A 57,671-nucleotide genomic window follows, 5' to 3' on the forward strand; every position below is an offset into this window, starting at 1 on the left:
ACAATTTTTACTTCAGAATATTGTCTAACTTTTTGGGGTCACTTCATTTTGCATTTTATGGGGATTTCTTATTTTATGCCTTGCTCTTGTTCTTTTCCACGCACAGCCCCCACACCACGGTGATGAACATGGTGATGAGCATATCCGGCAGGGTATTGCCCAGCACAAAGTCAATGTTCATCAAGATGCGGTAGATCACAAAGCCCACCAGCCAGATGATCATGCGGGAAGCGGAAAGCTCCTTGGCGGAAGCATCCGAATGCAGGATAAAAGCATCGGCAATCTGCACGGCAATCATCGGGGCAAACACAGAGCCGATGAGGTACAGGAAATCGGTGATATCATCCATGGGGAAAACAATCGCGCCCACGGTGCCAATGACGGTCACGATCAAAGCGACCTGCTTGCCCTTGAACTTGGGGGCGATGGTCTCGGCAGAGATACCGGCGCTCCAAGCATCCAGGAAGGTGGTGGTGACGGTAGAGAACACCACGATCAGCAGGCCGACCACTCCAAGGCCAGCCTGCAGCAGGATCTGGGCGATATCGCTCTGGCCGGTATAGATGGCAGCACCCATGCCAATGAGGTACATCCAGCAGGAAACAACGCCGTAAGTAACAGTGCTGGCCAGGGTAGCGGCAAAGGGCTTTTCGGCTTCGCGGGTGTAATCGCTGATGAGCGGCAGCCAGGACAGCGGCATGGCAACGGCCAGCTCCACGGCAGCGCCAAAGCTGAGGGAATCATCCTGCGCGGTCATGATACCGTTGCCGCCAAAGAAGATGACCTTGCACATAACAAGGGTCAGCACGAACAGCAGCACCATAACCACCTGGTTGATGCGGCCCAAGTCGGTCAGGCCGATCAGAATCCAGACCAGGATCAATGCGCCGATAACAAGGCACCACAGCCAGGCACCCACACCGGCAATGCCGTTTGCCGCCAGCGCGCCGTCATAAATCATGATGGCTGTCCAGCCGACCAGCTGCAGCACGTTGAGGGCGGCAAACCACAGGCTGCCCTTTTTGCCAAAGCTGAGCTTGGAGGTTTCCATGGCGGAAAGCCCGGTGCGCCCGCCGATGAGACCGGCAAAGAACATCATGGTGCAGCCGATCAGATGGCCCAGCAGGATTGCGGCAAAGCCCTTGGCCATGCCGAGGGGGGCAAAGTAAGTGCCGGTCAGGATCTCAGCAATGGAAACACCAGCGCCGAACCAGATCAGGCTGTTTTGGAATACAGAAGTCTTTTTCATGCTTCGGCCTCCTTGCTCCACTCGTTATCCAATGCAAAGGCGTGGTTCATGGGGCCGGAGCCATGGCCCAGGTCCAGCATGGCGGCCAATGCGCCGGAAATATACGCCTTGGCGCGGCGCACAGCGGTTTCCAGATCATAGCCCTTTGCCAGGTTGGAGGCAATGGCGCTGGACAGGGTGCAGCCGGTGCCGTGGGTGTTAGGGTTATCAATGCGCTGGCCGTTGAACCAGGCGGCGCTGCCATCGGTCAGCACCAGCAGGTCGTTGGCATCGTTCAGGTTATGCCCGCCCTTGCACAGCACATTGCAGCCAAATTTCTGGCTGATCTCTTTCGCGGCGTTTTCCATATCGGCGGCCGTCTTAATGCTGTGGCCGCACAGGATCTCCGCTTCGGGGATGTTGGGGGTAATGACTTCCGCCAGGGGCAAAAGCTCAGTTTCCAGCGCGGTAACTGCGTCCGGTTCCAGCAGGGCTGCGCCGGAGGTTGCCACCATCACGGGGTCCACCACGATATGCTTTGCGCCGTACTGCCGCAGCTTTTGGGCGATCACGCGGATCAGCTCCTGAGAGCTGACCATACCGATCTTGACAGCATCCGGGTAGATATCCGTAAACACGGCATCCAGCTGCTGCGCTAAAAATTCCGGCGTTGAATTCAGGATGCCGGTCACCCCAGTGGTGTTCTGGGCGGTCAGGGCGGTGATGGCGCTCATGGCAAACACGCCGTTCATCGTCATGGTTTTGATGTCGGCCTGAATTCCGGCGCCGCCGCTGGAGTCACTGCCAGCGATTGTCAATGCTGTTCTCATGTTTTTCCTCCTGTTGCCCGTATCGGGCGTGGTTCAGCATCAGGTAAAAATATCCGCCGTGCAAGGTGGTGCCCCCAATGCACAGCGCACCAACAGCGATAGGATGTATCGAACACCCCAAAGCTGCAAGGTCATATTATAACTGCCCGGCCAGGCGGTACAGTTCCCGGCTGGCAGCGCAGGGGTCGGCCTGGGCAAAAATGGCGCTGACAACGGCCACACCGGCCAGCCCCCTGCCCTGCAGCTGCAGCAGGTTGGCGGCGTCAATGCCGCCGATGGCTACAACGGGGATGTTGACCGCCGCCGTTACCGCGCGCATGGTTTCAGCAGTAACAGGGTGGGCGTCCAGCTTGGTGCCGGTCACAAAGGCCGCGCCGCAGCCAAGGTAGTCCGCGCCGTCGGCCTGGGCGGCCAGCGCTTCGGCAGCGTTATGGGCCGATACGCCCAAAATCTTATCCGGCCCCAGCAGGGCGCGGGCGCGCTTAGCGGCCATATCGCTCTGGCCCACATGCACGCCGTCCGCCCCGGCTGCCAAAGCAATCTCGACATTATCATCAATCACAAACGGCACATGACGGAAGTGGCACAGGGCGGACAGTTCCTCGGCTTCGGCCAGCAGGTCGTGTTCGTCCAGGCATTTTTCCCGCAGCTGCACAAAGGTTGCCCCGCCGTCAATGGCCTGGGCCACTACATCGGCAAGGCGGCGGCCGTTCAGCCAGGTGCGGTCGGTCACAGCGTACAGGCGCAGCTGCTGCGGCAGAACTTTCATAAACAAAACCTCCAAAAAAGGCAAAACAAAAAACGGGCGCGCCGGAAAAAGGCGCACCCGCTTTGTACACGAATGTTGCATTCTCCCTACGTTGGCATTACCCACATCAGGTTCATCGGGTCGGAACCGATTGTTCCCTCTCAGCCATAGTGGCTCCCCATAACAGGTACTATCATACCCCTTTTTGCGGATAAAAACAAGACCTTGACAAAATTCCCGTAAGTGTTTATGATGGGTAACGAAATCAGGGGAGCCTTTTTGGCTGAGAGGAAGCGCTGCTTCGACCCTTAATACCTGATGTGGACCATGCCACCGTAGGAAGACTTTCAACTGTTTTGTTCTGTCTTTTTTGCAGGGGCTCCGCGTTGGGCCCCTGCTTTTTGTATCATATCAGGGCCGGCCCGTTGGGCCGCCTTAGGGGAAAGGAAGGAAAACAGGCATTGTGCCCGAAGCTGCGGGGGAGCGCCCGGAGCTTTGTGATTCAGCGATGGGAAGCCGTGTTCCGGCGTGAGAGGAAGCCAGCAAGCTTCGACCGAACAGCGGGGAGAAGTGTTTGCCCGCTGCGCCCGTACAAGGCGGCTGACGGCAGATGCCTGCGGCAGCCTTCCGCTTTTTTGTTATATTGAAAAAGGAGTACTCGATATGAAAAAGTCCAATACCAAAAAGCTGGCTCTGGCCGGTGTTCTGTGTGCCGTTGCTGTTGTTGGCAGCATGTTTTCTTTCCCTGTTTTTGGCAGCAAGTGCGCGCCGGTGCAGCACATGGTCAATGTACTGTGCGCCGTTCTGCTGGGGCCCTGGTACGGCGTTGGTGCCGCATTTGTGGCCAGCCTGCTGCGCAACCTGCTGGGCCTTGGCAGCCTGATGGCGTTCCCCGGCAGCATGTGCGGCGCTTTGCTGTGCGGCATTGTCTACCACAAAACCCACAAGCTGCTGCCCACTTTGATCGGTGAGGTGTTCGGCACCGGCATCATCGGCGGTTTGCTGGCATGGCCGGTCGCTATCCTGTTTATGGGCAAGGCCGCCGGCGATATTGCGTTCTATGCCTACATTGTGCCGTTCCTGGTTTCCACCGTGGGTGGTTCCATCATTGCCGGCATCATCCTGTTTGCGCTGGAAAAGAACGGCACCCTGAAATCCATGCAGAACGCCCTGAACAAGTAACACGAGGTTTGTATTTATGTCCGTATCCGCACCGCTGGCCGCCATCCGGGCGCAGCACCCGCTTCTGCACTGCATTTCCAACATTGTTTCTGCCAACGACTGCGCCAACCTGGCGCTGGCCATCGGGGCAAGCCCCATCATGGCCCAGGCCCCGCAGGAAATGGCCGACATTGCCGCTTTGGCCGGCGCCGTTGTGCTGAACACCGGCACCCCGGACGAAGCCAAGTTCGCCGCTGCCCGCACCGCCGGTGCCACGGCAAACCGCCGCAGCATCCCTGTTGTGCTGGACCCAGTGGGTGTGGGCGCAAGCCCCTGGCGGCTGGCAAACATCCAGAGCCTTTTGCAGCAGGTGCAGCCCGCCATTGTGCGGGTGAACGCCGGGGAGGCCGCCGCCCTGCTGGGCCTTGGCGGCAGCGAGCACGGGGTGGACAGTCTGACCGCCCCAAAAGCGCCCGCCGGGCTGGCCGCAGCGTTGGCGCAAAAGCTGAGGTGTGTGGTGCTGCTTTCCGGCACCGAGGACCTGATTGCCGATGGGCAGCAGCTCTGCACCGTGCGCGGCGGCAGCGACCGGATGCGCACCGTGACGGGGGCCGGGTGTATGCTTTCCGTTTTGTGTGGGGCGTTTGCCGCCGTACAGCCGGGGGATGCCTTTACCGCTGCCGTGCAGGCCGCACGGTTCTGGAAAGCCTGCGCCGAGCAGGCTGAGGACCATGCCGCCGGGGCGGGCAGCTTCCGCGTGGCGCTGTTTGACACGGCGGGCAGCATGACGGATGAAGTATTTGCCGGGGAATAATTTTTATGGTGGCAACTTAGGGCAATACCGCATAATTCTAAGTGCCGATACGGCGAGCGAGGTGCGGCAGATGCCAAGCCAAAAGCGCAGATAATACTGGATGCTGCAAAGGTGAGCGCCGCCAGTGGCGGAAACAGCGAACCGAAGCAGGGGCAGCGGTCGCAGAGTGCGAGGGGCTTTTGCCCCCGAAGCACGATGCGGGTACCGCAACCCGACATTATCGAGCATTTTGGCAACGCAGATGCCGTGCCGCAGCTGCCGGAGCGGTGCTTAAGCCGCAAGGCGGGAATTGTGCGGTGTTGCCTTAGTTGTACAAGTGCGTTTTCCACCCCCCGTACCCTGCTAGTGACTGATAAAACCATTGCCTTCTTTGTAGGGCGGGGTCACTGACCCCGCTGCTCCCCTGCCCTAACACAAACAAAAATCAGCAAGGCCCGATACCGGGGTGAATCTCACCGCACGGTATCGGGCCTTGCTCTATATTGCTCTATATTTTATGTATTGCTTCCCCGTTTGCCTGCTTTACCCAATCAGGCCGCTGTTCTTGACAGCCTGGACGGCTTCGGTGATTTTTTCCACCGGCAGGGTCAGGGCAAAACGGACGTAGCCTTCACCGGACGGGCCAAAGCTGGAGCCGGGGGTGCAGATCACGCCGGCTTTTTCAATCATTTCCATGCAGAACTCCATGCTGGTGCCGTGCCCCTGCGGGACCGGTGCCCAGACGAACATGGAGCCGTGGCTGTCCGGCACATCCCAGCCGATGGAGCGGAAGCCCCCGCACAGGGCGTCGCGGCGGCGCTGGTATTCGGCACACTGGGCCTTGATGGGCTCCAGCGGGCCTGTCATAGCGGCAATGGCGGCTTTCTGCTCCGGGATGAACTTGCCGAAATCGATCTGGGTGCGCAGCTTCTTGCATGCGGCAATCACATCGCGGCGGCCCACCAAAAAGCTGATGCGCGCGCCGGTCACGTTGAAGCTCTTGCTCAGGGAGAAGAACTCGACTGCGCAGGTCTCGGCGCCGGGAATGTTGAAGATGCTGTGGCCCACGGCACCATCAAAGATGATATCGCTGTAGGCGTTATCATGGATGAGCAGAATCTTATGTGCATTGCAGAAATCCACGATCTCCTGGTACAGCTCCGGGCTGCCCACGCTGCCCACCGGGTTGGCCGGCAGGGATACGATCATCATCTTGGCCTTATCAGCCACATCGTCGGGGATCTCCTTCACATTGGGCAGGAAGTTATGCTCTTTGGTCAGGTGGTAGTAGTACGGCACGCCGCCGCCCAGCTTGACACCGGTAATGAACACCGGGTAGCAGGGGTCCGGCAGCAGCACCACATCGCCGTCGTTCAGCAGGGCAAGGCCCATGTGGCCCATGCCGTCCTGGCTGCCGTTAAAGCTCATGATCTGGTCCGGGGTTATGCCGTCCACATCAAAGCGGCGCTTGTAATAAGCGCACACGGTATTCAGCAGTTCCGGCAGGTCCCGCAGGGAATACTTCCAGTTTTCGCTCACCATGGCGGCATCGCACAATGCCTGCTTGATGTGCGGCATCGGCTCAAAGTCCGGGGTACCGACCGAAAGATTGTACAGCTTTTTGCCCTGTGCTTCCAGGGCCACCTTTTTATCATTCAGGGCGGCAAAAATTTCCGCGCCGAACAGGTCCAGCCGTTTTGAAAATTCCACTTCAAATGCCATGATTTTCTATCTCCTCTCCCAAGCCTGAGGTTATCCTCTATCCGGCAATACCAAATCATTCTAAGGCAATACCGCATAATTCTAAGTGCCGATACGGCGAGCGAGGTGCGGCAGATGCCAAGTCAAAAGCGCAGATAATACTGGATGTCTTATCGAGCATTTTGGCAACGCAGATGCCGTGCCGCAGCTGCCGGAGCGGTGCTTAAGCCGCAAGGCGGGAATTGTGCGGTGTTGCCATAAGCGCCGATACAGCGGGAATCATCTGGTATTGCTCTATCTCACTTTGCACGCTGAGCGCACAAATAGGCATCAATATCAAAGTCCAACAGCTGCGTATCCTTTTTTAAGTACAGCGGGTGGTGCGGCTGGCCGGATTTTAACAGCGGGCCTGCCGTGTACCACTTTGCGCCTGCCGCTTTGCCGTCGGCGGCAAAATCCCGCATACAGTCCATCAGGTAATCCCGTTTCAGGATGATGTTCCCCCACGCCGCCCACACGGCAGGCTGGTCCGATAAAGACAGCAGATACCGGAACGCCTTGCGGTTTTCCGCGTGCAGGGCGGGGTTCAGCGCATGCTCCATATCATCGGGGCGGGTGGCGCGCTGGGCGTACACGTTGAACATCAAAAAACTGTCATACCCGTTAGCCAGGGCAATGCGCTGGGCGCTCTGCAAGGTGGGGTCCAGGGCATCCGGGGCCGCGGTGGATGGGTTGATACCTACGCAGATCAGCGGCTTTTTACCGCGGGTGCCCAAAATGTAACGGTACTCGGAGTAGGTATTGGGCACATACAGCCAGCGGGCCGCATCATAATCCGGGGAAGGCTGCAGCGCCGCCTGCAAAGCGGGTTCAAACAGCGCCAGTTCCAGCCCGGCGGTGGGACCTTTTGGGATATGCATACAAGAAACCTCCTGAGGTACAGTTAAAAAGCTGCGTTTTGGACCGCATCGTAATTACTATACCACCGCCGCACACCTTGCGCAAGAGGGAACCGCGTGATATAATACCCTTTAACCTTTCAAGATTTTATGCAACAGACTTTTTCAAAAAGGACGTGTTAAGATGGAAAAGCGCCACAATTATGCGGCTGCCGGATTCCTGCTGCTGGGGATCGGCGCAGCGGGGCGGGCGTTCCTGGGTGTGCCGGAAGGCGTTACCATGGCGGAACTGAGCCTGACCGTGCTGCTGGTGATCGGCGCCCTGCTGCTGACACGGCAGGGGCTGGCTGCGCTTGTGTGCGGGTTGGCGGCCACGGCACTGGAGCTTGTTTTGTGCGGTTCCTGGGTGCAGACCGGCGGGGCTTTGGCCGCTGCTGCGCCGTTTTTGCGGCTGGCTGACCTGTGGCTGCTGCTGGGCCTTGTGTGGGGCAGCCTGCCTGCGGCCCGCCGCGCTGTGGACGACCTGAAATACACCCGCTCCACCCGCATGATGCTGGTTGCCTGCGGGGTGCTGCTGGCTGCCCACACGGTGTTGCGCATTGCCAGCCTTGCTGCGCCTGCCAGCGTGCCGCTGGGCAAGGCTTCTTCCGGCAGCTTTGTGGTATTTTCGGTACTGCTGCTGTGGTACACTGTGCTGATGGTCAAAGCCTACAACGTTCAGCGCACCAAACATTGAGCATACGGCCGTTCTGCGCCCTTTGGGGCGCGGGATGGCCGTATTTTTATTCTATTATTTTGCGCGGAATCTCTTTACATCTTTAATGCATAAAAGTATAATAAATTCATCTATTCCCGCGTAAGTTGGTGGGTTGTGGATGAAGAGGAATGGAAGAGGTTCGGAAGAGATTAGAAGAGGAGTGTATATTCATGCAACTTGATCTTTCCCGGTTTTCACCGGCTGAGCGCAGCACTTTGCAGCTGCGTGTATTATACGAGGGTGCAGGCTACCGCAAATTTCGCTGCTCCCATTTTGAGGAATATTCGCTTTATCAGCAAAACGAGCGCTTTCTTTCGGATTCCCAGGTCATTACCTTTACCGACTTGGACGGCAAGCTGCGCGCCATCAAGCCGGACGTAACGCTTTCGATCGCCAAGAACGCCCAGCCCACCGCCGGGGAATGCAAAAAGTATTATTATACAGAGCAGATCTGCCGCCCCAGCCGCGAAAGCCACACCTTCTCGGAGATCAGCCAGATGGGCCTGGAGTGCATCGGTGCGGTTGGCGCTGCCGAACAGGCCGAGGTTGTGCGCCTTGCGCTGGAAAGCCTGGCCAGCCTGGAAGTTCCCACCGTGCTGGAAGTCAGCCATATGGGCTTTGTGACCGCCCTGCTGGACACCCTGCATGTGGATGCCGCCGCCCGCCCGCGCCTGTTGGAGCTGCTGCGCGACAAAAACGCCCACGAACTGCATGCCGCCGCGCTGCAAAGCGGGCTGGATGAAGCCGCCGCCAACGCGCTGACCGCTATTTTAAGCCTGCACGGCCCCTTTGGCACCACGCTGGCCGCCGCTCGCAGCCAGTGCCAGTGTGAAGCCCAGCAGGACGCCCTGCTGGAACTGCAGAGCCTGCAGAATGAACTGGGCGATGCCGGACGCGGCATGCAGCTGGATCTGAGCCTTGCCGGTGATATGGAATATTACAACGGCCTGGTGTTCAGCGGCTATGTGGCCGGGGTGCCTCGTGCCGTACTGAAAGGCGGCCGGTATGACCTGCTGGCTCAGCGCTTTACCCCCGGTGCCTGCGCCCTGGGCTTTGCCCTTTACCTGGACGAGCTGGAGCGCCTGAGCGCTCCCCTGCCGCCGGTGCAGCAGCAGGGCACCGAGCGCCAGTGGCTGAACATCGCCCTGCCCAAAGGCCGCCTGGGCGATAAAGCCTATGGCCTGCTGGCCGCTGCCGGGTATGAAGCCAACGAAAACTACAACGAGACCCGCAAGCTGGTGGTGGAGAACCCCGAAGCCGGGGTGCGGTACTTCCTGGTCAAGCCCAGCGACGTTGCCATTTATGTGGAGCACGGCGCTGCCGACATTGGCATTGTGGGCAAGGATATCCTGACCGAATCCGGTGCCGATGTGTACGAGCTGCTGGATACCGGCATGGGCAAGTGCCGCATGTGCGTGGCCGGCCCCAGGAACTTTGTGGACGATGAAAGCCGCGCCCTGCGCGTTGCCACCAAGTTTGTGAACATTGCCCGCGCCCATTACGAGAGCATTGGCCGCGATATTGACATCATCAAGCTGAACGGCTCCATTGAGCTGGCTCCCATCCTGGGGCTTTCGGATGTGATCGTGGATATTGTGGAGACCGGCACCACCCTGAAAGAAAACAATCTGACCGTACTGGAAGAGTTCATGCCCATTTCGGCACGGTTCATTGCCAACAAAGCCAGCTACAAATTCAAGTACGCGCAGCTGACCGAACTGCTGAACAAGATGAAGGAGGCGCTTGCCAAATGATCCGCATTTTTGAGTTTGACGCTTTGAAGCCTGAAGAAATCCTGAACCGTGATATCCGTGCGGAAGCCAGCGTAGAAGCAACCGTGGATGCCATTATCGCCGATGTGCGCGCCCGCGGTGATGCCGCCCTGAAAGATTACGCTCTGAAATTTGACCACGCCCAGCTGGACGAGCTGCGGGTGAGCCAGGCGGAAATTGACGAAGCCTTTGAAGCCGCCGGTGAGGATTTTGTGACTACCCTGAAGATGGCTGCCGCCAACATCCGCGCCTTCCATGAACACCAGGTCCACAAGAACTTTGTGATGAACGATACCCCCGGCATTGTGCTGGGCCAGAAATATACCCCGATTGAAAAAGCCGGTGTGTATGTGCCGGGCGGTACCGCCGCTTACCCCAGCACCGTACTGATGGATGTGATCCCCGCCAAGGTGGCCGGTGTGAAGGAGATCGTGATGACCACCCCCGCCGGGCCGGATGGCAAGGTGAATCCCTCCATCCTGGCTGCTGCGGTGATTGCCGGTATTGACAAGATCTTCAAGACCGGCGGCGCCCAGGCCGTGGCCGCGCTGGCTTACGGCACCGAGAGCATTCCCGCGGTGGATAAGATCGTCGGCCCCGGCAATATTTACGTTGCCACCGCCAAGCGCAAAGTGTTCGGCAAGGTTGGCATTGATATGATCGCCGGGCCTTCGGAGATTCTGGTGCTGGCGGATGGCAGCTGCAACCCCGCCTGGGTGGCAGCCGACCTGCTGAGCCAGGCCGAGCATGACAAGCTGGCCAGCCCCGTGCTGGTAACGGACAGCGCCGAGCTGGCCAAGGCCGTACAAGCCGAGCTGGAAGTGCAGATCCCACAGCTGCCCCGCGCCGCCATTGCCCGCGCCAGCGTGGACACCAACGGCAAGATCATTGTGACGGACGATATGAACAAGGCCATTGACGCCGTGAACATCATTGCCCCGGAGCATTTGGAAATTTGTGTGGACGACCCGTTCGCCGTTTTGAACAGCGTAAAGAACGCGGGCAGCATTTTCCTGGGCAAGAATGTGCCGGAAGCACTGGGCGATTATTTTGCCGGCCCCAACCACACCCTGCCCACCAGCGGCACGGCACGTTTTTCCAGCCCGCTGGGCGTGGACGATTTTGTGAAAAAGTCCAGTTTCATTTATTACACCCGCGATGCCCTGGGCAAAGTTCAATCCCGCATTGCCGATTTTGCCGAGCATGAGGGCCTGCACGCCCACGCCAAGAGCGTTACCATCCGTTTTGAAGACCAGTGAAGGATGGGGTACCGGAGCGGAAGGCCAACCGTTTAGCAACATATAATTACAGCCAATCCGGTGTGTATTTCATTACGATTTGTTCCAAAAACAAGCGTTGCACCTTTGGAACGATTGTAGGGGGCGGCGTCCCCGACGCCCCGCGAACCCGATTGTCACCAACCGGTAAAATTGTTGCACGGCAGTTGGGGAATATGATTGCATTTTATTCCCATGTGCGGATTGAAAAATATGTTGTAATGCCCAATCACATCCATTTATTGATTGCCATTCAGCAAGGCCCATCCGGGGCGTCGAGGACGCCGCCCCCTACATCCGCCCGCGCAAGCCAGGTCATCCCGATGTTTATCTCCACTTTGAAACGGCTGACCAACAAAACTGCCGGGCATGCACTCTGGCAGCGCGGATATTACGACCACATCATCCGCTCCCCGGACGATTACAACACCATCTGGCACTACATCGACACCAACCCCGCCAAATGGGCGCAGGATACACGTTATGTCACGGACTTTCCTGATCCGGTGCGGCAGCCCGGCTGCTGCACCAACAAAGAGGTGACCCAAATGAGCCGTTATTTTACCAAAACGCTGGCTGCACTGGAGCCTTATACCCCCGGCGAGCAGCTGAAACTGCCTGACCTTGTCAAGCTGAACGCCAACGAAAACCCCTACCCGCCTGCCCCCGGCGTGGCGGCGGCGGTGGCCGGAGCAGTGCCAGGGCTGCGGCTGTATTCCGATTTGACCGAAGCCGCGCTCTGCGCCGCCATTGCCCGCCACTGCGGCGTGCAGCCGGAAAATATTTTGTGTGGCAACGGCAGCGATGAAAACCTGCTGCTGGCGTTGCGCGCTTTCTGCGATGAAACCCACCCGCTGGCATTTGCCGATATCACCTACAGCTTTTACCCGGTTTTGTGCGATTTGTTGCACATTCCGCAGCATGTGATCCTGGTGGAGGAAGATTTCTCGCTGGATTTGAGCAAGTACCACGGCCTGAATGAGACCATCGTGATTGCCAACCCCAACGCCCCCACCACCCTGCTGCAGCCGGTGGCCGCCATTGAGGAAGTGGTGCGCACCAACCCCGACAGCATTGTGATTGTGGACGAGGCGTACATTGATTTTGCCGGGCCAAACGCCAGCTGCGTTCCGCTGACCAAGAAATATGACAATGTGATTGTGGTGCAGACCTTCTCCAAATCCCACAATCTGGCCGGTGCCCGCGTGGGCTTCTGCGTGGCAAACCCGGAGTTGATTGCCGATATGAACCGCATCAAGTTCAGCTATAGCCCATACAACGTCAATTCCCTCTCCCAGGCTGCCGCCGTGGCCGCCATGGAGGATGAGAATTACTTCCGTGATACGGTGGGCAAGATCTGCGCCACCCGCGCCGACACAATGGCCAAGCTGCGGGAGCGCGGTTTTACCGGGCCGGATTCCGCCACCAACTTTTTGTTCGTTACCACCAGCCGCATGCCCTGCAAACAGATTTTTGAGCGCCTGCGGCAAAAAGGCGTGCTGATCCGCTATTTCAGCGCCCCGCGCCTTTCCGATTATCTGCGCATCACCATCGGTACCCCGGAACAGATGCAGCGATTCTTTGAGGAGCTGGATTTGATTTTGGGGTAAAGTGGCATGGGGACGGAATTACCAGACCGCAAAGGGAACCGGTTAAAGGGGTATGATTACAGTGCCCGCGGCGTGTATTTTGTTACCATATGCACCCAAAACCGTGTATGTAACCTTGATTCCGTTGTAGGGGCCGATGCTCGCATCGGCCCGCATGACGGGCTCAACCCTGATGTGCATATTGAATTATCACCGCTGGGCCGCATTGCTGAACAGGCATTATTGCAAATGGATGGTTTGCTGCATTATGTAATTATGCCAAACCATATTCATTTTTTGGTGGGCATCCAACCCAAAGCGGACGGGAGGATGCAGGCATCGTCCCCTACAAATATTTCCCAGGTTGTCCGCATTTTCAAAGGGCGCGTTGCTCACAGGGCCGGGCATTCCGTATTCCAACGCTCTTTCTACGACCACATCATCCGCACTGAAAACGATTACTGGGCCATTGTGCAATAAAACCCACTCAAATGGGTTTTGGACCCACTGTATCAGGAGGGAACACCATGAACCTGTATGACAGAATTAAACCCGGCAAACGGCGGCGTGGCTGGGGCGGGGCGGTGTTCCTGGCGGCGGCCTGTGTGGTTCTGGTAATCTGCATTGGCACCATTGGCTGGGCGGCGCGTTACCACCAGCGCTACCGCAGGTTTTCCACCGATTTTGCCGCCAGTGTGGAAAACGCGGGCAAGATCGGCGCTGCGCTGACCCGCAACGGCGAAACCTCCTCCCTGGACCCGGATGCCAGCAGCCGGTTATGCCGGTTGATCTGCGCCGCCGGGGCGGGCAAAGTGCAGCCAAGCTGCCCGCAGGGGGAGCCGCTCACCGTCCGCTACCACAGCGGCGCGGTGCTGGACTTGTGGGAAGTGGAAATACCCGAAGAGACCGCCAAAAACCCCACCGGCGTTTTTGTGCGTTATACCTTTGCCGATGGAACGGTTTACCAATATGACACAGACCAGATCCAAATGAACGAGGTCCGGCTGGCCCTGGGGCTACATTAACCCCAGGTATTAAGAGGGGCGCTGCAACAGCAGCATACAAAAAGGGGGAACGTATATGATCGCAATTATTGATTACGGCGTGGGCAACTTGTTCAGTCTGGCTTCCAGCCTGGAAAGCCTGGGGCTGGAAACCAAAGTGACCCGCGACGCTGCCGCCATCCGCGCGGCGGACCACATCATTCTGCCCGGTGTGGGCGCGTTTGCCGATGCCATAGCCAAGCTGGAAGCCACCGGCCTGGTGCCCGTTATCAAGCAGGAAGTGGAGCACAAACCGCTTTTGGGCATCTGCCTGGGCATGCAGCTGCTGTTTGAAAAAAGCTATGAGTACGGCGAACACACCGGCCTTGGCCTGATTCCCGGCGAAGTGTGCCCGCTGGCAGACGATTTGAAAGACCCCAGCCTGAAAGTGCCGCACATCGGCTGGAACCGGCTGGACATTGTGCCGGGGCGGGAAAATGACCCGCTGTTCAAGTACACCAAGCCCGGTGAGTATGTGTATTATGTGCACAGCTTTTACGCCAAAAACTGTGCCGCCAACACGCTGGCTGCCAGTGAGTACAGCATCCCGGTAACGGGCGCTGTGAAAAACGGCCTGGTATACGGCACGCAGTTCCACCCCGAAAAATCCGGCGATACCGGCCTGTGCATGCTGCGGGCCTTTGCAGAATTGTGAGGTGCAGCCATGAAGTTATATCCTGCCATTGATCTGCGCGGCGGGCAGGCCGTGCGCCTGTACCAGGGCGATTACGACCAGATGACCGTTTACAATGCAGACCCCGCCGCCCAGGCACGGGAGTTTATTGCCGCCGGGGCCAAGTACCTGCATGTGGTGGACTTGGACGGCGCCAAGGATGACACCACCGCCAACATGACCACCATTGCCGCCATTGCTAAGCAGGGCGGGCTGTTTATCGAGGTCGGCGGCGGCATCCGTGACGAAGCCCGCATTGAACAGTATCTTTCCCTCGGCGTGGGGCGCTGCATCCTGGGCACCATTGCCGTAAAGGATTTTGATTTTACCGCCCGCATGGCGCAGAAATACGGCCCCAAAATTGCCGTTGGCGTGGACATGCGCGATGGCCTTGTGGCTGTGAACGGCTGGAAAGAAGTCACCCCCGAACCGGGCGTTGCTTTCTGCCGCCGCTGTGCCGAAGCTGGCGTGCAGGCGATCATCGCCACCGATATTTCCCGCGACGGCACAATGCAGGGCACCAACATGGACCTGTACCGTGAGCTGTTGCAGATTTCCGGCCTGGAGATCACGGCATCCGGCGGCATTGCCCGCATGGAAGAGCTGGCGGAGCTGCAGGCCATGGGCTGCCACGCCGCAATTTTGGGCAAATCCATCTACACCGGCGCCATCGACCTCAAACAGGCTGTGGCACTGTATCAGGAATAAGGGGGCTGGGCGCATGATTACCAAACGCATTATCCCGTGCTTGGATGTAAAAGACGGCCGTGTGGTCAAGGGTGTCAACTTTGCCGGATTACAGGATATGGCCGACCCGGTCGAGATGGCCCGCTATTACAACGCGGCCGGGGCTGATGAGCTGGTGTTTTATGATATCACCGCCAGCGTGGAGGGCCGCACGATTTTTACCGATATTCTGCGCCGCGTTGCCAGCGAAATTTTTATCCCGCTGACGGTCGGCGGCGGCATCGGCAGCCTGGAAGATTTTGACCGGGTGCTGAAATGCGGTGCCGACAAAGTAAGTGTCAACTCCGGTGCCATCAAGAACCCGGCCATTATTTCCGCCGCTGCCCAGCGTTACGGCAATCAGTGCGTGGTGCTTTCGGCGGACATCAAGCGGGTGGATGGCAAGTTCAAGCTGTTCACCAAAGGCGGGCGCGAAAACACCGGCATTGACGCGCTGGACTGGCTGGAGCATGGCGTGAAAAACGGCGCGGGCGAGCTGGTTGTCAACTCGATTGACACGGACGGCGTAAAGAACGGCTTTGACCTGGAGCTGCTGGACGCCGTGGCCCAGCGCTGTGCTGTGCCCATCATCGCTTCCGGCGGTGCTGGCAAGATGGATGACTTCAAGGAGCTGTTCTTGAACCACCCCCGCGTGGACGCCGGGCTGGCAGCCTCCATCTTCCACACGAAGCAGGTGGACATCCGCGATTTGAAGCTTTACCTGCGTGAAAACGGCGTGGAGATGCGGGTATAACAGGCAAAAGCAGCCCATATAATTGGGGCTTGCCAAACAACGCAAAACACGCTAAACTATACTTATAATTTTTTACTGAGAATGGGGAAGCTTTTGGGAATCCGGCTGTGCGGTTCGCATGAATCTGCGGCCCGGCAGAGTGTACCCAGCCTTTCGCCGTTTTAGATAAGGAGTTCGCCATGGAAATCACCGAAAATTCCAAAACTCTGAAATTTGATGCCAACGGCCTGATTCCGGCCATTGTGCAGGATCACTACACCAAAGAGGTTCTGACCCTGGCTTATATGAACGCCGAAACCTTGGCTTTGACGATTGCCGAGGGCCGCACGGTGTTCTGGTCCCGCAGCCGCCAGGAGATCTGGCGCAAGGGCGAAACCAGCGGCAATGTGCAGCGCGTGGTTTCCATCACCGCAGACTGCGATAAGGACGCTTTGGTCGTGGATGTCATCAAGAGCGGCCCCGCCTGCCACACCGGCGCGGAAAGCTGCTTCTTTAACCCGGTCTATGTTTCCGATGAGCTGAAGCAGTTCACCTGGCAGGGGCTGTATGAGCTGATCGAAGGCCGCAAGACCAACCCCAAAGAGGGCAGTTACACCACCTACCTGTTTGACAAGGGTCTGGAAAAGATTCTGAAAAAGGTCGGCGAGGAATCCACCGAAGTGATCATTGCAGGCAGCAAGCGCGACAAAGAGGAAACCGTTTACGAGATCAGCGACCTTGCCTACCATGTGATGGTTTTGATGATTGAACTTGGCATTTCCGTAGAAGACATCACCAAAGAGCTGGAAAAGCGCCATGTTATTGACCATAAAGTGAAACAGGAGAGGATGCAGTAATGGCTAAGGAATATCTGCTCAGTTCGGTCCATGTTCACACCAAGCTGTGTGACGGCAAAAACACCCCGGAGGAGCTTGCCCTGAGCGCCTGGAAAGCCGGGCTGAAAACGCTGGGCTTCTCTGGCCACAGCCACACCCCGCACGACATTGAGTATTGCATGACCAATGCACGCACCCAGCTGTACCGCGCCCAGGTAGCCAAGCTGAAAGAGCGCTATGCCGGCAAGCTGGACATTTTGTGCGGCCTGGAATGGGATCTGTACAGCGATGACGACCCGGCTGCCTATGATTACTGGATCGGCAGCACCCATTATGTCAAGGGCCCCAAGACCGGCAAATATTACGAGATTGACTGGCGCGAAGCGGACCTGGCTGCCTGCATCCAGGACGACTTTGACGGCGACGGCCTTGCTGTGGTGGAAACGTATTTTGCCAACGTAGCTGCAGTTGCCGCCAAAAAGCCCACCATCCTGGGTCATTTTGACCTGATCAAAAAGGTGAACGGCAGCGGCAAGTTTTTTGATGAATCCGACCCGCGCTACACCGCCGCTGCCCACAAGGCACTGGAAGCTGCTGCACAGGCTGGCTGCGTGCTGGAAGTGAATACCAGCTCTGTTTATCGCGGCTTCCGCGAGGATTACTTTCCCTCCCCGGCCATCCTGAAAGAATGGCTGACCATGGGCGGCAATGTGACCATTACCGCCGATGCCCACGAAGCCAAGGCCCTGACCTTTGGCTTTGAGGAAGCCGCCGCACAGCTGAAGGAACTGGGCTATACCCGTGTTCTGGTGCTGGGCAAGGACGGTTTTGCCCCCTGTGAGCTGTAAAACGCAAAACACACCGCATTTTGCCGGGTGCGCACTTGCCGCACCCGGCTTTTGCTGTTATAATGGGAAAAAGCGTTTTTTCGGGAAAGTCGGAAAGCCATATAAGACGTTAGATCCATTGAAATGTGCGGTATAATTATTGCCCATCCGGGGCGTCGGGGACGCCGCCCCTACAAGTAATTTGTGGATTAGTCACATATTTTCAATGTTCAATCCGACCTAAGTTCCGGCGGGGTCAGTGACCCCGCCCTACATATAAATTTATCATTCATTCCAATTTCTAATTTCTCATTCCTAATTCCTAATTAACTCCTCCCTCCTAACCCCTAACCAACACGAAAGGTGTACACTAATTTATGAACTTCACTGAACTTTCTTCCTCCGTGCGGCCGGAGATCATCCGGGCAACACAGGCAATGGGATATACCGAGATGACCGAAATCCAGCAGAAGGCCATTCCCCTGATGCTGGCCGGGCATGATATGATTGCCAAGGCCCCCACCGGCACCGGCAAAACCGTTGCGTTCGGCATTCCCATTCTGCAAAAGGCCGCTGGTTTCCCGGCAGGTGCGCCCAAGGCCGTTGTGCTCAGCCCCACGCGTGAGCTGGCACAGCAGATTGCACAGGATCTGACTAACCTGGCGCAGTTCCTGCCGGAGATCCGCGTGGTGTGCGTGTACGGCGGTGCCGGGCTGGAAAAGCAGCAGAAACAGCTGAAAGCCGGCTGCCAGATCGTGGTTGCCACCCCCGGCCGCCTGATGGACCACTACCGCCACCATGCGCTGGATCTTTCGCAGGTGACGACCATTGTGCTGGACGAAGCCGACGAAATGCTGAACATGGGCTTTTACAAGGATGTGCGCGGCATCATTGACCTGCTGAAAAGCAGAGAGTCCCTATCCATGTTCAGCGCCACCATCAGCCGCGAGGTACTGGATATCGGCTGGCTGTACCAGCACAACGCCGCCGAAGTAGACGTTCAGCCGGTGCAGGAATCCAGCCCCAAAATTGCCCAGTACAAGCTGCTGACCACCGGCCGCGACAAGCTGGCTGACCTGGCCCAGATCATCATCAGCAAGGATTACAAGCGCGTAATGGTGTTTTGCAACACCAAGTACAACACCGGCATGCTGGCAAACCAGCTGGCCCGGCTGCATTTTAATGTAGACTGCCTGCATGGCGATTTGAGCCAGGCGGAACGCAACCGCATCATGCAGCGCTTTAAGGCCGGCGAGATCAATGTGCTGGTTGCCACCGATGTGGCCGCCCGCGGCATCGATGTTTCGGATGTGGACGCCGTCATCAACTATGATGTGCCCGAAGAGAACGAGCATTACACCCACCGCATCGGCCGCACCGGCCGCGCCAAGCGCGAAGGCGCCAGCTACCTGTTCTATACCAAGGACGAGCAGAAGCGCGTGGACACCCTGCTGCGCCTGACCCGCAATACGGATGACTGCCGCAGCGTGCATTTTGACTTCAACCATGAAAAACTGGTGGTGGAAGAAAAGCAGAACGTGGATAAGTTCAACATCAAGTGCTATTTCTGATCTTATTTCTGCCAATATAAATAACGTGGGGCGGTGCTTGTGCATCGTCCCACGTTTTGTACCTTTTTGTCGGCCAGCCCCGTGCGCGCTTTCTATCCGGCGCTGGGGCAGCCCCAAACTAAAGGCAACACCGCACAATTCCCGCCTTGCGGCTTAAGCACCGCCCCGGCAGCCGCTGCAAAGGCGAAGCACACCGAAACACACCACGCTCTTTGCACAAGATAGGCCATAAACAAAGGACCAAAGCCGCACGCTTTTCAGCGAATGGCTTTGGTCCTTTTCAATTCTATTGTCGCCGGGTATCCGATTCCGGGGTTGGGGCTGTTACTCGGTTTTGCCTGCAGGCAGGGTAAAGGTGAAGCGGCACCATTTGCCCATCTCGCTTTCGGCCTTGATCTGGCCGCCGGACAGGGTGATCAGCACCTTGCAGATATGCAACCCCAGGCCGCTGCCGCGGGTGTTCAGGCCGCGGGAGCGGTCCTCCTTATAAAAGCGCTCAAACACAAAGGGCAGGGCATCCGGCGCAATACCGTCGCCGGTGTTCTCGATGGTCACCCGCACCATGTCGTTTTCCTGCTGGATATCAAACTTGATGACGCCATCCGGCGGGGTAAACTTGATGGCGTTATCCACAATGTTGTAGACCACTTGATGGATAAAGTCCGGGTCGGCATACACCATGGTGCCCGTGGGGCCAAGGCCCTGGATATCGATCTTGCCATCCTCAATGCGGCGCTCATCCGAAAGCACCACGTCCGTAACGGTGGACCAGATATCGTAATTTTTGGGAGTACCTTTCACCTCGCCGGATTCCAGTTTGGTGATATCCAGCATGTTCTGCACCAGCCGGGCCAAGCGGCCGGTTTCCTGCGATACCACGCCAAGATAATGCTTGTACTCGCTTTCCGGGATGGTGCCGTCCAGCATGCCGTCAATAAAGCCCTTGATGCTGGTCATGGGGGTGCGCAGTTCATGGGCAATGTTGCCCATAAACTGCCCGCGGGAGTTATCAATGTTTTGCAGGCGGCCCGCCATGTTGTTAAAGGTCGTGGCAAAATCCGCCAGCTCCTGACAGCCAGTTACGGGGGCGCGTGCGGTGAAATCGCCGCCGCCCAGCCGTTTGGCGGCCTGGCTGATCTGTTCGATCGGCCAGGTAATGCGCCGCGCCAGCACCATGCACAAAATGCCGCAGACAATCAGGATGACCGCCGAGGACAGCAAGAACATCGTCAGGATGGAGCGGATATAGACCGCCAGCGCATGTACCGGTGTTGCAGCAAACAAATAACCCTCGCTGCCGCCCAGATTCACGCGGCGGCCCGCAATATAATACTTATCGTGCAGGGTATCGTCCATGGTACCCATAAGAAAGATATCCTTGCCGCTGTCCATCTCTTCCTGCAAGTTCTGCGGGATCTTTGCACTTTCGGCTACATCTTTGCCGGTGTGCATCAGGATGTTGCCATCCCGGTCTGCCACAAACACAAGTGCGTCCGATGATGTATTGAACAGTTCAAAGCCGGTCTTGGCTCGCTCCACCAACTCATTGTCCCCGCCGGGCAGGGTCACAATGTTTCCTTCCGAAGCATAGGTCTCCGCCATGGCAGTAGCACCGTCCAGCACGGCAGTCAGGGCACTTTTGCGCTCCTGGGCAAAGTACGCGCAGGAGAGCCCCGTTTGCAGCATGCACATCAACACCAGCGCCACCAGCAGCAGCGAGGCAAAGGTTGCAAACACTTCCCCGCTTACGCTGCGCAGCGGGGCTGCCCCGTTATTCTCTTCTTTTTTGGCGCGGCACATTATTCTTTAACCTCAAACTTGTAACCAACGCCCCACACGGTTTTCAGGTTCCACTGTTCCGAGGCTCCCTCCAGCTTTTCGCGCAGGCGCTTAACATGGACGTCGATGGTGCGGGAGTCGCCATAATATTCAAAGCCCCACACTTCGTCCAGCAGCTGGTCACGCGTATAGACCCGGTTGGGGTGCCCAGCCAGGCAGGCCAGCAGTTCCAACTCTTTGGGCGGCGCATCCACCACTTTACCCTTCACTTTCAGCTCATAGCGGTTCATATCCAGGTGCAGGTTGTCAAAGTCATAAACGCCTTTGTTTTCTTCGTCCTTGCTGCCGCAGCGGCGCAGAACAGCCTTGATACGGGCCGTCACTTCCTTGGTTTCAAAAGGCTTTACGATGTAATCATCCGCACCCAGTTCCAGGCCCAGAACCTTATCATAGGTTTCGCCCTTTGCCGTCAGCATAATGATGGGGGTCTGGTTGTTCTGGCGGATCTTGCGGCAGACTTCCCACCCATCAATGCCGGGCATCATCACATCCAACAACACAAGGTCCGGGTGCAGCTTATCAAATTCCTGCAGTGCAGCAGTGCCATCATTGGCAATGGTCACACCGTATCCCTCTTTGACCAGGTACAGGCGCAGCAGTTCACAGATGTTTTTATCATCATCCACAACCAGAATTTTCTCGTTTGACATGGGTTTTATGCCCTCCTACTCTATGGCAACACCGCACAATTCCCGCCTGACGGCTTAAGCACCGCTCCGGCGGCTGCGGCACGGCATCTGCGTTGCCAAAATGCTCGATAATGTCGGGTTGCGGTACCCGCATCGTGCTTCGGGGGCAAAAGCCCCTCGCACTCTGCGACCGCTGCCCCTGCTTCGGTTCGCTGTTTCCGCCACTGGCGGCGCTCACCTTTGCAGCATCCAGTATTATCTGCGCTTTTGGCTTAGCATCTGCCGCACCTCGCTCGCCGTATCGGCACTTAGAATTATGCGGTATTGCCCTATGTTTTCCCGCGCCGGACAGGGCCGGTACGGGGGTATTTTGATTTGACCTTTTAACATTATAAGGCATAAATGTGGAAAAATAAAGAACAACCGGTGGTCAAAACAGGTAAAATGTGTAGAATTGCGCAAAATTATGAGCATGGCCGCGCCCTGCCCTTGCACGCAGTGCGCTGGTTGGGTATAATGATAGACAGTCAAAATATTCCGTTAAGGAGAATGAGTACAAATGAAATTAGGTATTGGTGGATAATCGGCCTTTTTATATCTCAATATTCCTTCACAAAGCTCAATATTTCCCATATTTACGAACTTTTCCGTCACATAACCCCATGCATCTACATATACTTTCATGACAAATTGGTGCGGAATTGGTGCGGAGTGTGGGAATCAACATTCGGGAAGCGGGTTCATCACGACAGATTATTCGTTAAAAATGAAAGCTGTAAGGAGATTAACGCTGTGAACCATTTACTGTCCTGTGAATTCAATATCGACACCGCTTGTGTCGAGTTAAAATATGCCAATGGCAGCATGATTTCCATTGATACCATCGCCGTGGAGAATGAAGTGGCCGACAATATGTATGAACGCTCTGAGCTGGACTGGCTGATTTATAATGCTCCGGCTGAGTATGCAGATTTGGTGCTGAACGGCGATCCCGTGAAGTATCTTAAAACCGTGACTGTATACAAGCCATTCGAAAATTAACAGATGAAACAAGGCGGGTAAGCACACAAAAATGCTTACCCGCCATTTTTATTGTCTCTGTACAAGATAATTACAGGTTTTTATTTGCTGTTTACACAGAAACAATATCAGCTCTTCTCATTATTCATATCCATTGTACTGTATTTCTTCTCTTGACACGAGAAGAGGCCACCTTTAGGTGACCTCTTCCGAGAGCCCTTTAGAAGGAAAACACTTCTGCGGCTTCTGTTTAAAAAAGTTTTTTCTGAATGGCCTCGGTAATAGTCTGCTCCTCCAGACTCCTGCGGGTCAGAAGTCCAGAAATCCAGCATACCCCCATTACTAAAACAACTGCCAGGACAATGCTGCCCACTGGCAGACAGAAGGGAAGTTGGAATGCTCGTCGGATAGCATAGTATTCCAGGGACAACACGCCCACTCCAAAAGGTAAACTCCAGCACAGCGCTTTGATTCCGTAGAAAAGACTTTCCAGCCAAATCATCTTACGGAAATCCACGGGTGTGATTCCTACGCTACGGAGAATTCCATATTCCCGGGCACGCAGTTCCATTCCCGTAGAGAGGCTATTGTGAATATTGGCCATACATACCAGACATAGCAGCAGAACAAACCCGGTACATAAGATTTGTAGAAGCATTCCAAACCGCTGAAGGCCACCCATGGCCAGGGAATTGTAGTTTGCACTGATCACCCCTTGGGGCAGGCCATAGCTGTTGTTTAGGGACCATTCCTCCAATCCGCTGGTTAGGGCGGAAATACTTTCAGGGTGAATGTACTGCACCTGCCAGTAGTATGCACCGCTTCTGCCCAGGTCTGCCTGCCGATTCAGGAATGCTTGGAATACACTGCGACTGGTCACCAACTGTAAAGTAAGGCTTTCCACGGTGTTGGAGGTGACCGTGTTTCCGGAATAAGGGAAATCCTCCGCCAGTGCTGCTACGTGCCAAGTGTCTGCAAACCCGTTCTCTTGTGCAAACTCCATAGAAAATCCAGGTTGTAGATTCAGAGCATTTTTCAGCTGAGTGTAGCTGCCTGCATTATACAGATAGGTGCTGGTGATCATAACACAATCCAGATAATCCGAATTCAAGGAAACTTCCTTGCCTGCCCAGTCGGAAAACTCCGGGTCATCCATGACCAGCAAGGTGGGATAGACGGTGACATTTTGGCCGTCCTCAAAAGTATAATCCTGTTCATCTAAGAGACCGCTCTGGTTTTGAAACCATTTTATTGCGTCTTGACTCATATCCGCCCAATTCAAAGTGAAGCTGCCCATCTCTCCAGCCTGCAAACCTCCGACCAACCGTACTTCCCCTGTTCCAGCCAGAGCTTTCAGATCATCCGTATAGGTAGCGGTATCCAAGGAAGGATCGTTGAAGGTGATGGTCGCCGTTGCTAAGGGACTGTCTGTCCCGTAACGCACTCCCATGGCACGGTCCACATAATAAGAAAGTCCGGTGCCAGCCAGCAGCATAATTACGCTGAGCGCCAGGGAAAATACAATTGCTCGATACCGTCCCCGGTTTCGCTTACAATTTTTGAGGGCCAAAATTCCTGGAAAGCCGAAAATCTTTCCAGTCAGTTTTCCTGTTTTTACATCATTGGAATGAAATTGAACCTGACCTTCTCCTTGGATGGCATCCATGGGCGTGATCCTGCTGGCTTTCAAGGCCGGTTGCAGTGCACTGAATGCCAGAGTCAAGGCTGCCAGCAGGGCTGCAGCGGCCAGGGGAAGAGGCCGTACCGAAAGATAAAGAGGCTGAGAAAATTGAAACAGTTCCTGTACCTGACTATTCAGGAAAACCAGTGTAATCGCCATTCCTCCACAGCCTGCAATCAGGCCCAAAGGGATGCCAATCAATCCCAGAATAAAGGCTTCATACAAGACGGACTGCCGCTTCTGCGCCCGGGTAGCCCCCACACTGGCCAACATTCCCAGCATTTGTGTGCGCTCCGTCATACTGATGGCAAAGGCGTTTCGAGCCAGAGACACAGCACCCACCACAATAATGAGAAGTGTTACCGCCATCAAACCGTAAAAGGCAGGCAATAGAAGGCTGCCCGGATAATCTATGCCATAATAAAGCAAGAGCTGCCGGTTTAGATCGATGGTCCCCACGCCTCCAGCATCGACAGGCAAGTCTGCCTGCCATTCCTGGATACTTTCCAGCAGGTCATACAGTTCTCGCCCCAGCGAACTGACAGTATAATAAGCGCACCACAATCCATCCGGGGGGATCTGATCCTCCAGAACTGTAAAACATGGTTCCCAGGCGAACACATTTTGATCATCAAAACCGCCTGGGTCCACAATAGCTGTAATCGTGAACTGTTTTTCCCCCACAGAACGGAGCATATAGCTGTCCGATAATCCCATGATTCCCGGGCCGCTGGTTTGCCGATAGATCATTTTCCCTGCGGAATCCACCCCTTGTGGGGTCCATACTCGTAACAAATCCAAAGAGACTTGGTCTCCAATCTTCCAGCCGGTCTTTTTGGCGAGAGTCTGAGAAATGGCCAGTTCGTTCTCTGTGGAAGGAAAATTTCCTTCCAGACACTCTACCCTCAAAAGCTGGTAAAATGACTGGTTTACTCCATAGATAGCGGCCCCCCACCTATTGCTGTCGCCCAGGGGAGACACTCCCCAACTGGCTGCCAGGCCCAGTTGGTCAATCCTGTCATCCTGGGACAGATTTTCTACCACCTGTTCTCCAGTCTCAAAGGCTCTGCCATGCCAGGTGCCGTTGTCCTGTGCTGCCTGTCGGTACAGAAGATTCAAAAAGGAATCAGCCCCTGCAAAAACTGCCGTGAGCATGGTCACCGATAAAACCACACCCACCAGAGTCACAAGAGTACGACGGGGATTAGCCCGCATCTGAGCGAGAGTCAAAGTGTGCACAATATTTTTCATGGCCGCACCGCCTCGTCCCGAGCAATATGCCCATCCTCCACAGTAATGAGTCGGTCTGCCTGACAGGCAATCCGTTCATCGTGGGTAATGACCAATAATGTCTGACCTTTTTTCTCATGAAAATAACGCAGCAAAGCCATCACTTCAGCACTGTTTTTGCTGTCCAGGTTGCCGGTAGGCTCATCTGCCAACAGAAGGGCAGGGCTGGTAATCAGGGCCCGGCCAATGCTGACCCTCTGCTGCTGACCGCCGGAAAGCTGATGGGGCAGATGGTTCATCCGATCCTGGATGCCCAGAATTTGGGCCAGCTGTTCCAACTGGTTTTTGTTGACATTGCGTCCATCCAACAGCAAAGGTAAGGTCAGGTTTTCCCGTACATTGAGCACAGGAAGTAGATTGTAAAACTGATACACCAGACCTATCTGGCGCCGTCGAAAAATGGCCAGTGCGTTCTCGTCCAATTTGTAAAGATCGGTGCCCTGTAACCATACATGTCCGGCTGTGGGCTTGTCCACCCCTCCAAGCAGGTGCATGAGGGTGCTTTTTCCACTGCCAGACGGGCCCATAATGGCGACAAACTCCCCTTTTTCTACGGAGAATGACACATCATCCAGTGCCTTTACTTGGGCAGGACCTTCCCCATAATAACGGCTAAGGTGTTCCACACGCAGTAATTCCATATTTCCCTCCTGGTATCAAGACTGGGCAACGCCTTTGTTGCCCCCACATCTTGAGTATACTGGCTGTTTCTTTCCTCTTGATGACTGTCTGGGTGACAGTTTTGTCACAAACTACCGGGATGTATGGGCAATTTGAGGATAAAACGAGCACCAGGGCCTGGGGTCTGATTTTCTGCCACCACACTGCCGCCTTGAGCTCGAACTAATTCTGCCGCCAAAGCCAAGCCGATACCAGCGCTGCCCGGAGCGGCATTACTGCCACGATAAAATCTCCGAAACAAATAGGGCATATCCAATTCCGGGATACCGGGGCCATTATCTTCCACTGTGATCCAAAGATTCAGTACATCCTTGCTCACGGAAATTTTTACCAAGCCTCCTTCCGGGGAATGCTCAGAAGCGTTTTTCACCAGGTTGGTTACAGCCTCTGCGGTCCATTTTTCATCCCCTTCCCACAGGAGGTCTTGAGGGCACTCCACTTTTAAAGTCTGGCCACGCAGTTCCAGGGCCACCCTTACCGGAGCAGTAGCTCTATCCAGCAAAGATGGCAGTGAAACGGTTTTTCGTTCCAGTTCCAGGCACCCGGCATCCAACCGGGACAAGGTCAAAAGTCTCTCCAGTAACCATTGCATTCGTTCCAGCTGTGCAGTAAGCTGCCCGGTAAATTCCTGGCGCTTTTCCAGCGGTAGGTCTGGTCGTGCCAGCAAGTCCGCCATAACCAGCATTCCGGTAAGAGGGGTGCGCAGTTGATGAGAAATGTTGCCCAGAAGCTGCTGCAAAAATTCCTTGTCATGAGCCAGCTGGGCACTTTGCTGACGCAGGGTAACGGTAATCTTGTGCAGATCGTTCTTCAGAAGGCTCAGTTCTCCTTCCCGATTGTCACGAATATCCAGAAGTTCCCCGCCTGCATATACCGAAGCCAGGTATTCTCCTAATTCCTGCAGCTTTTTATACCGGCTCCATGTTGTGCTCATCCAGAGCAGTGTGGTGAGAAGAACGGACCCGCTCCCTGTCAGTGCTGCCCAGGGGCCACCCAAAAAGCCACAGAGCAGCCCTGAAACCAAAGTCAGAGCCATGCTGAGGGCGATAGGCAGATATAATTCCTTATTTCTTGTCATGGCCATCTACCTCCAGCCGATAGCCCATTCCACGCACAGTGGAAATGAGAGGGTGTCCTGGCATTTCCAGCTTGTCACGCAGTCGCTTGATATACACAGACAAGGTATTGTCATTGACAAAATTTCCTGCCACATCCCAGATGCCTTCCAACAGTTGCCCCCGGGTGAGAGTCTGTCCAGGATGAGACAGAAAAGTAAGCAGTAATCGGTATTCCAGAGCGGTAAGCAAGATGGGAGTTCCGTTACGGGTCACTTGGCCTTTCTGTGTATCTACCGCCAGTTCCCCCAACCGAACCAACTGCTCCCGCTCTCCGGCCGCTCTGCGTAGTACGGCCCGGATGCGGCTGGCCACTTCCCGCAACCGAAAGGGTTTAACGATATAATCGTCAGCCCCCATATCCAGGCCCAGTACTACGCTTCCCTCATCCCCTCTTGCAGTGGCAAAAATCACCGGAATATTCCTGCTTTTAGCAGCAGCACACAGATCGTAGCCGCTACCATCAGGCAAACCGACATCCACCAATAGCAGCTGGTATTCTCCAGTCTCTAAGGCGTTTCTCCCTTGCGCCAGAGTGCCCTTGCAAGTGACACTCCACCCCTCCTGTTCCAGAGAATACGCCAGCCCGGCTGTAATAGTGGAGTCATCTTCAATCAACAATATCCGAACCATTGGGATGATTTCCTCACTTTAAATGTTTAATGTGCCATATTATTTTATCACGGAATATTACTCTGTGCGTGACTGATCTGTCATCTGATATGTAATCTTCCTGGTAAATACATTGTTTCTGACAACTTTGTCACCTTCCAAGTCATCGAATAGAAAGAAATGCCTCCTATCTTATATGTCAAGAGAGTTTAGGAGGCTGGCCATGAAAGAGTTCAAACATCTTCCCGGTCTGGATTTGATTCGGGTATTCGGAATCTTGGTGGTAGTATTCTATCATTATCAGGTAGAAACCGCTGTTCGAGGACTATGTCCAGCAGATTTTCTTCCCGCTATGGAGCCGCTGGTCCAAGTGGCGGTATACACCATGACTCTCCTTTCTGGATCTTGCTTGTGCTGGCAGGAAAAAAGCCGCAGCTGGTCCATGAAGCGCTATCTTTGGGGACGTTTTCTGGCCATTTACCCTCTTTTCTGGCTTTGCTTTTTTCCCATTTTTATTTACAGCGATATTATATGTGGCAACAATGAAGGCGTAGCTCCGTGGAAACTGCTTCTCTCTATAGTGGGAGTAGATGGATATTTTCAGTCTTTCACGCCTACGTTTTACAAAATTGGAGAGTGGTATTTGGGTTGTATTCTGTTCCTTTACGCTGTTTTTCCTGTACTTTGGCGCATGATTCGACGCCGGGGAGTTGTTTTCGCCGCCGTAGGAGCTCTCTTTGCCTGGTTGGCTTGTTGTTTTGTGGAAAATCCGGGGCAGCTTTATCCCACATTGATTGGCCAGCTGCCGTTGTTTTTCATGGGTATCTTTTTGGGCGGGTGTCTCCCATCCCTTTGGATTCCAGGAATTTTAGCAGGAATGACCACTTTGGTACTGTATGGCCTTGGGTGTCCTGAATATTGGATTGTAACCGCAGCCAGTGTTGGAGTGTTTGTAATGGTGTTTTATTTAGGGCAGTTACTCCTGTTTTGTGGTCCGTTTCTTCAAAAGGCTTTGCATTGGTTATCCCGTCGCTGTTTTGGAGTCTTCCTTGTACATCACTTGGCTATTACCTTGGTGATAGTCCCCGTTCTTGTCAATCACCGTGTAACGCCTCTCTACTGGGTTAGCGGGCTGTTACTTTTAACAGTAGGCAGCTTCGTGATTTCCTTTTTGTTGGATGGATTAAGCAGAAGCATCATAAAGTTCCTCGCCGAAAGGGTTGTCACATAATTTACGCATAAATCTTTGTGCCAATGTGACTTTCCGGTGTCATGAATAATATAAAATCCCGCAGAATTCATCCTTATACCGGGTTGAAATCTGCTGGATTTTTTGTGTTTTCTGAAGTCGTAAAATATACAATACGGGGACGGTTCGTATATACACCAAAAAACAAAAACAAGGGTATCAAAAGTGTCCCCATTAGATCCGGGTTCCGGTGGGGCAAGAAGTATCCTGATTAGTCCTTTTCCCCCTTGGATTTCTCACGGCTCTTGTAGACATTATACTGATTCTTGCACCGGGCGCTGCAAAATGCGGCATTGGACCGGCTGCCCAAAAACACCTTATGGCAATGCTTGCACAGGCGCAAGGGCTGGTCATCGTCCACCAGCATAAAGCTGAACATCATCTGGATGCCCAGTAGCAGGGAATGGAAATCCCAATAGATGGTGGGCTTATCCAGCAGCTCAATGTGATAGCTGGGTGCGATCCCCCCAAATGCGGCCATAGCCTTGCGGTGTAGCCCACGTTCGTCCTCGCCCATGAAGTCATAGTCATTGTAGTAGAAAAAGGCGGTGGTAAGCGTAAAGGCCCAGTCCTTGAACTGCTGGGCTACCCAGTCGTAGGGTTCCGCATACTCCCGCTGGAAGCTCATGTTCTTGGCCATCGGCTCATCCATGAAGGTCATAGTCAAAGCGATCATGGCCCGGTCTCCGGACACATTCCATGTGGATTCAATGCCCTTCTTCACCACGTCCAGCTGGTCAAAGGGGTAAAACAGGGACAGATATTGGTCCGTCGCCATGGATTCTTCCCTGATAAAGTGGTTTTTCGGCAGGTAAACCGCCTCGTAGTCCATAAAGGTCGGTGTGGTGGGCAGGGCGGTCATCAACCCCAGCAGGCCGTACCGGGTGACAAACTCCATCACTGCTTTTTCCACCTCGGCCTCCGGTTTGCGCCCCATCATCAGCATCCCCACATTCAGCGCATCCAGTACAATGTTGGGAACCTCTTTCAGCGGATTGTAGACATCCGGCTTTGCGCTTTTGCCGGGGGTGATGTACCGCTTGCCATCTTCGGCAGTTTTCAGTTCATAATGATCGTAGCGCACCCAATGAGAACGGGATTGTTCAAATAGATTCTTCATTATACGTGCCCTTTCTGTTTCATCGCCTCTGCCATCAGGGGCGTTTTTTCTTTTTTCGGCGCTTGGTCTTGTTTTCCCGCCGGATCACGGCGTCCTTGCCCTGTTTCTTTGCGATTTTCGAGTATTCCTCCAAAAAACGGCGTTCCCGCAAGGTCAGGCTATTTTCCGGTTTGCAGCACAGATGGTCATACATTTGGCGCTGCAATTTTTTATGGATGGTTTTCCGCAGCTTGCGGATATTCCGGTCAGACTGCCCACGCATGGCAGCAAGCCGGGTGGTGCTGTACAACCGCAATGAGAGAAAATACAGGACTTCTTTATGTTCATCACTGAGATTTTTGATCATGCCGGAGATAAATGGGTCGGCGCTCAACTGGTGCATCTCATAAGGGCAGTCAAACAGGATGTCCAGAAAATTTCCCGCCATCAGCTGCCGGTATGCAGGGTTGTTCATCCATCGAGGGATGAGCTTTGGTTCCGACACCGCCTGGTATTCCAGAGGCACATCTCCACGGAGGTTTTCGTGATCCCGTTCCCGGCGCTCCCGGTTCCGGTCCAGCTTGTTCCATTCGTCCACAACCACCCGGAAATCGCTTTCAGTGCGGGCCGCTTCCTCCAGCCGACGTATAGATTCGGCCCGGATCTCCCGCTTCAACCGCTTTTCGCTGACTGGAGCCGCTTCTTCTTCCTCGGTTTCCAGTTCGGCATCATAATCAACAGGATGCTCGTCCTGCTCCAGCTCACTTTCCAGCTCTGTCAGGCGTTCTTCCGCAAGGGCCTGTTCCAGCGTTTCCTCCGTCGATCCGGCGGCTGCGTCCTCATTCCATTCGGTGAAGCCATCTTCGATATCCAGAAGCTCATCAGCTGTGAGATCCGCCATGACTCCACCCCCTTCAAAAATTTTTTATGATTTTTCAAAAAATGGTTCCGTTTTACACCCGGGATTTCTCCTATCAGTGAAAGGATAATCTGAAAGCAGATTACTTTTTTCGGAACTACACCAATATTATACAACAGCTGCGCCGGAAGCGCAAGAAAGAGAGGTTCTATGGAAAAAACGGCATCCAATCATTTTTCAGAGGGGAGGGAGCGAAAATGACGCTGTTTGAGCTGGTGAAGCAAACGATTCAAGTGCGGGATGCAGCGGAACATTACGGCTTGCAGGTCAATCACAGTGGGATGTGCCGCTGTCCATTCCACGAGGACCGGCATCCCAGCATGAAGCTGAACGAGAGGTACTTTTACTGCTTCGGCTGCGGGGCCACCGGCGATGTGATCGACCTTGTGGCAAGGCTATTTGGCTTGAGCAGCTTCGAGGCGGCACAAAAACTGGCCCAGAACTTCGGGATTGACCCGGATAAGCCTCCGGCGGCCATCGCTCTGCCCAAGCCGAAACGCCCCCTGCTGACGGCATACCGACAGGAGGAAATGCGCTGCCTTCGAGTGCTGTGCGATTATCTGCATCTTTTAGAACGCTGGAAGGTACAGTATGCGCCCAAGGTGCCGGAAGATGCTTTGGATGACCGGTTTGTGGAAGCCTGCCAGATGCTGGACTATGTGGAGTATCTGGCGGATTTGCTCATTGCCGCCGAACTGGAACAACGGATAAGAATCGTAGAAATGTTGAACAAAGAGGACCTGATTGCCAGCTTGGAGGAGCGGCTGGAACGACAAAAGAAGGAGGAAACGCCCTATGAAGAAAAACAATCCGCCTGACGGAATGCCCGTCTGGTTTGATGGAAAAAACATCAACGAAGCCCTGTTTTGTGAGGAGTTCTTGCAGACGCACAAGATTCTCTTCACAAACGGGGCTTTTTTCACGCCCGAAGGCCGTGTGACCGATGAGCTGCCCCTGCGGGGAGAGATTTTTGAGGAGCTGAAATGCTGTGCGGTCAGCAATATCCCCCGCAAAATCAGTAACATTGTGGAGCTGATGAAGCTGGCGGCGCTGGTGGAGGATTTTCCACCGAAGGCGGACCGGATTCACCTCTCCAACGGGACGCTTTTTCTGGACGGAAAATTTGTGGAGGGAAAATCTGAAATCGTCCGCAACCGGTTCCCCGTGGCCTACAACCCCAACGCCCCGAAACCCGTCCTCTGGCTGCAATTTCTGGACGGCCTGCTCTACCCGGAGGACATCCCCACCTTGCAGGAATACATCGGCTACTGCCTGATCCCCAGCAACAAGGGCCAGCGGATGATGGTCATCAAAGGCAATGGCGGTGAAGGCAAGAGTCAGATCGGCGCTGTGCTGGGAACTTTGTTCGGCTCCAACATGAAGGATGGTAGCATCGGGAAAATATCCGAGAACCGATTTGCCCGTGCCGACCTGGAGCATATCCTTCTGTGTGTGGATGACGATATGCGGATGGAAGCCCTGCGCCAGACCAACTATGTAAAATCCATCGTCACCGCCCAGGGCAAGATGGATTTGGAGCGCAAGGGCAAGCAGAGCTATCAGGGATGGATGTGCGCCCGGCTGCTGGCCTTCTCTAACGGCGATTTGCAGGCACTGTTTGACAGAAGCGACGGGTTCTACCGCCGCCAGCTGGTGCTGACCACAAAAGATAAGCCTGCTGGCCGTGTGGATGATCCCGACCTGGCCGAGAAAATGAAGGCCGAGGTGGAGGGCATCCTGCTGTGGGCCTGTAAGGGCTTGCAGAGGCTGGCTGCCAACAACTTCAAGTTTACCGAGAGCCAGCGCACCAAAGACAACCGGGAGGCTGTCAAACGGGACAATAATAATATTTTTGATTTTCTGGAATCCGAGGGATATATTCGGCTGAAAGCAGACAGTACCATCAGTTCTAAAGAACTGTATGAGATTTACCAGATGTGGTGCGAGGAAAACAATCTTACGGCGCTGAAGCGGCGCAGCTTTAGTGATGCTGTGATCGCCAATCAGGGCAAGTACAATCTGGAATACTGCAACAGAATCACCAACATCGCCGGGCGGCGGGTGTGGGGATTTTTCGGAATTGAAGCGATTGCCAGACCTTATATAAACGGATTTTCTAATGTTTCGGAAGATACGTACGTACCGAGGCAGGCCGAGTAACTCGGTGCTTTTGTACGTATGTACACAGCATTTCACCCAAAACCGTCTCTATAGGGGACTCTCGTATCGCACCCCAAACGGCAGACAAAGCACGCCTTTGTTTGCTGCCGGATGGCTGGTGTTTGGCAGAACATCGGCTGTCCGGGCTGAACAACAGGAAACGATGCAGATGGTTTCCGGGCAGTTCAGCAGCGGTCATCGCAATGACCGCAATCCCCCCTCGGGAGAGCCCACGGCACTTTGCAGCCCTTCGGGATGAAAGTGTCATAGTGGGTTATTACACTTCCCGCAGGAAGTGCATCCCCGTCCCCCAGCCGTCTGCTACTGAGCTGAAAGGAGCTGACTTGTATGGCCAGAAATGACGGAATCGACCGTACCTTTGCCCGTAATCAGGACTTGCCCACCCTTGATGATGTGGCAAAGGTGCAGGAACACAATGAACGAGAAAAGGACAACTACTCCAACCAGGATATTGATACCAGCCAGACCCACCGGAATATTCACTTCAAAACCCCCACCGACAGCTATGCTGCCATGTTCGATCAGATGATTGCCGATGGCGTTATCTCCACCCGTGGCCTGAAGGCCGATGCGGTAAAATACGGGGAACTGATTTTCGATGTGAACTCCGCTTACTTCCACAATCACGGCGGCTATGAATATGCCAAACAATTTTACACCGACGCATACAAAGCAGCTGTGGAGATCGTGGGTGGTGAGCAGTATATTCTCTCCGCTGTCATGCACGCTGATGAGCGCAACCGGGCTATGTCGGAAGCTCTGGGTCAGGATGTGTACCACTACCACCTTCATGTGGTCTATGTCCCGGTGGTGGAAAAACAGATTCTCTGGTCGAAGCGGTGCAAGGATAAGTCGCTTGTGGGCACGGTCAAGGAGACCATCATGCAGGTCAGCCGCAGCAAAAAGTGGGAATCCAGGGTGGCTCTGGATGAGCAGGGAAATCCGCTTCTGACCGCCAAGGGGAAGAAAGTTCTGCGGGCATCGTACAGTGTCCTGCAAGACGATTTCTTCAACTATATGAAAGCTGCTGGATATACCGATGTGGAGCGTGGAGAGCGTGGCAGCACCGAGGAACATCTGACAGTGACCCAATTCAAGGTGGCACAGGAGCAGCAGCGTCTGGAGACTATGACCGCTCAGATCGCTCAGACGGAGCAGACCTTAAATGACACGCAGGCCGCCATTGAAAAAAAGGAAAAGGAGCTGCAATCCCTGCAAAAGCAGGCGAAAGAGCAGCACACCGCTGCTTTGACTGTGCAGGAAATCCGCTCCATGGGAAAAAAGACCATTACCGGCAATGTCTCATTCACTCCATCCGAGTGCAATATCCTCAAGGACTATGCAGTCACTGGTCTTCTGATCAAAGCGGAAAACAGCCACTTGGAAGAAAAGCTGCACAGCGCCCAATGGAGTGCTGCCATCTGGAAACAGAGATACGATGCCCTGTACAACGCATACCAAGAATTGAAGAAAGAGGTCCAGCCGTATCTGGACGCCGTCAAGCTCGCACCTGAAAAGGTACGGGCTTTTTTTGATGCCATTTTGACACGGACCCGACAAGCAAGGCAACCGACCAAACCTATTCGCCGCAAGCAAGATATGGAACGCTGAAAGAAAGGAATTTTACTGCCTATGATGAATCAGAACCAGCAGGCAACGAACCTGCCCATTGATCGTAAGATGCTGCTCTCCATTCGTGAGGCAGCCGAATACAGCAACATCGGAATCAACAAAATCGACGAGATGCTGAAACAACCCAACTGCCCCTTTGTCCTGTATGTGGGCACTAAAAAATTGGTAAAGCGCAAGGCTTTTGAGGAGTTTATCGAAGGTCGGGTTGCGATTTGACAAACAGCCGTTTTTGGTGCGCCGGGCACTGATTGGTGCGCACCAAAAACGGCGTAATATATTGAAAAAATTGTGTTTTTGTGTTAGAGTAGAGTGTCGTGATGAACTCACGTTTCCTACTCTAAGGAAAGGAGTTCATTATATGGGCAAGAACTTAAAAGGCAGAGAATGTGGAAAGGGTATCTGCCAGAGAAAAGACGGTAAGTACGCCGCAAGATATACCGCAAAGGACGGTTCCCGCAAGGAAAAGCATTTTGATACGCTCCCGGAAGCTCGCAACTGGCTTGCCGATGCACAGTACGAGGATAAGCACGATGTTCACAATCCTTCCTCCGAAATGACGGTGGATTCTTGGTTTGAGTTCTGGATCACCCATCTGATTGCAGATCTGGCACCCAACACCAAGAGAAATTACCGGGAACGGTATCGAGTGAACATCCAGCCGGTCATCGGAAGTATGCGCTTGTGTGATGTCAAACCGATGCATTGCAAGATCGTTCTGAACAAGATGGAAGCAACTTATGCAGGTTCTACCATCCGTCAGGCGTATATTGCGATGGGAACCATGTTCCGTGCAGCAGTCATGAACGATATGCTCATCAAGCATCCCATGGACGGAGTTCGTTTTTCAAAGCCGGTCCGTGCTGTGGATGACATTAAGTTCCTGACCGTAGAAGAACAGGCAGCTTTTCTGGAAACCGCAAAGCGATCTCACAATTACAGGCAGTATGTACTGCTGTTGGAGACCGGGCTGCGGACTTCGGAAATGATCGGGTTGACCTGGGATTCTATTGACTGGAAAAAGCGGACGCTGACCGTCAGCAAAACGCTGGAATACCGCCATAGTGAAGGAATCTGGCGTGCCGGTCCTCCCAAAACCAATAGCAGCTACCGCACCATTCCGCTGACAACCCGTGCATACGATGTATTAAAATCGTGCTACGAAGAACGTCACACCCGCAAAGAATCAGAACTGCTGTCTCAAATTCTGGAATATGTGGATCGCCGTACCGGAGAGCCCCAGTATCTCTGTATGAGAGATTTGGTGTTTATCAATTATCGTACCGGAGAACCTGCCAAAAACAGTTCCTATGACACGCATCTGTACAAACTCTGCGATGAGGCTAAGATCAAGCGGTTTTGTATGCACGCTCTGAGACACACCTATGCGACCCGTGCGATTGAAAGCGGAGTGCTGCCGAAAGTCCTGCAAAGGCTGCTCGGTCATTCCAGCATCAAAACAACCATGGACCGCTATGTCCATGTCACGGATGATTCCCTGACCAACGCCATCAAACAGTTTGAGCAAAACACCAGTCTGGCAAGTTGAAAAATGGTGCGCTGCTGAAAAATTGGTGCGGAATTGGTGCGGAGGACACCCCTCGAAACCCGGAAACCATTGAAGACACGAGAAAAATGAAAGAGAGTTGAGATATATGAAATTAGGTATTGTCGGTTTGCCCAATGTTGGTAAATCCACTTTGTTCAATGCGCTGACCAGCACCCAGAATGCTCAGGCAGCCAACTATCCGTTCTGCACCATTGAGCCGAACTCCGGCATTGTTCCGGTTCCTGATGCCCGGCTGGACAAACTGGCCGAGATCTGGCAGACAGACAAAAAGACCCCCGCCATTGTGGAGTTTGTGGATATCGCCGGTCTGGTCAAAGGTGCCAGCCAGGGCGCTGGTCTGGGAAACAAGTTCCTGGGCCATATCCGCGAGTGCGATGCCATTGTACATGTGGTGCGCTGCTTTGACGATGACAACATCATCCATGTTGTGGAGGATGTGAACAAGCCGGAAAGCGTTGACCCCATCCGCGATATTGACGCCATCGACCTGGAGCTGATCCTGGCCGACCTGGAAGTTGTCAGCAACCGCCTGGGCCGCCAGCAGAAAGCCGCCAAGACCGGCAATAAGACCGCTGCTGCCGAAGCTGCCTGGCTGGCAGAGCTTGCCGCTCATCTGGAAGGCGGCAAGCCCGCCCGTTCCTTTGCCTTTGACCCGGATGACGACAGCCAGAACACTGCTCGCAAAGAACTGGGTCTGCTCTCCGCCAAGCCGGTGATTTATGCCTGCAACGTGGGCGAGGATGACCTGCTGGGCGGGTTGGACGAGAACCCGTACTATCCGTTGGTTGCCGCCCGCGCCAAAGAGGAAAACGCACAGGCAATCCCCATCTGTGCCAAGACCGAGGAAGATATCGCCGGTTCCAGCCAGGAAGAAAAGCTGGCGTTCCTGCACGAGATGGGCATTGAATCCACCGGCCTGGATAACCTGATTAAGGCAAGCTATGATCTGCTGGGCCTCATCAGCTTTTTGACGGACGGCAAAAAAGAATGCCGCGCCTGGACCATCAAGCGCGGCACCAAAGCCCCGCAGGCTGCCGGCAAAATCCATTCTGACTTTGAGCGCGGCTTTATCCGCGCCCAGGTCATCAGCTATGACGCACTGGCCGACAACAACTTTGACTATGCTGCGGTTAAGGCCAAGGGCCTGCAGCGCACCGAGGGCAAGGAATACGTTGTGAATGATGGCGATGTGATCGAATTCCTCTTCAACGTCTGATAAAAAGGAGCAATACCATGATCATTGGCATTATGGGCGCTATGCCCGATGAAGTTGACCAGCTGTGTGCCAAGCTGGAGCAGGTGACCAAAGAAACTTACGCCGGGGTGGAGTACCACCAGGGCATGCTGAACGGCCGCCAGGTCGTTGTGTGCTGCGCCGGTATGGGCAAGGCAAACGCCGCTTCCACCGTGCAGGTTCTAATTACCAAGTACGGTGCCGAGAAGATCATCTTCTCCGGCATTGCAGGCAACATGACCAGCAAGATCGGCATTGGTGATGTCTGCGTGGGCGAAACCGTGGTATATCACGACGCCCAGAACGACATGATTGCCCAGAGCGCACCGTTCACCGCAGAGTACCACGGCGACCCGGCCCTGGTCAAAGCTGCACTGGATGCCTGCAACGCCTGTGGTGTTAAGGCCATTGCCGGCAAGATTGCCACCGGTGACCTTTTTGTTGGCGATGCCGCCACCAAAAAGGCTATCGAGGACAAATGCCAGCCCGACTGCGTGGAGATGGAAGGCGCTGCTGTAAGCCAGGTTGCCGCCCGCAACGGCGTGCCCTGCGTCATCCTGCGCGCCATGAGCGACAACGCGGACGAGAGCGGTTATGAAGTTCTTGTCGTGAAAAAGTTCAGCATCGGCGAATACATCAAAACTGCCACTGCCATTGTGGCAAATATGATCGAAGCACTGTAATTGGGGAAAACACTTTTAGGGAAAGTATAAAACAGATGAAAATTACACGTGAAGAAGAAAGCAAAATAAAAGGCACACCTGAGGTTTCTGCTCCGGCCCCGACTGAAACGCCGGAACAGCCCGCAGCGGCCGCAAAGCCTGCCACGCGCTGGGCGGCTATTCCGCTGTGGGGGCGGGTACTGCTGATTCTTGGCATTGCACTCCTCTTGTTGATATTCGTTGGCTATGCCGCTTTGCAGGGCATGCTGGGGCACATCCAGCGTGCATCGGCCACCGAGGCAGTCTCCCAACAGGAAGAGACCTTTGAATCGGACGAAAACGCCGATGATACCTTGAGCCCGGAGGATGTAATCTGGAACGGGGCCGACACCAGCGTGATGCAGGACAAAGACATTGTGAACCTGCTGCTGATTGGCCAGGACCGCCGCGAAGGCCAGGACCGCCAGCGGTCCGACAGCATGATCATGGTCACGCTGAACAAAAAGACCAAACAGATCAGCATGACCTCCTTTATGCGGGACCTGTATGTACAGATTCCCGGCTACAGCGACAACCGCATCAACGCAGCCTATGCCTTTGGCGGCATGGATCTGCTGGACAGCACGCTGAACACCAATTTTGGTGTAGAGATTGCTGGGAATGTGGAAGTTGACTTTGGCGAGTTCCAGACCTTGATCGACAGCATTGGCGGCATTGACCTAGAACTGACCCAGGACGAGGCAGATTATATCTGCGGCAGAAAGCGAGATGTAACCTACCCACAGCAGCTCCGCACGGACTGGAACCTGCATGAAGGGGTAAACCACCTGACCGGCGAGCAGGCCCTGATCCATGCACGCAACCGCTCCCTGGGCAACGATTATGCCCGCACCGACCGCCAGCGTGCTGTGCTGATGGCGATCACCAATAAAGTGAAACAGATGGATGCTGTTTCCATCGTCAACTTTATTAACCAGGTTCTGCCACTGCTGACCACCGACATGACCTCCGGCGAAATTCTGGGGTATGCGATGGAAGCTTTGCAGATGAATTTTGACAGTGAGCACTCTTACCGCATTCCGGCAGAGGGCACCTATACCGGCGCGGTAATCCGCGGCATGCAGGTACTGGTACCGGACCTGGCTGCCAACCAGACCTACCTGATGGATGTTCTGTATCATACAGACAACAACCAATAAACACATTACAAAAATATCGCCCGGCGTGGAACTGCAATGTTCCCGCCGGGCGGTTTTGTTTTGAGTTATGCGCCTGCCCGCGGCATGATAAGCACGGCGGCAAGGTACATAACATAAAGTATCAGGCATACCCTGCCCTGCCAGCGGTAAAGCCGCTTTTTGACCAGCGGCGGCAGCAGCAGGATCAATGCCATCAAAACGCAGAACGGGATATCATACTGGCGGAACTGTTCACCCACCGGCAAGCGGCGGCGGTACATTAGGCTGGAAACAGGCAGCACCAGCGTGATGCTCAAAATGGCGCTGTTCAGCACCTGCATGGGCAGTGCCTGCGGCGGGTAGATGCGGCATTTTTCCGCAAATCGCTTCCAGGCAGAGCCTAGGGGATGGTCGAACACTTCCACCAGCAGGGGCAGACAGAGGCCGAAGGAAATCAGGGTTGCCGCCCACTGTGCCTGAATGGTGCCAGTCAGGTTGGCCAGCGCCACGGCGCTGTTCAGCAGGGCCCACGCTCCCACGCAGAGCACTGCCATGCCGCCCACCACCCCGGCCAGGTTGCGCAGGCTGGTGCGGATGCTCATAGCCGGGAACAGGACGGTCCGCCCGGATGGGTCTTCCGGCGGGGTCTTTTCGCCTTTTTCCTTCTGGACAGTGATAAGCTCCAGCCCCTCCCGGAACGCAAAGCGGTACTGGTAGGCGATGCTCTGCATGACAAACAGAACAAACAGGCCCATCAGCAGGCCGGTACCGGTATAGCTCAGGGTGCCGTCCCGCACAAACAGGGCCACCACGCCGCAGGCCACCAGCAGCAGGGCGCATTTGCGCAGCAGCTCGCCGCGGTCCACCGTGACATTACAGCGCAGCAGGCAAAGCGCCAGTACCAGCCCCAGCTGGGTGACAGCGCCCGCCAGAGCCGTACCAACGGCCAGCGCAGTAACGGACATACCTGCCGCCAGAAACGCCAGCACCAGCTGCGGCAGTGCCGTACACACCGCCACCAGCGTGCCGCCCACCATCCACATAGGCAGCCCGCACAGCGCCCCGCACCACGTTGCGCAGCGCGAAGCCAGCCTGCTGCCGATACCAGTCAGCAGCAAGCCCAGAGCATAGAGCAGCAATGTAGGGAGAAGAAGCATAGTTTTTTAGTTAGGGCAACACCGCACAATTCCCGCCTTGCGGCTTAAGCACCGCTCCGGCAGCTGCGGCACGGCATCTGCGTTGCCAAAATGCTCGATAATGTCGGGTTGCGGTACCCGCATCGTGCTTCGGGGGGCAAAAGCCCCTCGCACTCTGCGACCGCTGCCCCTGCTTCGGTTCGCTGTTTCCGCCACTGGCGGCGCTCACCTTTGCAGCATCCAGTATTATCTGCGCTTTTGGCTTGGCATCTGCCGCACCTCGCTCGCCGTATCGGCACTTAGAATTATGCGGTATTGCCTTAGAAGTTAGGGGGGAGGCGTTAATTAGAAATTAGGAATGAGGAATTAGAAATTTTGAGGGGCAAGGTTCGCGTTAAAAATCGGGGAAGAGCAGTAATTTTATGGGTAGGGCGGGGTGACCTCACCCCGCCGGGAGGGTTCTCCTGATTATCCTTTAAAATCATGAGATGGGGCTCAAAATTGTTGTAGGGGGAGGCGTCCTCGACGCCCCGGACTGGTATGAAAATTACCGGACATTTGCCATTTATTGCGCGGTAGGGCGGCCAGCCCTCTGGCCGCCGGAAAGCTGGAACATAGCATATAGGCTCTGCGCAGGGAATCCCCCTTCAGTCCGCTGCGCGGACAGCGCGCAAACAGCGCCCGGTCCCTCTGTCGCTTCGCGACATCTCCCCGCCCCGCGGGGAGTCACCCTCAAGGCAAGCCAACGCATATCTTCGGATTGATACCAAAATCACAAAGACATCTCTCACAAATTCCCGGAACGGTCACTGCGCCCGCAGGCGCGTTTCGGAGGCCAACCGGGATTTTAATCCCGGCTCTTAGGCCGGAGATAGACCGTTCCCTACGGACTATTTTGTAATGGGCAACAAAAATCAAAAATAGCCACACACCGATCGTGGCACAACAGCGGTGCCCTATATATACCCTGAGTTTCCCAAAAAGCACCCGTTTCCCCATACAAAAACCGGCAGTGCCGCATAAAACAGCACTGCCGGGATTGGCTTAGTATGCGATGCCCCAGACGACCATGCTCTTGGCGGGCTTGCCGCAGACCGGGCATACGTCGGACAGGTGTTCCTGCTCGAACGGCATGCAGCGGCTGGAAAGCCCTGCTTCGGTCTTCATGGCTTCCTCACAGGCCAGGTCACCGCACCACATGGTTTTGACAAAGCCGGTCTTTTCGGACACGATCTTTTTCACTTCGTCCATGGTGGTGGCGCTCCAGGTGCGGTTTTCGCGGTTCTGCAAAGCGCGGTCATACAGATCCTTAGCCAGAGCTTCCATTGCGGCGGGAATTGCGGTGGCCAGATCTTCAAACTTCACAAACTGCTTTTCGCGGGTATCGCGGCGGACCAGCACGCACTGGCCGTTCTCGATATCGCGGGGGCCGACTTCCAGGCGAACAGGCACGCCCTTCATTTCCCACTGGGCAAACTTCCAGCCGGGCTGCTTGTCGGAATCGTCCAGCTTCACGCGGGCATACTTACCGATTTCGGCAGCCAGTTCGCGGCATTTGTCCAGTACGCCGGGTTTGTGGGCGGCAACGGGAACGATGACCACCTGCACCGGGGCAATGGCCGGGGGCAGGATCAGACCGTCGTCATCGCCGTGGGTCATGATGATAGCGCCGATCAAACGAGTAGAAGCGCCCCAGCTGGTCTGGAAGGGGTACTGCAGGGTGTTGTCGCGGCCGGTAAAGGTAACGTCATAGGCGCGGCTGAACTTATCGCCAAAATAGTGGCTGGTGCCGCTCTGCAGGGCTTTGCCGTCCTTCATCATGGCTTCGATGGTGTAGGTAGCCTCGGCACCGGCAAACTTTTCCTTATCGGTCTTGCGGCCTTTCAGCACGGGGATGCACAGATCATGCTCGGCAAAGTCAGCATAGCAGTTCAGCTGCTGCTCGGTCTCAGCCTTGGCCTCCTCGGCAGTCTCGTGGATGGTGTGGCCTTCCTGCCACCAGAACTCACGGGTGCGCAGGAACGGGCGGGTGGATTTTTCCCAGCGAACCACGCTGCACCACTGATTGTACAGCATAGGCAGGTCACGGTAAGAATGCAGCACATGGCTGAAATGGTCGCAGAACATCGTTTCGCTGGTGGGGCGCACAGCAAGGCGCTCTTCCAGCGGGTCAGAACCGCCTGCAGTGACCCAGGCAACTTCGGGGGCAAAGCCGTTTACCAGCTCGCCCTCCTTTTTCAGCAGGCTTTCGGGGATCAGCACAGGCATGGCCACGTTTTCGTGGCCGGTTGCCTTAAAGCGGCCATCCAGAATTTTCTGGATGTTCTCCCAGATTGCATAGCCATAGGGGCGCAGCACAACAAAGCCCTTGACGCTGGAATATTCAACCAGCTCCGCCTTGGTGCAGATATCCGTATACCACTGTGCGAAATCAACTTCCTGCGCGGTGATTGCTTCGACCATTTTTTTCTTATCGTTTGCCATTGGTTCCCCTCACACTTTCTTACAAAACTGCATGCTGCCATGCCGCATTACTGCATATGCTCTTCCACATAGGCAACCACATCGCCCACGGTGTGGAAATTTTCGATCTCCTCGTCCGGGATCTCGACCCCGAACTCGTCAGACAAGGTAGTGATCATATCGATCACATCCAGGCTGTCTGCGCCAAAATCATTGATAATATCGCTTTCGGGGGTGATTTTTTCAGCCTCGATGTCAAGCTGGTCAGCCAGATAATCGCGGATGCGCTCAAAAACTTCGGATTCCATAGCTTTTACTCCTTACCCGTATCAATATCGTATTTCTGCCATGCCGGTATCAGCACGCAGGGCACACATATACAGAATGTCATAGTACTTTTATATCGTATCTGCACAGCCTTGTCAAGTTTCCCGGCAACTTTTTTATCCGGGAGCTTTCACATCCCTGTACGCCGGTGCAGCGGGATGCTATAATATAGGATTAGAAGTAATAAATAATAATTCATGTTGGTGCGCCGCCCGCGGCGCGAATAAAACAGTCGGGCTGCTCTGGCTAGAATGCTTTTGCCGGAGTGGTTGGCCTGATTAAAATGTGACGCCATGGGCATCACACAACCATTATTCTTTTTCCTTTATTCTTTTATTTGATTCTTTCCACACCGCACAACAAGGAGGCACTTTATGCAACTGCACTTTACCAAAATGCACGGCTGCGGCAACGACTATATCTATCTTGACTGCCGCGAAACCGGCCTGCCTGCGGAGATTGCCGTCTGGAGCCAAAAACTTTCCCGCCGGCATTTTTCCATTGGGGCGGACGGCATTATCTGCATCTGCCCGCCGCTGACGGCGGACGGCGACGCCACCATGCGGATGTTCAACGCGGATGGCTCCGAGGGCAAAATGTGCGGCAACGGGGTGCGCTGTGTGGCGCAGTTTTTGTACACGCACGGCGTTCCGAAGGATGTGATCGAGATCGACACCCTGATGGCGGGCCGTAAAACGCTGCACCGCAAAGGCGAAGGGCTGTGGCAGGCCGAAATGGGACATTTTTCTGCGATGGCGGACACCCTGCCCGCCGTTGGGTTGGGGACCGGGCCGCTGGTTCACGCTCCGCTGACGGCAGCGGGCAAAACCTGGGATGCCGCCTGCATCAGCACCGGCAACCCGCACTGCATCATTGAATGGCCGGATTGCGACACCTTGCCCACCGGCCACGCCCTAGCCGCCATCGGCCCGGAGTTTGAGCACCACCCGGCGTTCCCCGAAGGGGTCAACACCGAGTTTGTTTATATCGAAAGCCCCACCAGCGTAGTGATGCGGGTTTGGGAGCGCGGCAGCGGCGAGACGTTCGCCTGCGGCACCGGCTCCTGCGCCACGGTGGCCGCTTTGGTGTTGCGCGGCGTGTGCCCCCGCAATGTTCCGGTGGATGTACACCTGCTGGGCGGCATCCTTTCCATCACCATCACAGCGGATGACAACATCCTGATGACCGGCCCGGCGGAGACGGCGTTTGTGGGTTGCGTGGAAGTGTAAAGTTAGTTAGGAGTTAGGAAGTAGGCGTTAGGAGTTTTCTCAAATTAGAAATTGGAGGTATGGCGAGGTTGACGGTAACACACTGAACCATATGAAGCCATATAAAATTAAAGAAATCTGGCGAGAATACTGTTTATCATAAGGGGTAGATTTTCGCGGTTTTTCTTGAATGTGGCGGCGTTTTATGGTACCATACAGACATACATTCCATAGTATTAAATATTCCTAACCACCATGTTAAAATGCAGAGGGAGCGAAAGATGAAACTGAACAAGCATTATTCCGAGCTGAACGAAAGCTATCTTTTCAGCACCATTGCGCACAAGGTTGCTGCTTACCAGAAAGCCAACCCGGATAAGGATATCATCCGCCTGGGCATTGGCGATGTAACGCTGCCGCTGGCCAAAAGCGTGACCGACGCCATGCTGAAAGCCGTTGAGGAGCAGGGCAAGAAAGAGACTTTCCACGGCTATATCCCCAGCGAGCAGGGCTATGAATTCCTGCGTTCCGCTATCCAGAAATACTATGCCGGCCACGGCGTGGAGCTGGACATGGCCGAAATCTTTGTATCCGACGGCGCCAAGAGCGACCTGGGCAACCTGCTGGATCTGTTTGATGTGGACAATACCGTGCTGGTTCCGGACCCCGTTTACCCCGTTTATGTGGATGACAACGTGATGGCCGGGCGCAAGATCCTGTACATGTCCGCCAGCGCCGAGAACAACTTCCTGCCGATGCCGGATGACAATGTTCATGCCGACATTGTGTACCTGTGCAGCCCCAACAACCCCACCGGCGCCACCTACACCGTGGACCAGCTGAAAGAGTGGGTGCGCTGGGCCAAGGCCAACAACGCCCTGATCCTGTTTGACGCCGCCTATGAATGCTTTGTGAGTGAGCCGGGTCTGGCCCGCAGCATTTATGAGGTTGAGGGTGCTAAGGATTGCGCCGTTGAGGTTTGCAGCTTCTCCAAGATCGCAGGCTTTACCGGCACCCGTTGCGGCTACACCGTTGTGCCGCAGGCCATTGTCTCTGACGGCCAGAGCCTGAACAAGATGTGGCTGCGCCGCCAGACCACCAAGTTCAACGGCGTTGCCTATGTGGTGCAGCGCGGCGCCGAAGCCGTGTTCACCGAGGAAGGCATGAAAGAGATCCAGCACAACCTGGACTACTACCGTCAGAACGCTGCCGTGATTGCAGCAGCACTGGACGAAGCCGGTGTGTGGTACTGCGGCGGCAAAAACAGCCCGTACATCTGGCTGCGCTGCCCCAACAACATGGGCAGCTGGGAGTTTTTTGACTGGCTGCTGGAGACCGCCAATGTTGTTGGCACCCCCGGCGAGGGCTTTGGCGAGTGCGGCAAGGGGTATTTCCGCCTGACCGCATTTGGTGATGCCGCCAAGACCAAGGAAGCAGCCGCCCGCATTGTGGCCGCACTGAAAACCCTGTAATAATTACCCGGCTGCCCCGCAGCCGAACCTGATAACACGCGGATGATTGGAGGAGCAACCATGACCCCAAGCGAAGAAATTATGCAGTTTTTGAAGGACAACCCGACCTTTTATCTTGCCACGGTGGATGGCTATCTGCCGCGCGTGCGCCCGCTGGGCTTTGCCATGTGGTACAAGGACCACCTGTGCCTGGGCATCGGCAAGCACAAGGCCGCATACAAGCAGCTGTTGGACAACACCAACCTGGAAATCTGCACCTGCAACGAAAAGGGCGAGTTTTTGCGCGTGCAGGGTACTGCCAACTTTGACAATACCCCCGAAGCACAGGCCGCCGCATTCAAGATTATGCCGCAGCTGGCCGATATGTACAACGAGGAAACCGGCCTGAAGCTGGGTATTATCTACCTGGACCACCTGTCCGCCAAGCTGTTCTCCATGTCCGGCAGTGTAAAGGACATCATGGCCTATTAAGCGATAAGCAAAATAAGAGCAAAACCAACGCCCGTGCGTTCCGTTTATGGGGAGCGCACGGGCGGTTTATTTTAAGGCAATACCGCATAATTCTAAGTGCCGATACGGCGAGCGAGGTGCGGCAGATGCCAAGCCAAAAGTGCAGATAATACTGGATGCTGCAAAGGTGAGCGCCGCCAGTGGCGGAAACAGCGAACCGAAGCAGGGGCAGCGGTCACAGAGTCCGAGGGGCTTTTGCCCCCGAAGCACGATGCGGGTACCGCAACCCGACATTATCGAGCATTTTGGCAACGCAGATGCCGTGCCGCAGCTGCCGGAGCGGTGCTTAAGCCGCAAGGCGGGAATTGTGCGGTGTTGCCTTATATCAAAATCAAAGGGTCTTGAGCAAAATTTCTTCCATCGGGCGTTTGGGCACGCAGTAATCGCGGGCATCGTCCAGGTAATACTTTACATTGCCGTTCTGCATGGCAACCAGGTGGCTTTTATGGGTGGGGTAGCCGAACGCCACCACGCTGTGCAGGCGCAGATTTTCGCCCAGACCCAGCAGCTCCTTGATGGCGGGGCGGTCGATCGCCCCCATGATGCAGCTACCCACACCGTGCGCCCAGGCGGCGTCCGTCATGTTGGCAAGGGCAAGTCCGGTATCGGTATCATTGCAGCCGGGCAGGCTTTCATCCTGGCAGACAGCCACAAACAGTACCGGGGTCTCATCCGGTTTGGGCTGGCCCTGCTCCGGCGGCAGGTAAGCAGCCCAGTGCACCAGCGGCTGCATTTTGGCAACCATCTCCGGGCTTTGCACCAGCACATATTTCAGCGTCTGGCGGTTGGCACCGCAGCTGGCAATGCGGGCGGCCTCCATAATTTCCCGGGCAATGGCAGGTTCCACCGGCTTTTGCTCAAAGCGACGGTAGGTGCGGCGGGTTTTCAAAAATTCCATTATATCCATGGGGGTTCACACTCCTCTTTTTGCTGTTTCGGGTCCAGGCCGCGGCAGTGCCTATTTCGCGCACCGCCACCTGTCTTTGCTTTTATTATAGTCCATTCCGCTTTTTTCGCCTAGGCTTTTTTACAAAATTCTGCGGCGGAATTTCAGTCAATCACGGTTTTCGTGCGGCCGATGCCCACCACAGCGGAGGTCAGCTTTTTCCAGGTGTTGCAGCCGCACACCCCGTCTGCCGTCAGGCTGAAGCTGCGCTGGGCGGCGCGCAGGGCATCATACGTGTTCTGGCCAAAAGCGCCGTCCAGCGTTTTGGTGCTGTAGCCCAGGGCGTTCAGGGCGTCCTGCAGAATCAGCACATAGGTGTTTTTATCGCCGCGGCGGCAGGTGGGGTATCCGGATGTGGTGCCGGAGCAGGCCGGGGTGCCGTAACGGCGGTCAAAGTGCACCCAGGTGGGCGTCATGGAAAGCGGCTCCACATAACCCCAGGCCCTTGTGGCCGTGGCGGCGGCGTGGATGCGTTGGCGGATGGCTCTGCTGGTGCCCTGGCCCACATCAAAGGCAACGCCCGCATAGTGTTGGCTGGCCGTGCCGTGGCCGCCCTCCCAGATGCGCTTGAAGGCATACCCTACCGGGATGCCCGCCCCATACCGGCGGCGGGTCAGATTCCATGCTTCCATTGCGCGCGTTGTGGTCCACAGCACCCGCGCGTTGGATGACCCCCGGAACTCCCGCACGCTCAGCGTGCTGCCATAACTGTACGGCATCGGGTCGTTTTCGTTCAGGTTGTTGTATACAAGCATACGGTTTTCGTATGAGTCGTAAACATAGAGCTTTGCCATGGGTAGCCTCCTCTCTCGAATCAAGGAACAGTCAGAAAGTAGGAGTTAGGAGATAGAAGTTAGAAGTTAGGAGTTTAAGGTACGGCTTACGCCGCGTTTTGGATATTAGCGCCATGAAAACTTTAAGTTTTCAGCAAAAATTTTCACCCAACTCACTCCCTCAACTCCTAACTAATATTCGCGTCCGCTTTCAGCTGCTTCCAAACGCTGTCATCTACTACTCCCAGCGGGGTGATGTTATTGGCGATCTGCCAGGCTTCCAGGGCGGTTTGGGTGGCGGTGTCAAACTCGCCGGTTTCGGGCACAAAGCTGGCGGAGCAGTCCTGCGCGGCGATCTCGTTCAGCCACTGCTGCACCTGCAGCACCGCCGGGCCGCTGCTGCCAAGGGTCAGGGCGGCACCGGGCCAGACCTCCTGCGGTTCCGGCGCGGCGGATGCTGGGTTGACTGCCCCCAAGCTTAACGCTGCGCGGTAAAACGCCAGCCAGTCTGCCGGGGTCACTTCCCCGGTCACAGTGCGGCCTAACGTCTGCTGGGCGCTGCGCACGGTGGTTTCCAGGGCATCGTCAAAGGTATCCGTCAGGCCGCTTGGGGTGATTTCCGGCAGGAACTGGGCCAAGAATTCCAAAATCTGGGACAGGATGCGAATTTTCTGGCCGCTGTCCCCCACTTTCAGAGTTTCTTCGGGGGGATCCGGTGCGCGGGCTGTCACCGCGGGGCCGCTGGCGCTGACCTGTTGGGCGGAATCATAAATGCTCTGCCAGGTCAGCCGCCCCACCACGCCATCCACCGTCAGGCCCGCGTGTTCCTGCCAGGCAATGACCGCCCTGCGGGTGGCTGCGCCGAACGTTCCGTCCACCGTCACTGTGGGCACATCCCGATAATAGGCGGCCAACAGGCGCAGGTTATATTGCAGCGCCCGCACCGGGGTGCCGGTGCTGCCCTCCCGCAGGGTTGTCACAAACTGGCCGGGCTGAATGTTCTGCCCCACCAAGTTGTTGGCCACGGCAAGGCCGACCTCGTTCAGTTTGGCCCAGGTCCCGACCCCCACCACGCCGTCTGCCGTCAGGCCGAACAGCCTCTGGAACGCCCGCACTGCACTGGCGGTGCCACTGCCAAAGCTGCCGTCCACCGTCACGTTGGAAAGGCCGGTATAATTTTCTGCAGCCAGTCTGAGCCAGAACTGCACCAGCCGCACCGCGTTTCCGCGGCTGCCGGTGCGCAGAGCGGTGCCAGGGTAAGCGGTGCCGCCGGCATCGCTCTGGGCGTTCACCCACTCGGCGTACAGTTCCTGCCAGGTCGTCTGGCCCACCACGCCGTCCTGTGTCAAACCCTCCGATTTCTGGAATGCCTTGACCGCGCGTTCCGTGGCCGCGCCAAAGCTGCCATCCACACGGACGGACGGCAGATCGGAATCAAACTGCGCCAGGCTGGACAGCCAGAACTGCACCTGCTCCACGCTTCGCCCGGTACTGCCGCGGCGCAGCACGGTTCCCGGCCACGCCCCGGCGCTCTGGGCACCGGTAAAGGTTTCACCCTCGCTGGTCAGCTCGGCAAGGTCCTTGACGCTGACATAGATATAGCTGATCTTATACCAGGTCGCCTTGCCCACCACGCCGTCCACAGTCAGGGAAAACTGCTTCTGGAACTTTTTCACGCTGTTCTCGGTGGCTTCATCAAACGTTCCGGTAATGGCCGGTTTGCCGAAGGACGGGTAGTCCTTGGCAATGCGGGAGAGCTGTTTTTGCAGCACGTTGACCGCGGTGCCGGTGCTGCCGCGGCGCAAGGGGCTGCCGGGGTAGCTTTGCGGAATGGACGCAATGTTGTTGGTGGTGACCAGCTGCACCCGGCTGCCATAGTAATACCGCAGAATTTCCAGGGCGCTTTTGCCCTCCTTGGCGCGGTCCACAGTGCCCCATTGCTTCATGCCGGGGCAGGTCACGCTTTTGCCATCGCAATACTCGGTATAATAGGGTTCGGTGTCCCCCGTGCGGCGCACATAGGTGTTGAACAGCTCGGCAGTCAGGCGCTCCATCACGGCAAACACCGTGCGCCCCCGCACATACGCCTGGTCCACCCCCGGCGAGTTGGTAATGTTAAAGCTGTAGCCCCGGCTGGGGTACCATTCGGTCCAGATGCGGTTCAGCGCCAGGCTGATCTGCGCCAGAATGTTGGCCCGCAGCGCCTGCTCCGGCCAGGTGGGGTATACCTCGCTGGATGCGACATTGGCAATGTAATCCTGGAAGCTGACCGTCACGTTTGCTGCACTGACCGCCGGGCGGGCCAGGTGGACGGTAATTTTCTTCGGCACCACCACCTCACTCAGCACGCGGGCATCGGCGCACCGGCCGATGGGGGCCGGGCCGCTGCCGCCGTCCCCAGCAAACAGCGGGTGTTCTGGGATCGTTTCCGGCTCCACTTCGGGCAGGGTGCGGGCAGCGGGCAAAAATTGCAGCCGCGCCACCGTCTGCTGCCCGGCAAACACCTGCACCCCCTCCAGTTCGATCGTCTGGAAGCCAGTCATCTCCGCCCGCAGCTGGTACACCGCATAGGGGCGCACCGTGGTGTTGGCTTCATCCAGGCTGTAGGCTTCGTCCGGGGCAGTCAGCACCAGTTCCGGGGCGGAACCGACATCGTTGGTGGTCAGGCGTGCAATCTGTGTTCCCGCTTCGTTCAGCACCAGCACCGTCACGCCGGGCAGCGGCGCAGCGTTTTCGGCCAGTGCTGTATACACTTGCAAGGTTCCACTTGGCATAAAAACACCTCCTGCACTACCCTATGCCGCAATGCGGCGGGGCGTGCAGGAGGTGTTTTGTTAGGGCAATACCGCATAATTCTAAGTGCCGATACGGCGAGCGAGGTGCGGCAGATGCCAAGCCAAAAGCGCAGATAATACTGGATGCTGCAAAGGTGAGCGCCGCCAGTGGCGGAAACAGCGAACCGAAGCAGGGGCAGCGGTCGCAGAGTGCGAGGGGCTTTTGCCCCCGAAGCACGATGCGGGTACCGCAACCCGACATTATCGAGCATTTTGGCAACGCAGATGCCGTGCCGCAGCTGCCGGAGCGGTGCTTAAGCCGCAAGGCGGGAATTGTGCGGTGTTGCCTTAGAGTTTTACTATTTGGGGTTACTGCGGTTCTTTGGCAAAGAACTCTTTCACCAGCTTGGCCACCGTTCCGGAAAGCAGCAGCAGCGCGATCAGGTTGGGGATGGACATCAAGCCGTTGAAGGTATCCGCAATGCTCCACAGCAGGCCCAGGTCCATGGTAGCGCCCAGGATGGCAACAAAGGAGTAAACGACCAGGAAAGGCCGCACCACTTTGTCGGTGTGGAAGAGATACTCAATGCAGCGGGAGCCGTACAACCCCCAGCCGATGATGGTAGAAAATGCAAAGCAGCACAGCGCCACCGCCGTGAACAGCGATGCCCAGCCGCCATAGGTGAGGGTAAAGCCGGAGATGGTCAGCTCCGCACCGGCGGCCTGGCCGTAATTGACCGACGTGCCGCTGCACAGGATGACCAGCGCCGTCAGGGTACAGATCACAATGGTATCGGCAAATACTTCAAAGATGCCGAACACGCCCTGCTTGACCGGCTTTTTGGTGTCAGCGCAGGCATGGGCAATGGAGCCGGTGCCAAGGCCCGCTTCGTTGGAAAATATTCCGCGGGAAACACCTTTCTGCATGCTCAGGAACAAGCTGCCCACTGCGCCGCCGGTAAAGGCCGCCGGGTTGAACGCCCCCGCCACAATGGAGGTGAACACCTCCGGAAGACGCGGCAGGTTGAGCAGCACCACACCCAGAGCCAGCACCACATAGGTCAGCGCCATAAAGGGCACCAGCTTTTCGCTGACACTGCCAATGCGCTTCACGCCGCCCAGCAGCACCAGCGCCACCAGCATGGCCACTACAATGCCGATGACCAGGTTGACGGTTGCCATAGCTTTATCGCTCACAACGGCATACTGGTTCAGGGCGGCATCAATGGCGGTGATAATGGTGTTGACCTGCGTGGCGTTGCCGGTGCCGAACACCGTCAGCACGCCGAACAGAGCATAAATGGCAGCCAGCCAGCGCCAGTGTTTGGCAAGGCCATTTTTGATGTAATACATCGGGCCGCCCACCAGCTCGCCATTGGCATTGCGCTCCCGGAAGTGTACCGCCAGCGTGACCTCCGAAAATTTGGTGCACATGCCCAGCAGGGCGGAACACCACATCCAGAACACCGCGCCCGGCCCGCCGATGGCAATAGCCCCCGCCACACCGGCAATGTTGCCGGTACCCACGGTGGCCGCCAGCGCGGTACACACCGCCTGGAAGGGGGTCATTGCACCATCGGAAGCATCCCGCTTGCGGAACATGCGGCCAATCGTGGTTTTGATGGCATAGGGGAATTTGCGGATCTGGATAAAGCCGGTGCGCACACTGAGCAGCAGCCCCACGCCGATGATGCACACCATGGCGGGAACGCCCCAGATAAAGTTGTTGACTGCCTGGTTGACAGCCGCGATCGTTTGCAGCATATGTTGTACCCTTACTTTCCCTTACAAATCTCATAATCTTTACATTATACCGAAAAAGCTGTTCCCTGTCCAGTTTTTGCCGCCCGGTTTACGGGGTCTGCACGCAAAAAATGTTGCTCCTTAAGTTATACGATTTGTTTTGCGTTTGCATTATATAGCAAATAGTATAATTCAAGGTATAAATACAGCCCGTATTCCGGCTGCTTGGGGCGGAATACGGGCTGTATCATTGAAGCAAGACTTTTTCTGTTTGCCCTAACTCAGCTTGGAGGAAACAAGCTTGATGAAAAGGCTTTGGGGAAAATTGAAGGATTACTCCTTGACTGCCTGGAATGCCTGCTCCAGATCGGCGATCAGGTCGTCGGCATTCTCGGTACCGATGGACAGGCGGATGGTGTTCTGGTAGATGCCCTGGTCCAGCAGTTCCTGCTCGCTGAGCTGGCTGTGGGTGGTGGTGGCCGGGTGGATGACCAGGCTCTTAACGTCAGCAACGTTCGCCAGCAGGCTGAAGATCTTCAGGTGGTCGATGAACGCATGAGCTTCCTTCACACCACCCTTGATCTGGAAAGTGAAGATGGAAGCACCGCCGTTGGGGAAGTACTTCTGGTACAGCGCATGATCCGGGTGATCCGGCAGGCTGGGATGGTTGACCTTTTCCACCTGCGGGTGGTTGGCAAGGTATTCCACGATCTTTTTGGTGTTCTCGGCATGGCGCTCCACGCGCAGGCTCAGAGTCTCAACACCCTGCAGCAACAGGAATGCGTTGAACGGGCTGATGGTAGCGCCGGTATCACGCAGCAGGATGGCACGCACATAGGTTACGAAAGCAGCCGGGCCGGCAGCGTCCACAAAGCTGATGCCGTGGTAGCTGGGGTTAGGTGCTGCAATGGCGGGATAGTTGCCGGAAGCAGCCCAGTCGAACTTGCCGCCGTCCACGATGATGCCGCCCAGGGAGGTACCATGGCCGCCGATGAACTTGGTGGCGGAGTGAACAACGATGTCTGCGCCGTGCTCCAGCGGGCGGATCAGGTACGGGGTACCGAAGGTGTTATCCACAACAACCGGCAGGCCGTGCTTGTGGGCGATCTCTGCGATAGCGTCCAGATCGGGGATATCAGCGTTGGGGTTGCCCAGGGTTTCCAGGTAGACCAGGCGGGTGTTCTCCTGAATGGCATCCTCGATCTCTTTCAGGTTGTGGGCATCCACAAAGGTAGCGGTGATGCCAAAGTTGGGCAGAGTATGCTCCAGCAGGTTGTAGCTGCCGCCGTAAATGGTCTTCTGGGCAACCACATGGCCGCCGTTCTGGGCCAGGGCCTGGATGGTGTAGCTGATAGCGGCAGCACCGGAAGCAACAGCCAGGCCAGCCACGCCGCCTTCCAGGGCAGCGATGCGCTTTTCCAGCACATCCTCGGTGGGGTTGGTCAGACGGCCGTAAATGTTGCCGGCATCGGTCAGGCCAAAGCGGGCAGCTGCGTGGGCAGAATTGTTAAATACGTAAGAAGTGGTCTGATAGATGGGAACGGCGCGGGCGCCGGTAGCCGGATCGGCCTCTTCCTGGCCAACATGGAGCTGAAGCGTTTCAAAATGCAGTTTGTTCTCAGACATTGTAATTACCTCCAGAATTTTGCGGTCAAATTCTCATATCTCAAATTGTTCGGAATGATTCGATAGAAAAATGCCCGGTATCCCCGCATTTTCTGCATGCGTCTGGTTACCGGGCGTACTTACCTGTTTTATAAGCCTGGGCGGTCACATTCGGCCCCAAAGCGGTGCCGATACGCCCCCAGCCTGTTGTACAGCCCGGAAGTGTGACATTCGGCCACAGCGGAAGTTTGCGCGCAGCAAAGTGTTAAAAATAGCGTTCATTGTTGTGTGCTCCCTTCCGTTCAAAATCTCAACCAGTGCATTTCCTTTAACATACTAGGCTGGTTGGTATGTGTGTATTATAGCAGTCCTGCCCCCTACTGTCAACCCTTTCCAACAAAAAAGTGCAAAAAAATCCCGCCGCCGGAGTTCCGGCAGGCGGGGCAGAGCATATTGGCGTGTTACCGCATTTTATTTCACATAACCCATCAGACTGGGCAGAGCCAGGCTGATCTGCGGCACATAGGTGACCAGCATCAGCACAGCAAAAATCGCGGCAAAATAGGTGATCAGCTGTTTGAACACCGTTTCGATCTTGACGCCGCCGACCTTAACGCCGACAAACAGCGTGGTGCCGACCGGCGGGGTGATGGTGCCGATGCACAGGTTGAAAATCAGCATGATGCCAAAATGGATGGTGTTCATACCCAAAGCCTGGCAGACCGGCAAAAAGATGGGGGTAAAGATCAGGCAGGCAGGGGTCATATCCATAAAGGTGCCAACCACCAGCAGGATGATGTTAATGAGAAACAGGATCACATACCTGTTGCTGCTGATGGAAAGCAGGGCGCTGGACACCAGGGACGGGATGTTGGTGAACGCCATGACCCAAGACATGATGCTGGACACGCCGATCAGGAAAATGATGATGCCGGTCATCTCGGCACTTTCGCGCAGGATCTTGGGGATTTCTTTCAGTTTGATGGATTTATAGCCAAACAGGGAGAGCAGCAGGCTGTATACAACGGCCACAACGGAACCTTCGGTTGCGGTGAACACACCGCCGATGATGCCGCCGATGACAATGATAATGAGCAGCAGCGCCGGGATAGCCTGCAAGATGGTGTGAATGGCCTCCTTAAAGGTAAAGGAAGTCTTGCTGCGGTAGCCGTGCTTTTTGGCAAAGAAGTAGATTACGATCATGCAGGCCAGACCCCACAGGATACCGGGCAGGTAGCCGGCCATGAACAATGCGGCAACTGAAGTGCCGCCGGACACCAGCGAGAAGGTGATCATAACGTTGCTGGGAGGGATCAGCAGACCGGTGGGGGCGGTGGCAATGTTGGCGGCAGCGGAGAAGTTGGGGTCATAGCCTTCTTCTTTTTCGATGGGGCCGATGATGGAACCCATGGCGGAAGCAGCAGCCGTGCCAGAGCCGGAGATTGCGCCAAACAGCATGTTGGCAATCACGTTGGTCTGTGCCAGGGCGCCAGGGGCGCGGCCGGTGATGAGCTTGGCCAGGTTGATCAGGCGGACCGCAATGCCGCCTTTATTCATAATATTGCCGGCCAGGATAAAGAACGGGATTGCCAGCAGGCTGAACATGGAAATACCGGAGAAAATGCGCTGCGCGCCGGTAACAACGGCGACTTCAAGGTCCATAATGGGCAGGATGGCAACCACGGACGAAATGCCGAGCGCCACCGCGATGGGCACGCCTGCGATCAGCATAATGACCAGCAGGATCAGGATGATCAGCCCGGAAACAAGAGCAATGTTCATTGTGTTTTCCTCCTCATTCTGCGCTGGTGGAGCTGTGTTCTTCCACGCTGTCGGTGGCAAGGTCAATGATGTTCAGTACCGAATACACCACGATCAAAGCACCGGACAACGGCAGAACTGTGTACACCGTGCCCATGGGGATGCCTAGAGAGGCTGTGACCTGGGTCATGGTCAGCTTCATGATGCTGACACCACCGTACAGCATAACAACGGCAGCCAGCAGCAAGACCAGGCATTCGCTGATGATCTCCAGTACCTTGCGCGGGGTGCCGGTGATCTTATCGGCCAAAAAGCCCATCCGCATATGGTCGCGCTTGCCAAACACCAGCGCGCTGGAAAGCAGGGCCATCCAGGTAAAGCTGTAGGTCAGCAGTTCTTCCGAAACGGTGGAGGGGCGGCCAAAGAAATAGCGTGTCACGATCTGGTAGGTGCCAACCACGACCATGGCGGCAAACAGCAGGGCGCAGACCCAGCTCAGGACGGTATCCAGCCCATGGCGGAACTTATGTAAAGATTTCATTGTGCGCTGCCCTCCTCATATTCTGCATTGATGGCCTGGATATGGTCATACAGGTCCTGGATATCCGGGTTGGCATCCAGCATTTCCTGCTGCACATTGCTGACCTTATTGCTGAACTCGCTGATATCCACATCAATAAAGGTCACGCCCATATCATTCTCGGCGATCTGCTTGGCTTCCTCCACCTGGTCATCCCAGCAGGAAAGCTCTTCCTCGGTGGAAAGGCGGGCGGCCTCCTTGAAGACAGCCAGCTCTTCATCAGACAGGCTGTTCAGGAATTTCAGGTTGCCAACCAGCATATCCGGCACCATCTGGTGCTTGGTGTAGGAGAAATACTTGGCAACTTCGCCGTGCTTGTTGTTGGTCAGGGCCAGCTCGTTGTTCTCCGCACCGTCAATAACATGCTGCTGGATGGCTGTGTACACATCGCCGAAGCTCAGCGGAGTGGCGGCAGCGCCAAAGGCCTGCACCATCTTAACGCTGGCGGGGCTCTGCTGCACGCGGATCTTCAGACCTTTCAGGTCATCGGGGGTATAAATGGGGGTAGTTGCATAGAAATTGCGGGTACCGGCATTATACCAGGTCATCACGCGGAAACCAGCTTCATCGGTGGAATCATACACGTTTTCCATGTAATCGGTATCATTCATGACGGCATGG

Annotated in this window: 52 protein-coding genes and 2 riboswitches (1 of these 54 running past the window's edge); of the genes, 27 read left to right on the forward strand and 25 right to left on the reverse strand. The window is 55.6% G+C overall.

Features of this window, described 5'->3' with window-relative positions; translation table 11 throughout:
- Nucleotides 1–73 precede the first annotated feature (73 nt).
- The 3 genes from cytX to thiE all read right to left on the reverse strand — a co-directional run bounded on the left by cytX (nt 74) and on the right by thiE (nt 2,827).
- Nucleotides 74–1,249: a putative hydroxymethylpyrimidine transporter CytX gene (gene cytX, locus PG062_RS13535; protein ID WP_270752643.1), complete on the reverse strand. Its 1,176-nt coding sequence runs from the start codon at nt 1,247–1,249 to the stop codon at nt 74–76.
- Nucleotides 1,246–2,058: a bifunctional hydroxymethylpyrimidine kinase/phosphomethylpyrimidine kinase gene (gene thiD, locus PG062_RS13540; protein ID WP_114000926.1), complete on the reverse strand. Its 813-nt coding sequence runs from the start codon at nt 2,056–2,058 to the stop codon at nt 1,246–1,248. Before thiD ends, cytX begins: the two co-directional genes overlap by 4 nt.
- Nucleotides 2,059–2,194: 136 nt before the next feature.
- Nucleotides 2,195–2,827, reverse strand: a complete 633-nt coding sequence (gene thiE, locus PG062_RS13545) for a thiamine phosphate synthase (protein WP_270752644.1) — start codon at nt 2,825–2,827, stop codon at nt 2,195–2,197.
- A gap of 66 nt (nt 2,828–2,893) precedes the next feature.
- Nucleotides 2,894–2,997, reverse strand: a riboswitch (TPP riboswitch).
- A gap of 66 nt (nt 2,998–3,063) precedes the next feature.
- Nucleotides 3,064–3,165: riboswitch (TPP riboswitch) on the forward strand.
- 304 nt (nt 3,166–3,469) lie between these two features.
- Here thiE and thiW point away from each other — a divergent pair.
- Together thiW and thiM are read left to right on the forward strand one after the other, a co-directional pair.
- Nucleotides 3,470–3,988: an energy coupling factor transporter S component ThiW gene (gene thiW / locus PG062_RS13550; RefSeq protein ID WP_114000927.1), complete on the forward strand. Its 519-nt coding sequence runs from the start codon at nt 3,470–3,472 to the stop codon at nt 3,986–3,988.
- A gap of 16 nt (nt 3,989–4,004) precedes the next feature.
- Nucleotides 4,005–4,781, forward strand: coding sequence for a hydroxyethylthiazole kinase (gene thiM, locus PG062_RS13555; protein ID WP_270752645.1), 777 nt, complete (start codon nt 4,005–4,007; stop codon nt 4,779–4,781).
- Nucleotides 4,782–5,303: 522 nt separating this feature from the next.
- On the opposite strand, the gene PG062_RS13560 is transcribed toward thiM, so the two are convergent.
- Together PG062_RS13560 and PG062_RS13565 are read right to left on the reverse strand one after the other, a co-directional pair.
- Nucleotides 5,304–6,482 (reverse strand): pyridoxal phosphate-dependent aminotransferase, encoded by a 1,179-nt coding sequence (locus PG062_RS13560; RefSeq protein ID WP_270752646.1) that lies wholly within the window; start codon nt 6,480–6,482, stop codon nt 5,304–5,306.
- Between the two features lie 278 nt (nt 6,483–6,760).
- Nucleotides 6,761–7,381, reverse strand: coding sequence for a DUF1643 domain-containing protein (locus tag PG062_RS13565; RefSeq protein ID WP_270752647.1), 621 nt, complete (start codon nt 7,379–7,381; stop codon nt 6,761–6,763).
- A gap of 163 nt (nt 7,382–7,544) precedes the next feature.
- Here PG062_RS13565 and PG062_RS13570 point away from each other — a divergent pair, with 163 nt between their 5' ends.
- The 12 genes from PG062_RS13570 (at nt 7,545) to PG062_RS13625 (ending at nt 19,164) form a co-directional block, all read left to right on the forward strand.
- Nucleotides 7,545–8,096, forward strand: coding sequence for a hypothetical protein (locus PG062_RS13570; RefSeq protein ID WP_270752648.1), 552 nt, complete (start codon nt 7,545–7,547; stop codon nt 8,094–8,096).
- Nucleotides 8,097–8,287: 191 nt separating this feature from the next.
- Nucleotides 8,288–9,871 carry an ATP phosphoribosyltransferase gene (hisG, locus tag PG062_RS13575; RefSeq protein ID WP_270752649.1) on the forward strand — a complete coding sequence of 528 codons (1,584 nt, stop codon included), beginning with the start codon at nt 8,288–8,290 and terminating at the stop codon, nt 9,869–9,871.
- Nucleotides 9,868–11,148 carry a histidinol dehydrogenase gene (gene hisD / locus PG062_RS13580; RefSeq protein WP_114000857.1) on the forward strand — a complete coding sequence of 427 codons (1,281 nt, stop codon included), beginning with the start codon at nt 9,868–9,870 and terminating at the stop codon, nt 11,146–11,148. The genes hisG and hisD overlap by 4 nt, the downstream gene beginning before the upstream one ends.
- Before the next feature lie 356 nt (nt 11,149–11,504).
- Nucleotides 11,505–12,776 carry a histidinol-phosphate transaminase gene (hisC, locus tag PG062_RS13585; RefSeq protein WP_408611418.1) on the forward strand — a complete coding sequence of 424 codons (1,272 nt, stop codon included), beginning with the start codon at nt 11,505–11,507 and terminating at the stop codon, nt 12,774–12,776.
- Nucleotides 12,777–12,782: 6 nt separating this feature from the next.
- On the forward strand, nt 12,783–13,235 hold the full coding sequence (locus PG062_RS13590; protein WP_270752651.1) for a transposase: 453 nt from the start codon (nt 12,783–12,785) through the stop codon (nt 13,233–13,235).
- A 47-nt stretch (nt 13,236–13,282) separates the two neighbouring features.
- A complete protein-coding gene (locus PG062_RS13595; protein ID WP_114000854.1) occupies nt 13,283–13,780 on the forward strand; it encodes a hypothetical protein in 498 nt (165 codons plus the stop codon).
- A gap of 55 nt (nt 13,781–13,835) precedes the next feature.
- On the forward strand, nt 13,836–14,453 hold the full coding sequence (gene hisH, locus PG062_RS13600; RefSeq protein ID WP_270752652.1) for an imidazole glycerol phosphate synthase subunit HisH: 618 nt from the start codon (nt 13,836–13,838) through the stop codon (nt 14,451–14,453).
- 9 nt (nt 14,454–14,462) lie between these two features.
- Nucleotides 14,463–15,179, forward strand: a complete 717-nt coding sequence (hisA, locus tag PG062_RS13605) for a 1-(5-phosphoribosyl)-5-[(5-phosphoribosylamino)methylideneamino]imidazole-4-carboxamide isomerase (protein ID WP_114000852.1) — start codon at nt 14,463–14,465, stop codon at nt 15,177–15,179.
- A 13-nt stretch (nt 15,180–15,192) separates the two neighbouring features.
- Nucleotides 15,193–15,951, forward strand: a complete 759-nt coding sequence (gene hisF / locus PG062_RS13610) for an imidazole glycerol phosphate synthase subunit HisF (protein ID WP_114000851.1) — start codon at nt 15,193–15,195, stop codon at nt 15,949–15,951.
- Nucleotides 15,952–16,130: 179 nt separating this feature from the next.
- Entirely contained in the window at nt 16,131–16,787 is a 657-nt protein-coding gene (hisIE, locus tag PG062_RS13615; protein WP_114000850.1) for a bifunctional phosphoribosyl-AMP cyclohydrolase/phosphoribosyl-ATP diphosphatase HisIE, read from the forward strand.
- Nucleotides 16,787–17,614 (forward strand): histidinol-phosphatase HisJ family protein, encoded by an 828-nt coding sequence (locus PG062_RS13620; RefSeq protein WP_114000849.1) that lies wholly within the window; start codon nt 16,787–16,789, stop codon nt 17,612–17,614. Before hisIE ends, PG062_RS13620 begins: the two co-directional genes overlap by 1 nt.
- A 356-nt stretch (nt 17,615–17,970) precedes the next feature.
- Entirely contained in the window at nt 17,971–19,164 is a 1,194-nt protein-coding gene (locus PG062_RS13625; RefSeq protein ID WP_114000628.1) for a DEAD/DEAH box helicase, read from the forward strand.
- Nucleotides 19,165–19,488: 324 nt separating this feature from the next.
- On the opposite strand, the gene PG062_RS13630 is transcribed toward PG062_RS13625, so the two are convergent.
- From PG062_RS13630 to PG062_RS13640, 3 genes are all read right to left on the reverse strand, one after another.
- Nucleotides 19,489–20,964, reverse strand: a complete 1,476-nt coding sequence (locus PG062_RS13630) for a HAMP domain-containing sensor histidine kinase (RefSeq protein ID WP_270752653.1) — start codon at nt 20,962–20,964, stop codon at nt 19,489–19,491.
- Nucleotides 20,964–21,653 carry a response regulator transcription factor gene (locus PG062_RS13635; protein WP_114000630.1) on the reverse strand — a complete coding sequence of 230 codons (690 nt, stop codon included), beginning with the start codon at nt 21,651–21,653 and terminating at the stop codon, nt 20,964–20,966. The genes PG062_RS13630 and PG062_RS13635 overlap by 1 nt, the downstream gene beginning before the upstream one ends.
- Nucleotides 21,654–22,172: 519 nt before the next feature.
- The gene (locus PG062_RS13640) at nt 22,173–22,316 is read right to left on the reverse strand and encodes a hypothetical protein (protein ID WP_270752654.1); all 144 of its coding nucleotides are present in this window, start codon (nt 22,314–22,316) and stop codon (nt 22,173–22,175) included.
- 108 nt (nt 22,317–22,424) lie between these two features.
- Between PG062_RS13640 and PG062_RS13645 the strand changes: the two genes are divergently transcribed.
- A complete protein-coding gene (locus tag PG062_RS13645; RefSeq protein ID WP_270752655.1) occupies nt 22,425–22,673 on the forward strand; it encodes a DUF6061 family protein in 249 nt (82 codons plus the stop codon).
- A gap of 229 nt (nt 22,674–22,902) precedes the next feature.
- On the opposite strand, the gene PG062_RS13650 is transcribed toward PG062_RS13645, so the two are convergent.
- The 4 genes from PG062_RS13650 to PG062_RS13665 all read right to left on the reverse strand — a co-directional run bounded on the left by PG062_RS13650 (nt 22,903) and on the right by PG062_RS13665 (nt 28,052).
- The gene (locus PG062_RS13650) at nt 22,903–25,584 is read right to left on the reverse strand and encodes an ABC transporter permease (RefSeq protein ID WP_270752656.1); all 2,682 of its coding nucleotides are present in this window, start codon (nt 25,582–25,584) and stop codon (nt 22,903–22,905) included.
- Entirely contained in the window at nt 25,581–26,264 is a 684-nt protein-coding gene (locus PG062_RS13655; RefSeq protein ID WP_270752657.1) for an ABC transporter ATP-binding protein, read from the reverse strand. Before PG062_RS13655 ends, PG062_RS13650 begins: the two co-directional genes overlap by 4 nt.
- Before the next feature lie 104 nt (nt 26,265–26,368).
- On the reverse strand, nt 26,369–27,382 hold the full coding sequence (locus PG062_RS13660) for a sensor histidine kinase (RefSeq protein ID WP_270752658.1): 1,014 nt from the start codon (nt 27,380–27,382) through the stop codon (nt 26,369–26,371).
- Nucleotides 27,369–28,052 (reverse strand): response regulator transcription factor, encoded by a 684-nt coding sequence (locus PG062_RS13665; RefSeq protein WP_270752659.1) that lies wholly within the window; start codon nt 28,050–28,052, stop codon nt 27,369–27,371. The genes PG062_RS13660 and PG062_RS13665 overlap by 14 nt, the downstream gene beginning before the upstream one ends.
- A gap of 202 nt (nt 28,053–28,254) precedes the next feature.
- Between PG062_RS13665 and PG062_RS13670 the strand changes: the two genes are divergently transcribed.
- The gene (locus PG062_RS13670; RefSeq protein ID WP_270752660.1) at nt 28,255–29,262 is read left to right on the forward strand and encodes an acyltransferase family protein; all 1,008 of its coding nucleotides are present in this window, start codon (nt 28,255–28,257) and stop codon (nt 29,260–29,262) included.
- 229 nt (nt 29,263–29,491) lie between these two features.
- Here the strand turns inward: PG062_RS13670 and PG062_RS13675 are convergent, their stop codons facing one another.
- On the reverse strand, nt 29,492–30,400 hold the full coding sequence (locus tag PG062_RS13675; RefSeq protein WP_270752661.1) for a hypothetical protein: 909 nt from the start codon (nt 30,398–30,400) through the stop codon (nt 29,492–29,494).
- A gap of 34 nt (nt 30,401–30,434) precedes the next feature.
- Nucleotides 30,435–31,280 (reverse strand): sigma-70 family RNA polymerase sigma factor, encoded by an 846-nt coding sequence (locus tag PG062_RS13680; RefSeq protein WP_270752662.1) that lies wholly within the window; start codon nt 31,278–31,280, stop codon nt 30,435–30,437.
- Between the two features lie 215 nt (nt 31,281–31,495).
- Here PG062_RS13680 and PG062_RS13685 point away from each other — a divergent pair, with 215 nt between their 5' ends.
- The 8 genes from PG062_RS13685 (at nt 31,496) to PG062_RS13720 (ending at nt 39,773) form a co-directional block, all read left to right on the forward strand.
- Nucleotides 31,496–32,116, forward strand: a complete 621-nt coding sequence (locus PG062_RS13685; RefSeq protein ID WP_270752663.1) for a CHC2 zinc finger domain-containing protein — start codon at nt 31,496–31,498, stop codon at nt 32,114–32,116.
- A complete protein-coding gene (locus PG062_RS13690; protein WP_270752664.1) occupies nt 32,094–33,458 on the forward strand; it encodes a DNA primase family protein in 1,365 nt (454 codons plus the stop codon). Before PG062_RS13685 ends, PG062_RS13690 begins: the two co-directional genes overlap by 23 nt.
- A 348-nt stretch (nt 33,459–33,806) precedes the next feature.
- Nucleotides 33,807–35,090 carry a plasmid recombination protein gene (locus PG062_RS13695; protein WP_270752665.1) on the forward strand — a complete coding sequence of 428 codons (1,284 nt, stop codon included), beginning with the start codon at nt 33,807–33,809 and terminating at the stop codon, nt 35,088–35,090.
- 21 nt (nt 35,091–35,111) lie between these two features.
- Entirely contained in the window at nt 35,112–35,327 is a 216-nt protein-coding gene (locus PG062_RS13700; protein ID WP_333559428.1) for an excisionase, read from the forward strand.
- A gap of 142 nt (nt 35,328–35,469) precedes the next feature.
- A complete protein-coding gene (locus PG062_RS13705) occupies nt 35,470–36,657 on the forward strand; it encodes a tyrosine-type recombinase/integrase (protein WP_270752666.1) in 1,188 nt (395 codons plus the stop codon).
- Nucleotides 36,658–36,763: 106 nt separating this feature from the next.
- Nucleotides 36,764–37,894 (forward strand): redox-regulated ATPase YchF, encoded by a 1,131-nt coding sequence (gene ychF / locus PG062_RS13710; protein WP_270752667.1) that lies wholly within the window; start codon nt 36,764–36,766, stop codon nt 37,892–37,894.
- A gap of 17 nt (nt 37,895–37,911) precedes the next feature.
- Complete coding sequence (locus PG062_RS13715) at nt 37,912–38,595, forward strand: 5'-methylthioadenosine/adenosylhomocysteine nucleosidase (RefSeq protein ID WP_114000632.1); 684 nt, start codon at nt 37,912–37,914, stop codon at nt 38,593–38,595.
- Between the two features lie 35 nt (nt 38,596–38,630).
- A complete protein-coding gene (locus tag PG062_RS13720) occupies nt 38,631–39,773 on the forward strand; it encodes an LCP family protein (RefSeq protein WP_270752668.1) in 1,143 nt (380 codons plus the stop codon).
- 65 nt (nt 39,774–39,838) lie between these two features.
- Here PG062_RS13720 and PG062_RS13725 read toward each other — a convergent pair whose 3' ends face one another.
- The 3 genes from PG062_RS13725 to acpP form a co-directional block, all read right to left on the reverse strand.
- The gene (locus PG062_RS13725; protein ID WP_270752669.1) at nt 39,839–40,909 is read right to left on the reverse strand and encodes a sodium:calcium antiporter; all 1,071 of its coding nucleotides are present in this window, start codon (nt 40,907–40,909) and stop codon (nt 39,839–39,841) included.
- 1,023 nt (nt 40,910–41,932) lie between these two features.
- Nucleotides 41,933–43,372: a proline--tRNA ligase gene (gene proS, locus PG062_RS13730; protein ID WP_114000635.1), complete on the reverse strand. Its 1,440-nt coding sequence runs from the start codon at nt 43,370–43,372 to the stop codon at nt 41,933–41,935.
- 47 nt (nt 43,373–43,419) lie between these two features.
- On the reverse strand, nt 43,420–43,659 hold the full coding sequence (gene acpP / locus PG062_RS13735) for an acyl carrier protein (protein ID WP_114000636.1): 240 nt from the start codon (nt 43,657–43,659) through the stop codon (nt 43,420–43,422).
- A gap of 393 nt (nt 43,660–44,052) precedes the next feature.
- On the opposite strand from acpP, the gene dapF reads away from it, so the two are divergent.
- The 3 genes from dapF to PG062_RS13750 all read left to right on the forward strand — a co-directional run bounded on the left by dapF (nt 44,053) and on the right by PG062_RS13750 (nt 46,829).
- Complete coding sequence (gene dapF, locus PG062_RS13740) at nt 44,053–44,907, forward strand: diaminopimelate epimerase (RefSeq protein WP_270752670.1); 855 nt, start codon at nt 44,053–44,055, stop codon at nt 44,905–44,907.
- Nucleotides 44,908–45,167: 260 nt separating this feature from the next.
- Nucleotides 45,168–46,358 (forward strand): LL-diaminopimelate aminotransferase, encoded by a 1,191-nt coding sequence (locus PG062_RS13745; protein WP_114000638.1) that lies wholly within the window; start codon nt 45,168–45,170, stop codon nt 46,356–46,358.
- A 42-nt stretch (nt 46,359–46,400) separates the two neighbouring features.
- Nucleotides 46,401–46,829, forward strand: a complete 429-nt coding sequence (locus PG062_RS13750) for a pyridoxamine 5'-phosphate oxidase family protein (RefSeq protein ID WP_270752671.1) — start codon at nt 46,401–46,403, stop codon at nt 46,827–46,829.
- A gap of 370 nt (nt 46,830–47,199) precedes the next feature.
- On the opposite strand, the gene PG062_RS13755 is transcribed toward PG062_RS13750, so the two are convergent.
- The 8 genes from PG062_RS13755 to PG062_RS13790 all read right to left on the reverse strand — a co-directional run.
- Nucleotides 47,200–47,775, reverse strand: a complete 576-nt coding sequence (locus tag PG062_RS13755) for a nitroreductase family protein (protein WP_270752672.1) — start codon at nt 47,773–47,775, stop codon at nt 47,200–47,202.
- A 143-nt stretch (nt 47,776–47,918) separates the two neighbouring features.
- Entirely contained in the window at nt 47,919–48,608 is a 690-nt protein-coding gene (locus tag PG062_RS13760) for a peptidoglycan-binding domain-containing protein (protein ID WP_270752673.1), read from the reverse strand.
- Nucleotides 48,609–48,775: 167 nt separating this feature from the next.
- Nucleotides 48,776–51,361, reverse strand: coding sequence for a peptidoglycan-binding protein (locus PG062_RS13765; protein ID WP_270752674.1), 2,586 nt, complete (start codon nt 51,359–51,361; stop codon nt 48,776–48,778).
- Nucleotides 51,362–51,730: 369 nt separating this feature from the next.
- Nucleotides 51,731–53,125 (reverse strand): alanine/glycine:cation symporter family protein, encoded by a 1,395-nt coding sequence (locus PG062_RS13770; protein WP_270752675.1) that lies wholly within the window; start codon nt 53,123–53,125, stop codon nt 51,731–51,733.
- Nucleotides 53,126–53,437: 312 nt separating this feature from the next.
- Complete coding sequence (locus PG062_RS13775) at nt 53,438–54,730, reverse strand: O-acetylhomoserine aminocarboxypropyltransferase/cysteine synthase family protein (RefSeq protein ID WP_113999511.1); 1,293 nt, start codon at nt 54,728–54,730, stop codon at nt 53,438–53,440.
- A gap of 450 nt (nt 54,731–55,180) precedes the next feature.
- Nucleotides 55,181–56,491, reverse strand: a complete 1,311-nt coding sequence (locus tag PG062_RS13780) for a TRAP transporter large permease (RefSeq protein ID WP_113999512.1) — start codon at nt 56,489–56,491, stop codon at nt 55,181–55,183.
- A 13-nt stretch (nt 56,492–56,504) separates the two neighbouring features.
- Nucleotides 56,505–57,011, reverse strand: coding sequence for a TRAP transporter small permease (locus tag PG062_RS13785; protein WP_113999513.1), 507 nt, complete (start codon nt 57,009–57,011; stop codon nt 56,505–56,507).
- On the reverse strand, nt 57,008–57,671 hold the 3' portion of the coding sequence (locus PG062_RS13790; protein WP_270752676.1) for a TRAP transporter substrate-binding protein. Its footprint extends 365 nt past the window's final position; the window shows 664 of its 1,029 coding nt (coding positions 366–1,029); its start codon lies beyond the right edge, outside the window; its stop codon occupies nt 57,008–57,010. Before PG062_RS13790 ends, PG062_RS13785 begins: the two co-directional genes overlap by 4 nt.

Origin of the sequence: Gemmiger qucibialis, from assembly GCF_027689445.1 — a bacterium.
Classification (GTDB): Bacteria; Bacillota; Clostridia; order Oscillospirales; family Ruminococcaceae; genus Gemmiger; species Gemmiger qucibialis.

Coding starts and splice junctions, on each gene's coding strand:
- cytX (WP_270752643.1), bottom strand. CDS start 1,249: ATGAAAAAGACTTCTGTATTCCAAAACAGCCTGATCTGGTTCGGCGCT.
- thiD (WP_114000926.1), bottom strand. CDS start 2,058: ATGAGAACAGCATTGACAATCGCTGGCAGTGACTCCAGCGGCGGCGCC.
- thiE (WP_270752644.1), bottom strand. CDS start 2,827: ATGAAAGTTCTGCCGCAGCAGCTGCGCCTGTACGCTGTGACCGACCGC.
- thiW (WP_114000927.1), top strand. CDS start 3,470: ATGAAAAAGTCCAATACCAAAAAGCTGGCTCTGGCCGGTGTTCTGTGT.
- thiM (WP_270752645.1), top strand. CDS start 4,005: ATGTCCGTATCCGCACCGCTGGCCGCCATCCGGGCGCAGCACCCGCTT.
- PG062_RS13560 (WP_270752646.1), bottom strand. CDS start 6,482: ATGGCATTTGAAGTGGAATTTTCAAAACGGCTGGACCTGTTCGGCGCG.
- PG062_RS13565 (WP_270752647.1), bottom strand. CDS start 7,381: ATGCATATCCCAAAAGGTCCCACCGCCGGGCTGGAACTGGCGCTGTTT.
- PG062_RS13570 (WP_270752648.1), top strand. CDS start 7,545: ATGGAAAAGCGCCACAATTATGCGGCTGCCGGATTCCTGCTGCTGGGG.
- hisG (WP_270752649.1), top strand. CDS start 8,288: ATGCAACTTGATCTTTCCCGGTTTTCACCGGCTGAGCGCAGCACTTTG.
- hisD (WP_114000857.1), top strand. CDS start 9,868: ATGATCCGCATTTTTGAGTTTGACGCTTTGAAGCCTGAAGAAATCCTG.
- PG062_RS13590 (WP_270752651.1), top strand. CDS start 12,783: ATGGGGACGGAATTACCAGACCGCAAAGGGAACCGGTTAAAGGGGTAT.
- PG062_RS13595 (WP_114000854.1), top strand. CDS start 13,283: ATGAACCTGTATGACAGAATTAAACCCGGCAAACGGCGGCGTGGCTGG.
- hisH (WP_270752652.1), top strand. CDS start 13,836: ATGATCGCAATTATTGATTACGGCGTGGGCAACTTGTTCAGTCTGGCT.
- hisA (WP_114000852.1), top strand. CDS start 14,463: ATGAAGTTATATCCTGCCATTGATCTGCGCGGCGGGCAGGCCGTGCGC.
- hisF (WP_114000851.1), top strand. CDS start 15,193: ATGATTACCAAACGCATTATCCCGTGCTTGGATGTAAAAGACGGCCGT.
- hisIE (WP_114000850.1), top strand. CDS start 16,131: ATGGAAATCACCGAAAATTCCAAAACTCTGAAATTTGATGCCAACGGC.
- PG062_RS13620 (WP_114000849.1), top strand. CDS start 16,787: ATGGCTAAGGAATATCTGCTCAGTTCGGTCCATGTTCACACCAAGCTG.
- PG062_RS13625 (WP_114000628.1), top strand. CDS start 17,971: ATGAACTTCACTGAACTTTCTTCCTCCGTGCGGCCGGAGATCATCCGG.
- PG062_RS13630 (WP_270752653.1), bottom strand. CDS start 20,964: ATGTGCCGCGCCAAAAAAGAAGAGAATAACGGGGCAGCCCCGCTGCGC.
- PG062_RS13635 (WP_114000630.1), bottom strand. CDS start 21,653: ATGTCAAACGAGAAAATTCTGGTTGTGGATGATGATAAAAACATCTGT.
- PG062_RS13640 (WP_270752654.1), bottom strand. CDS start 22,316: ATGAAAGTATATGTAGATGCATGGGGTTATGTGACGGAAAAGTTCGTA.
- PG062_RS13650 (WP_270752656.1), bottom strand. CDS start 25,584: ATGAAAAATATTGTGCACACTTTGACTCTCGCTCAGATGCGGGCTAAT.
- PG062_RS13655 (WP_270752657.1), bottom strand. CDS start 26,264: ATGGAATTACTGCGTGTGGAACACCTTAGCCGTTATTATGGGGAAGGT.
- PG062_RS13660 (WP_270752658.1), bottom strand. CDS start 27,382: ATGACAAGAAATAAGGAATTATATCTGCCTATCGCCCTCAGCATGGCT.
- PG062_RS13665 (WP_270752659.1), bottom strand. CDS start 28,052: ATGGTTCGGATATTGTTGATTGAAGATGACTCCACTATTACAGCCGGG.
- PG062_RS13670 (WP_270752660.1), top strand. CDS start 28,255: ATGAAAGAGTTCAAACATCTTCCCGGTCTGGATTTGATTCGGGTATTC.
- PG062_RS13675 (WP_270752661.1), bottom strand. CDS start 30,400: ATGAAGAATCTATTTGAACAATCCCGTTCTCATTGGGTGCGCTACGAT.
- PG062_RS13680 (WP_270752662.1), bottom strand. CDS start 31,280: ATGGCGGATCTCACAGCTGATGAGCTTCTGGATATCGAAGATGGCTTC.
- PG062_RS13685 (WP_270752663.1), top strand. CDS start 31,496: ATGACGCTGTTTGAGCTGGTGAAGCAAACGATTCAAGTGCGGGATGCA.
- PG062_RS13690 (WP_270752664.1), top strand. CDS start 32,094: ATGAAGAAAAACAATCCGCCTGACGGAATGCCCGTCTGGTTTGATGGA.
- PG062_RS13695 (WP_270752665.1), top strand. CDS start 33,807: ATGGCCAGAAATGACGGAATCGACCGTACCTTTGCCCGTAATCAGGAC.
- PG062_RS13700 (WP_333559428.1), top strand. CDS start 35,112: ATGATGAATCAGAACCAGCAGGCAACGAACCTGCCCATTGATCGTAAG.
- PG062_RS13705 (WP_270752666.1), top strand. CDS start 35,470: ATGGGCAAGAACTTAAAAGGCAGAGAATGTGGAAAGGGTATCTGCCAG.
- ychF (WP_270752667.1), top strand. CDS start 36,764: ATGAAATTAGGTATTGTCGGTTTGCCCAATGTTGGTAAATCCACTTTG.
- PG062_RS13715 (WP_114000632.1), top strand. CDS start 37,912: ATGATCATTGGCATTATGGGCGCTATGCCCGATGAAGTTGACCAGCTG.
- PG062_RS13720 (WP_270752668.1), top strand. CDS start 38,631: ATGAAAATTACACGTGAAGAAGAAAGCAAAATAAAAGGCACACCTGAG.
- PG062_RS13725 (WP_270752669.1), bottom strand. CDS start 40,909: ATGCTTCTTCTCCCTACATTGCTGCTCTATGCTCTGGGCTTGCTGCTG.
- proS (WP_114000635.1), bottom strand. CDS start 43,372: ATGGCAAACGATAAGAAAAAAATGGTCGAAGCAATCACCGCGCAGGAA.
- acpP (WP_114000636.1), bottom strand. CDS start 43,659: ATGGAATCCGAAGTTTTTGAGCGCATCCGCGATTATCTGGCTGACCAG.
- dapF (WP_270752670.1), top strand. CDS start 44,053: ATGCAACTGCACTTTACCAAAATGCACGGCTGCGGCAACGACTATATC.
- PG062_RS13745 (WP_114000638.1), top strand. CDS start 45,168: ATGAAACTGAACAAGCATTATTCCGAGCTGAACGAAAGCTATCTTTTC.
- PG062_RS13750 (WP_270752671.1), top strand. CDS start 46,401: ATGATTGGAGGAGCAACCATGACCCCAAGCGAAGAAATTATGCAGTTT.
- PG062_RS13755 (WP_270752672.1), bottom strand. CDS start 47,775: ATGGATATAATGGAATTTTTGAAAACCCGCCGCACCTACCGTCGCTTT.
- PG062_RS13760 (WP_270752673.1), bottom strand. CDS start 48,608: ATGGCAAAGCTCTATGTTTACGACTCATACGAAAACCGTATGCTTGTA.
- PG062_RS13765 (WP_270752674.1), bottom strand. CDS start 51,361: ATGCCAAGTGGAACCTTGCAAGTGTATACAGCACTGGCCGAAAACGCT.
- PG062_RS13770 (WP_270752675.1), bottom strand. CDS start 53,125: ATGCTGCAAACGATCGCGGCTGTCAACCAGGCAGTCAACAACTTTATC.
- PG062_RS13775 (WP_113999511.1), bottom strand. CDS start 54,730: ATGTCTGAGAACAAACTGCATTTTGAAACGCTTCAGCTCCATGTTGGC.
- PG062_RS13780 (WP_113999512.1), bottom strand. CDS start 56,491: ATGAACATTGCTCTTGTTTCCGGGCTGATCATCCTGATCCTGCTGGTC.
- PG062_RS13785 (WP_113999513.1), bottom strand. CDS start 57,011: ATGAAATCTTTACATAAGTTCCGCCATGGGCTGGATACCGTCCTGAGC.